The sequence below is a fragment of the Rhodovulum iodosum genome (genome assembly GCF_041020385.1).
GTDB lineage: Bacteria > Pseudomonadota > Alphaproteobacteria > Rhodobacterales > Rhodobacteraceae > Rhodovulum > Rhodovulum iodosum.
Genome location: NZ_JBEHHI010000001.1, coordinates 387,116 through 442,376, shown reverse-complemented (window position 1 = coordinate 442,376; position 55,261 = coordinate 387,116). Strand labels below are relative to the sequence as shown.

General features: G+C 68.6%; 54 protein-coding genes and 2 tRNA genes (2 of these 56 cut by a window edge). 38 read left to right on the top strand and 18 right to left on the bottom strand.

The window, feature by feature from the left end; genetic code table 11:
- Positions 1–258, bottom strand: partial view of a GT-B fold glycosyltransferase domain-containing protein gene (locus Ga0609869_RS02170; RefSeq protein ID WP_125403572.1) — the start only. It extends 747 nt beyond the left edge of the window; only the first 258 of its 1,005 coding nucleotides appear in the window; its start codon is at positions 256–258; its stop codon lies beyond the left edge, outside the window.
- Between the two features lie 100 nt (positions 259–358).
- Between Ga0609869_RS02170 and Ga0609869_RS02165 the strand changes: the two genes are divergently transcribed.
- On the top strand, positions 359–763 hold the full coding sequence (locus Ga0609869_RS02165; RefSeq protein ID WP_245972118.1) for a hypothetical protein: 405 nt from the start codon (positions 359–361) through the stop codon (positions 761–763).
- Positions 764–787: 24 nt separating this feature from the next.
- On the opposite strand, the gene Ga0609869_RS02160 is transcribed toward Ga0609869_RS02165, so the two are convergent.
- A tRNA-Tyr gene (locus Ga0609869_RS02160) sits at positions 788–871 on the bottom strand.
- A gap of 111 nt (positions 872–982) precedes the next feature.
- Here Ga0609869_RS02160 and rlmB point away from each other — a divergent pair.
- From rlmB to Ga0609869_RS02145, 3 genes are all read left to right on the top strand, one after another.
- A complete protein-coding gene (rlmB, locus tag Ga0609869_RS02155) occupies positions 983–1,768 on the top strand; it encodes a 23S rRNA (guanosine(2251)-2'-O)-methyltransferase RlmB (RefSeq protein WP_125403571.1) in 786 nt (261 codons plus the stop codon).
- A gap of 3 nt (positions 1,769–1,771) precedes the next feature.
- A complete protein-coding gene (locus tag Ga0609869_RS02150) occupies positions 1,772–2,041 on the top strand; it encodes a hypothetical protein (RefSeq protein WP_125403570.1) in 270 nt (89 codons plus the stop codon).
- Between the two features lie 171 nt (positions 2,042–2,212).
- On the top strand, positions 2,213–2,689 hold the full coding sequence (locus Ga0609869_RS02145) for a CoA-binding protein (RefSeq protein ID WP_125403569.1): 477 nt from the start codon (positions 2,213–2,215) through the stop codon (positions 2,687–2,689).
- Between the two features lie 65 nt (positions 2,690–2,754).
- On the opposite strand, the gene Ga0609869_RS02140 is transcribed toward Ga0609869_RS02145, so the two are convergent.
- The gene (locus Ga0609869_RS02140; protein WP_125403568.1) at positions 2,755–3,066 is read right to left on the bottom strand and encodes a phosphoribosyl-ATP diphosphatase; all 312 of its coding nucleotides are present in this window, start codon (positions 3,064–3,066) and stop codon (positions 2,755–2,757) included.
- Positions 3,063–3,824 (bottom strand): imidazole glycerol phosphate synthase subunit HisF, encoded by a 762-nt coding sequence (hisF, locus tag Ga0609869_RS02135; RefSeq protein ID WP_125403567.1) that lies wholly within the window; start codon positions 3,822–3,824, stop codon positions 3,063–3,065. The genes Ga0609869_RS02140 and hisF overlap by 4 nt, the downstream gene beginning before the upstream one ends.
- A gap of 95 nt (positions 3,825–3,919) precedes the next feature.
- On the opposite strand from hisF, the gene Ga0609869_RS02130 reads away from it, so the two are divergent.
- Entirely contained in the window at positions 3,920–4,366 is a 447-nt protein-coding gene (locus tag Ga0609869_RS02130) for a DUF302 domain-containing protein (RefSeq protein WP_125403566.1), read from the top strand.
- Between the two features lie 7 nt (positions 4,367–4,373).
- Here the strand turns inward: Ga0609869_RS02130 and Ga0609869_RS02125 are convergent, their stop codons facing one another.
- The 4 genes from Ga0609869_RS02125 to hisB form a co-directional block, all read right to left on the bottom strand.
- Positions 4,374–4,637 (bottom strand): hypothetical protein, encoded by a 264-nt coding sequence (locus Ga0609869_RS02125; protein WP_125403565.1) that lies wholly within the window; start codon positions 4,635–4,637, stop codon positions 4,374–4,376.
- 9 nt (positions 4,638–4,646) lie between these two features.
- On the bottom strand, positions 4,647–5,366 hold the full coding sequence (gene hisA, locus Ga0609869_RS02120) for a 1-(5-phosphoribosyl)-5-[(5-phosphoribosylamino)methylideneamino]imidazole-4-carboxamide isomerase (protein WP_125403564.1): 720 nt from the start codon (positions 5,364–5,366) through the stop codon (positions 4,647–4,649).
- A gap of 112 nt (positions 5,367–5,478) precedes the next feature.
- Complete coding sequence (gene hisH, locus Ga0609869_RS02115) at positions 5,479–6,117, bottom strand: imidazole glycerol phosphate synthase subunit HisH (protein WP_125403563.1); 639 nt, start codon at positions 6,115–6,117, stop codon at positions 5,479–5,481.
- Positions 6,118–6,121: 4 nt separating this feature from the next.
- Positions 6,122–6,709 carry an imidazoleglycerol-phosphate dehydratase HisB gene (gene hisB, locus Ga0609869_RS02110; protein WP_125403562.1) on the bottom strand — a complete coding sequence of 196 codons (588 nt, stop codon included), beginning with the start codon at positions 6,707–6,709 and terminating at the stop codon, positions 6,122–6,124.
- Positions 6,710–6,910: 201 nt separating this feature from the next.
- On the opposite strand from hisB, the gene Ga0609869_RS02105 reads away from it, so the two are divergent.
- Positions 6,911–7,300 carry a DUF805 domain-containing protein gene (locus tag Ga0609869_RS02105; protein ID WP_170168757.1) on the top strand — a complete coding sequence of 130 codons (390 nt, stop codon included), beginning with the start codon at positions 6,911–6,913 and terminating at the stop codon, positions 7,298–7,300.
- 54 nt (positions 7,301–7,354) lie between these two features.
- Positions 7,355–7,594 carry an Lrp/AsnC ligand binding domain-containing protein gene (locus Ga0609869_RS02100; protein ID WP_125403560.1) on the top strand — a complete coding sequence of 80 codons (240 nt, stop codon included), beginning with the start codon at positions 7,355–7,357 and terminating at the stop codon, positions 7,592–7,594.
- Positions 7,595–7,842: 248 nt separating this feature from the next.
- Here the strand turns inward: Ga0609869_RS02100 and Ga0609869_RS02095 are convergent, their stop codons facing one another.
- From Ga0609869_RS02095 to Ga0609869_RS02075, 5 genes are all read right to left on the bottom strand, one after another.
- Positions 7,843–8,253, bottom strand: a complete 411-nt coding sequence (locus Ga0609869_RS02095) for an acyl-CoA thioesterase (protein ID WP_125403559.1) — start codon at positions 8,251–8,253, stop codon at positions 7,843–7,845.
- A 32-nt stretch (positions 8,254–8,285) separates the two neighbouring features.
- On the bottom strand, positions 8,286–8,615 hold the full coding sequence (locus Ga0609869_RS02090) for a DUF2934 domain-containing protein (protein ID WP_170168756.1): 330 nt from the start codon (positions 8,613–8,615) through the stop codon (positions 8,286–8,288).
- 172 nt (positions 8,616–8,787) lie between these two features.
- Positions 8,788–8,862: transfer RNA gene (locus tag Ga0609869_RS02085), tRNA-Gly, on the bottom strand.
- A 278-nt stretch (positions 8,863–9,140) separates the two neighbouring features.
- Positions 9,141–12,584 (bottom strand): pyruvate carboxylase, encoded by a 3,444-nt coding sequence (locus Ga0609869_RS02080; protein WP_125403557.1) that lies wholly within the window; start codon positions 12,582–12,584, stop codon positions 9,141–9,143.
- Positions 12,585–12,669: 85 nt separating this feature from the next.
- Positions 12,670–13,323, bottom strand: coding sequence for a class I SAM-dependent methyltransferase (locus tag Ga0609869_RS02075; protein ID WP_125403556.1), 654 nt, complete (start codon positions 13,321–13,323; stop codon positions 12,670–12,672).
- Between the two features lie 266 nt (positions 13,324–13,589).
- On the opposite strand from Ga0609869_RS02075, the gene Ga0609869_RS02070 reads away from it, so the two are divergent.
- The 11 genes from Ga0609869_RS02070 to murD all read left to right on the top strand — a co-directional run bounded on the left by Ga0609869_RS02070 (position 13,590) and on the right by murD (position 27,650).
- On the top strand, positions 13,590–15,941 hold the full coding sequence (locus Ga0609869_RS02070) for an ATP-dependent helicase (RefSeq protein WP_125403555.1): 2,352 nt from the start codon (positions 13,590–13,592) through the stop codon (positions 15,939–15,941).
- A 566-nt stretch (positions 15,942–16,507) separates the two neighbouring features.
- Entirely contained in the window at positions 16,508–17,590 is a 1,083-nt protein-coding gene (locus Ga0609869_RS02065) for an Mrp/NBP35 family ATP-binding protein (protein ID WP_125403554.1), read from the top strand.
- Between the two features lie 609 nt (positions 17,591–18,199).
- On the top strand, positions 18,200–18,703 hold the full coding sequence (gene mraZ, locus Ga0609869_RS02060) for a division/cell wall cluster transcriptional repressor MraZ (RefSeq protein ID WP_125403553.1): 504 nt from the start codon (positions 18,200–18,202) through the stop codon (positions 18,701–18,703).
- A 3-nt stretch (positions 18,704–18,706) separates the two neighbouring features.
- Positions 18,707–19,711, top strand: a complete 1,005-nt coding sequence (rsmH, locus tag Ga0609869_RS02055; protein WP_125403552.1) for a 16S rRNA (cytosine(1402)-N(4))-methyltransferase RsmH — start codon at positions 18,707–18,709, stop codon at positions 19,709–19,711.
- On the top strand, positions 19,711–20,061 hold the full coding sequence (gene ftsL / locus Ga0609869_RS02050; RefSeq protein ID WP_125403551.1) for a cell division protein FtsL: 351 nt from the start codon (positions 19,711–19,713) through the stop codon (positions 20,059–20,061). Before rsmH ends, ftsL begins: the two co-directional genes overlap by 1 nt.
- Positions 20,058–21,839 (top strand): peptidoglycan D,D-transpeptidase FtsI family protein, encoded by a 1,782-nt coding sequence (locus tag Ga0609869_RS02045; protein ID WP_125403550.1) that lies wholly within the window; start codon positions 20,058–20,060, stop codon positions 21,837–21,839. The genes ftsL and Ga0609869_RS02045 overlap by 4 nt, the downstream gene beginning before the upstream one ends.
- A 17-nt stretch (positions 21,840–21,856) precedes the next feature.
- Positions 21,857–23,344, top strand: a complete 1,488-nt coding sequence (locus Ga0609869_RS02040; protein WP_125403549.1) for a UDP-N-acetylmuramoyl-L-alanyl-D-glutamate--2,6-diaminopimelate ligase — start codon at positions 21,857–21,859, stop codon at positions 23,342–23,344.
- Positions 23,341–24,777 carry a UDP-N-acetylmuramoyl-tripeptide--D-alanyl-D-alanine ligase gene (locus Ga0609869_RS02035; protein ID WP_125403548.1) on the top strand — a complete coding sequence of 479 codons (1,437 nt, stop codon included), beginning with the start codon at positions 23,341–23,343 and terminating at the stop codon, positions 24,775–24,777. The genes Ga0609869_RS02040 and Ga0609869_RS02035 overlap by 4 nt, the downstream gene beginning before the upstream one ends.
- Positions 24,778–24,788: 11 nt before the next feature.
- Positions 24,789–25,874: a phospho-N-acetylmuramoyl-pentapeptide-transferase gene (mraY, locus tag Ga0609869_RS02030; protein ID WP_125403547.1), complete on the top strand. Its 1,086-nt coding sequence runs from the start codon at positions 24,789–24,791 to the stop codon at positions 25,872–25,874.
- 34 nt (positions 25,875–25,908) lie between these two features.
- The gene (locus tag Ga0609869_RS02025; protein WP_125403546.1) at positions 25,909–26,235 is read left to right on the top strand and encodes a hypothetical protein; all 327 of its coding nucleotides are present in this window, start codon (positions 25,909–25,911) and stop codon (positions 26,233–26,235) included.
- Entirely contained in the window at positions 26,232–27,650 is a 1,419-nt protein-coding gene (murD, locus tag Ga0609869_RS02020; RefSeq protein ID WP_125403545.1) for a UDP-N-acetylmuramoyl-L-alanine--D-glutamate ligase, read from the top strand. Before Ga0609869_RS02025 ends, murD begins: the two co-directional genes overlap by 4 nt.
- 45 nt (positions 27,651–27,695) lie before the next feature.
- On the opposite strand, the gene Ga0609869_RS02015 is transcribed toward murD, so the two are convergent.
- The gene (locus Ga0609869_RS02015; RefSeq protein ID WP_125403544.1) at positions 27,696–28,628 is read right to left on the bottom strand and encodes an L-lactate dehydrogenase; all 933 of its coding nucleotides are present in this window, start codon (positions 28,626–28,628) and stop codon (positions 27,696–27,698) included.
- Between the two features lie 326 nt (positions 28,629–28,954).
- Here Ga0609869_RS02015 and Ga0609869_RS02010 point away from each other — a divergent pair, with 326 nt between their 5' ends.
- From Ga0609869_RS02010 to Ga0609869_RS01925, 18 genes are all read left to right on the top strand, one after another.
- Complete coding sequence (locus tag Ga0609869_RS02010; protein ID WP_211336778.1) at positions 28,955–30,127, top strand: type III PLP-dependent enzyme; 1,173 nt, start codon at positions 28,955–28,957, stop codon at positions 30,125–30,127.
- Between the two features lie 34 nt (positions 30,128–30,161).
- The gene (locus Ga0609869_RS02005; RefSeq protein ID WP_125403542.1) at positions 30,162–30,827 is read left to right on the top strand and encodes a class I SAM-dependent methyltransferase; all 666 of its coding nucleotides are present in this window, start codon (positions 30,162–30,164) and stop codon (positions 30,825–30,827) included.
- Between the two features lie 55 nt (positions 30,828–30,882).
- Positions 30,883–32,052 carry a putative lipid II flippase FtsW gene (gene ftsW / locus Ga0609869_RS02000; protein ID WP_125403541.1) on the top strand — a complete coding sequence of 390 codons (1,170 nt, stop codon included), beginning with the start codon at positions 30,883–30,885 and terminating at the stop codon, positions 32,050–32,052.
- Positions 32,049–33,152, top strand: coding sequence for a UDP-N-acetylglucosamine--N-acetylmuramyl-(pentapeptide) pyrophosphoryl-undecaprenol N-acetylglucosamine transferase (locus Ga0609869_RS01995; protein WP_125403540.1), 1,104 nt, complete (start codon positions 32,049–32,051; stop codon positions 33,150–33,152). The genes ftsW and Ga0609869_RS01995 overlap by 4 nt, the downstream gene beginning before the upstream one ends.
- Positions 33,149–34,546, top strand: a complete 1,398-nt coding sequence (gene murC / locus Ga0609869_RS01990) for a UDP-N-acetylmuramate--L-alanine ligase (protein ID WP_125403539.1) — start codon at positions 33,149–33,151, stop codon at positions 34,544–34,546. Before Ga0609869_RS01995 ends, murC begins: the two co-directional genes overlap by 4 nt.
- 6 nt (positions 34,547–34,552) lie before the next feature.
- On the top strand, positions 34,553–35,740 hold the full coding sequence (locus Ga0609869_RS01985; RefSeq protein ID WP_125403538.1) for an APC family permease: 1,188 nt from the start codon (positions 34,553–34,555) through the stop codon (positions 35,738–35,740).
- The gene (locus Ga0609869_RS01980; RefSeq protein ID WP_125403537.1) at positions 35,737–35,997 is read left to right on the top strand and encodes a DUF2484 family protein; all 261 of its coding nucleotides are present in this window, start codon (positions 35,737–35,739) and stop codon (positions 35,995–35,997) included. The genes Ga0609869_RS01985 and Ga0609869_RS01980 overlap by 4 nt, the downstream gene beginning before the upstream one ends.
- Positions 35,994–36,254, top strand: a complete 261-nt coding sequence (locus tag Ga0609869_RS01975) for a DUF2484 family protein (RefSeq protein WP_125403536.1) — start codon at positions 35,994–35,996, stop codon at positions 36,252–36,254. The genes Ga0609869_RS01980 and Ga0609869_RS01975 overlap by 4 nt, the downstream gene beginning before the upstream one ends.
- Positions 36,251–36,538, top strand: coding sequence for a hypothetical protein (locus Ga0609869_RS01970; RefSeq protein ID WP_125403535.1), 288 nt, complete (start codon positions 36,251–36,253; stop codon positions 36,536–36,538). The genes Ga0609869_RS01975 and Ga0609869_RS01970 overlap by 4 nt, the downstream gene beginning before the upstream one ends.
- The gene (gene murB, locus Ga0609869_RS01965; RefSeq protein ID WP_125403534.1) at positions 36,535–37,485 is read left to right on the top strand and encodes a UDP-N-acetylmuramate dehydrogenase; all 951 of its coding nucleotides are present in this window, start codon (positions 36,535–36,537) and stop codon (positions 37,483–37,485) included. Before Ga0609869_RS01970 ends, murB begins: the two co-directional genes overlap by 4 nt.
- 66 nt (positions 37,486–37,551) lie before the next feature.
- Complete coding sequence (locus tag Ga0609869_RS01960; RefSeq protein WP_245972116.1) at positions 37,552–38,430, top strand: D-alanine--D-alanine ligase; 879 nt, start codon at positions 37,552–37,554, stop codon at positions 38,428–38,430.
- Positions 38,418–39,320, top strand: coding sequence for a cell division protein FtsQ/DivIB (locus Ga0609869_RS01955; protein ID WP_125403532.1), 903 nt, complete (start codon positions 38,418–38,420; stop codon positions 39,318–39,320). The genes Ga0609869_RS01960 and Ga0609869_RS01955 overlap by 13 nt, the downstream gene beginning before the upstream one ends.
- A complete protein-coding gene (ftsA, locus tag Ga0609869_RS01950; RefSeq protein WP_125403531.1) occupies positions 39,317–40,651 on the top strand; it encodes a cell division protein FtsA in 1,335 nt (444 codons plus the stop codon). The genes Ga0609869_RS01955 and ftsA overlap by 4 nt, the downstream gene beginning before the upstream one ends.
- Positions 40,652–40,827: 176 nt before the next feature.
- Positions 40,828–42,384, top strand: a complete 1,557-nt coding sequence (ftsZ, locus tag Ga0609869_RS01945; protein ID WP_125403530.1) for a cell division protein FtsZ — start codon at positions 40,828–40,830, stop codon at positions 42,382–42,384.
- 226 nt (positions 42,385–42,610) lie between these two features.
- Complete coding sequence (lpxC, locus tag Ga0609869_RS01940) at positions 42,611–43,531, top strand: UDP-3-O-acyl-N-acetylglucosamine deacetylase (RefSeq protein ID WP_125403529.1); 921 nt, start codon at positions 42,611–42,613, stop codon at positions 43,529–43,531.
- A gap of 114 nt (positions 43,532–43,645) precedes the next feature.
- Positions 43,646–44,485, top strand: coding sequence for an outer membrane protein assembly factor BamD (locus tag Ga0609869_RS01935; RefSeq protein WP_125403528.1), 840 nt, complete (start codon positions 43,646–43,648; stop codon positions 44,483–44,485).
- A gap of 21 nt (positions 44,486–44,506) precedes the next feature.
- Complete coding sequence (recN, locus tag Ga0609869_RS01930; protein WP_125403527.1) at positions 44,507–46,156, top strand: DNA repair protein RecN; 1,650 nt, start codon at positions 44,507–44,509, stop codon at positions 46,154–46,156.
- Positions 46,157–46,160: 4 nt separating this feature from the next.
- Positions 46,161–46,544: a hypothetical protein gene (locus Ga0609869_RS01925; RefSeq protein ID WP_125403526.1), complete on the top strand. Its 384-nt coding sequence runs from the start codon at positions 46,161–46,163 to the stop codon at positions 46,542–46,544.
- 46 nt (positions 46,545–46,590) lie between these two features.
- Here Ga0609869_RS01925 and Ga0609869_RS01920 read toward each other — a convergent pair whose 3' ends face one another.
- Positions 46,591–47,964, bottom strand: coding sequence for an FAD-binding oxidoreductase (locus tag Ga0609869_RS01920; RefSeq protein ID WP_125403525.1), 1,374 nt, complete (start codon positions 47,962–47,964; stop codon positions 46,591–46,593).
- Between the two features lie 87 nt (positions 47,965–48,051).
- Between Ga0609869_RS01920 and Ga0609869_RS01915 the strand changes: the two genes are divergently transcribed.
- Positions 48,052–49,752 (top strand): chloride channel protein, encoded by a 1,701-nt coding sequence (locus Ga0609869_RS01915; protein ID WP_125403524.1) that lies wholly within the window; start codon positions 48,052–48,054, stop codon positions 49,750–49,752.
- 17 nt (positions 49,753–49,769) lie between these two features.
- Here Ga0609869_RS01915 and Ga0609869_RS01910 read toward each other — a convergent pair whose 3' ends face one another.
- On the bottom strand, positions 49,770–50,111 hold the full coding sequence (locus Ga0609869_RS01910; RefSeq protein WP_125403523.1) for a DUF427 domain-containing protein: 342 nt from the start codon (positions 50,109–50,111) through the stop codon (positions 49,770–49,772).
- A 71-nt stretch (positions 50,112–50,182) separates the two neighbouring features.
- A complete protein-coding gene (locus Ga0609869_RS01905; protein ID WP_125403522.1) occupies positions 50,183–52,006 on the bottom strand; it encodes an aminopeptidase P family protein in 1,824 nt (607 codons plus the stop codon).
- Between the two features lie 280 nt (positions 52,007–52,286).
- On the opposite strand from Ga0609869_RS01905, the gene Ga0609869_RS01900 reads away from it, so the two are divergent.
- Entirely contained in the window at positions 52,287–53,840 is a 1,554-nt protein-coding gene (locus tag Ga0609869_RS01900; RefSeq protein ID WP_125403521.1) for a phytoene desaturase family protein, read from the top strand.
- A gap of 113 nt (positions 53,841–53,953) precedes the next feature.
- Here the strand turns inward: Ga0609869_RS01900 and cobT are convergent, their stop codons facing one another.
- Positions 53,954–55,261: the 3' portion of a cobaltochelatase subunit CobT gene (gene cobT, locus Ga0609869_RS01895; RefSeq protein WP_125403520.1), read on the bottom strand. It continues 567 nt past the right edge of the window; 1,308 of the gene's 1,875 nt are visible here — the last part of the coding sequence; its start codon lies beyond the right edge, outside the window — the gene reads right to left on this strand; its stop codon occupies positions 53,954–53,956.

Below are 55,261 nucleotides of genomic sequence, written 5' to 3'. Positions count from 1 at the left end.
CCCGAACACGCGGCTCTCGAACGGCACGATCTCGGCGCCGAGATCGGCCAGCAGCGCGCGCACGCCGGGGTCGGCCAGGCGCGGGTCGGCTTGCCAAAGCGGCCCTGGCTGAGGCTCGGCCACGATCAGGCGCCCCGAAAAGCCCTGATCCGAGGCGCGCAGCGACGCGGCGAAGAGCGCGGCCTCGTATTGCAGCCGCCCGTTCTGGCCGACGATCATGATGTTGAAGGGCTGGCCCGATGCCCGCTTTGCCGCCATACTCTGTCCTGCCCCGAGATGTGTTTTGAGCAGCAGTATAGGGGCAAAGCGCCGGGCCAGAAAGCCCGGTGGCCGGGCTGCTGGAACGGGAGGTGCTGCGATGATGCGGGCATTGGCGATGGCGCTTTTTCTGGTCCTGCCCACGGTGGCCGGGGCGCAGCATTTCACCGACCCGGAGATGGTGCGCAAGATCCTAGGGATGACGCGCGCCAACTGGGTGGCGGTGCGCGAGTTCGACGGGCGCGACCTGGTGTATTTCACCCACCTGATGGCCTATCGCTGCGGGCTGACCGAGTTGCGCTACGGCATCAATTCCGACGCCGCCGACACGGTGTTCGAGATGGAGCCCTGCTATACCGACGAGGCCACGCCCAATGCGATCAAGGGCTTGCCCTATATCTCGCTGCCGCTCGGCAGTGTCGAGCGTGTGGTGGTCGAGATCACCTATGCCGACGGCCTGGCCGAGCGGGCCGTGTTCGGCCGGGCCGGGCCGATCGAGCCGTGATGACAGATCGAACTGTAGGGGGAATGGTGGGCGACCCTGGAATCGAACCAGGCATGGGTCTCCCCGGCGGATTTACAGTCCGCTGCCGCACCTTGCAGCACGTCGCCCAAGTGGGCGGTTGAATACGCTTGGGGGCCGGACCCGTCAACAGGAAAATCCCTTGCGTCCGGGCGGGTGGCGTCGCATGGGTGGCGCCCGTCGCAAAGGGATGGAAAGACGATGAAAAAACCGGCCTGGGTGATCGAGAAAGAGCGTGCGAAACGGGCCGCCGCGGCCGAGACGGTGTGGCTGTTCGGGCTGCACGCGGTGCGCGATGCGCTGGCGAACCCGGCGCGCGAAAAGCTGCGGCTGGTGGTGACGAAAAACGCGGCCGACAAGCTGGGCGCGGCCATCGCCGATGCCGGGGTCGCGCCCGAGGTTTGCGACCCGCGCAAGTTCGCCGCCCCGCTGGAGCCCGGCGCCGTGCACCAGGGCGCCGCGCTGGAGGTGCGGCCGCTGGACTGGGGCCGGCTGGAGGATGTCTGCGCCCCCGGCGGCGGCCCGGCGCGCGTGGTGCTGCTGGACCGCGTGACCGACCCGCACAACGTGGGCGCCATCCTGCGCTCGGCCGAGGTGTTCGGCGCGCGCGCGGTGATCGCGCCCCACCGTCACGCGGCCCCCGAGACCGGGGCGCTGGCCAAGACCGCGTCGGGCGCGCTGGAGCGTCAGCCCTATCTGCGCGTGCCGAACCTGGCGCGGGCGATGGCGGCGCTGCGGCAGATGGGCTATCTGCTGCTCGGCCTCGACGGCGCGGCGGAGACATCCCTTGACGCCGGCGTGGCCGGGGCCGCAGCCGGTCCTGTCGGCCTGGTGCTGGGCGCCGAGGGGCCGGGCCTGCGGCAGCTGACGCGGGAAAGCTGCGACCTCTTGGTGAAAATCCCGGCCGCGGGCGGTTTCGGGTCGCTCAACGTCTCCAACGCCGCCGCCGTCGCCCTATATGCTGCGGCAAGGCAACAAGACGGGTAGGCCATGCCGCACGGTGTCAAGATCGCGACCTGCTGCTATTGCGGCACCCGCGCGGCGCTCAGCCTGCGCGGGAGGGACCGGCATGAACTGTCCTGCACCGCCTGCGGCGCGCCGCTGCACGAGATGAAGCGGTTGCGCGCGGATCGGCCCGACCCGCGCCCCGAGAGGCCGCCGGCAAAGCGGCCCAAGCCGCGCAAGAGAAAGCGCCGCAAGCCCCGATGGACGCGGCTGATCGAAGAGGCTGCGGACGCGATCGAGGATATCTTCGACTGACCGGGCGCCGATCACGGCTGGGTGACAGGGCTTTAAATGCCGCATCCGGAATCCCATTTTATGTGTGTGGGTAGGGAGAACGGAACTTCCCTGCCCGACTTCACTGTCCCTCGTTCCGTGACTGGCGCCCGGTATTGAAATCCGGGCGCTTTTTTGCGTAATTGCACGGCGATGGCAGAGTATTCCGAAGACTTCCTGAAAGAGACGCTGACCCGCGCGCGGATAATCGCCATGGTGGGGCTGTCGCCCGACCCGGTGCGCCCCAGCCAATTCGTGGCGCGCTATTTGCAGCTGCGTGGCAAGCGCATCGTGCCGGTCAATCCCCGCCATGCCGGCAAGCGCATATTGGGTCAGCCGGTCTATCCCGATCTGGCCTCGATACCGGGCGATGCGGCGGTGGACATGGTGGATATCTTTCGCCGCTCCGAAGAGGTGCCGTCCATTGTCGAGGCGGCGCTGGACCACCTTCCGGCGCTGCAAACCGTGTGGATGCAGATCGGCGTGGAGAATGCCGAGGCCGCGGCGCGGGCCGAGGCGGCGGGCAAGCGGGTGATCCAGAACCGCTGTCCGAAGATCGAGCATCAGCGCCTGTTCGGCGAACTGCGCATGGGCGGCTTTGCGACGGGAATCATTTCGTCGCGGCTGTGAAGCCCTGCGAAAAACGTTTAAGGGAAATTCATCAGGATTCCCGATCGGAAATCCTGCGACAGGGGCTAGTTGCGCGCGGCCTTCTCGGCGATGCCGCTGGTGCCTTCGCGGCGCTCAAGCTCGGCCAGCACGTCGGTCAGCGCCACGTCGCGCGCCGCCAGCATCACCAGCAGGTGATACAGCACGTCCGCGGCCTCGGCGGTCAGCCGCGCGCGGTCGCCCCTGACGGCCTCGATGATCGCCTCCACCGCCTCTTCGCCGAACTTCTCGGCCGCTTTCTCGGGGCCCTTGGCCAGCAGTTTCGCGGTCCATGAGGTTTCGGGGTCGGCGCCCTTGCGGGCCTCGATGGTGGCGGCGAGGCGGTCGAGCGCGGTCATGCCGGACGCACCGGGATGCCTGCGGCGGCCATGTGGGCCTTGGCCTCGCCGATGGTATAGGTGCCGAAATGAAAGATCGAGGCGGCCAGAACCGCGCTGGCGCCGCCATGCGTCACGCCCGCGACCAGGTGGTCGAGATCGCCCACGCCGCCGGACGCGATCACCGGCACGTCCACCGCCTCTGCGATGGTCCGTGTCAGGTCCAGGTCAAAGCCCGATTTCGTGCCGTCCCGGTCCATGCTGGTCAGCAGGATTTCGCCCGCGCCCTTGTCCACCACGGTCTTGGCGAACTCCACCGCGTCCATCCCGGTGGGCCGCCGGCCGCCATGGGTGAAGATTTCCCACTTGCCCGGGGCGACCTGCTTGGCGTCGATTGCGACCACGATGCACTGGCTGCCGAATTGCTGCGCCGCCTCGCGCACCACGTCGGGGTTGGCCACCGCCGCCGAGTTGAAGCTGACCTTGTCGGCGCCGGCCAGCAGCAGCGCGCGCACATCCTCGACCGTGCGCACGCCGCCACCGACGGTGAGCGGCATGAAGCATTGTTCGGCGGTGCGCCGCACGAGGTCGTACATGGTGCCGCGGTTCTCGTGCGTGGCGTGGATGTCGAGAAAGCACAGCTCGTCGGCGCCGGCGGCGTCGTAGGCCTTGGCCGCCTCGACCGGGTCGCCGGCGTCGATCAGGTTCACGAAATTGATGCCCTTGACGACACGGCCGTCGGCCACGTCGAGGCAGGGGATGATGCGGGTCTTGAGCATGGGGCGGCGCGGTCCTTGTCCGATCACGGAGTGTTTTATGGGCAAAAGCCCGGCAAGGCCAGACACTGACAGCACGAATAACGGGAGGAACCGAGATGAAACGCAGTCTGGCCGCGCTGGCCCTTTTCCTGGCGAGCGTCACACCCGCGGTTGCCGAGATCGTCAAGGTGCCCGCCAAAGCGGGCGTGGCCGAAACGGCCGACGCGCTGGAGGCGGCGGTGACGGGCGCGGGCCTGACGGTTTTCGCCCGGATCGACCACGGGCGCGGTGCCGAAAGCGTGGGGCTGTCGCTGGGCGACTCGCAGCTTCTGGTTTTCGGCTCGCCCAAGGCGGGCACGCCGGCGATGCAGGCCGAACCGCTGGCCGGGCTGGTTCTGCCGCTCAGGGTCCTGGTCTACGAGGATGGCGCAGGCGCCGTCTGGCTGGCCTACGAGGCGCCGGCGGACATGCTGGGCGCGCTCGGCATCCCGGCCGAGGCGCCCTACGTCAAGGGCATGACCGGCGCGCTGGACAAGCTGACCGGGGCGGCTGCCGGGGGCTGAGCCCTGCTCAGCCCCGCTCGCGCAACCGGCGCACCAGCAGCACCGCGATCCCGCCCAGGGCCAGCCACGCCAGCGCCATCGGCGCAAAAAGCGCCACGGCCCCGCCGCCCGCGTCGAGAAGCGGCGCCACGTCGAGCCCGCCCAGCCGGCAGGGCATTCCGGGGGCACGGTCGGCAGGGCAATCGGAGACATGGGCGACCATGACCGACATCAGCACGTAAAGCGACAAGAGCGTCAGCGGCGCGACATAGATCAGGATCGCGGTGCGCATCGCCCCCTCTTAGCCTTCGAGTGCCGTCAACGCCTCGGCGAGGTCCAGCGCGCCGTCGTAAAGCGCCCGGCCCGAGATCGCCCCGGCGATCGCCCCGGTGTCGCGCAGCGCGATCAGATCGGCGAGCGAGGCCACGCCGCCCGAGGCGATGACCGGGATCGAAACCGCGCGGCCGAGCGCCGCGGTGGCCTCGACATTGGGCCCGCCCATGGCGCCGTCGCGGTCGATATCGGTGTAGATGACCGCGGCCACCCCGGCATCTTCGAAGCTTTTCGCCAGGTCGGTGACCATGACGTCGGTCTCTTCGGCCCAGCCCTTGGTCGCCACCCGCCCCTTGCGGGCGTCGATGCCCACGGCCACCTGCCCGGGGAAGGCGCGGGCGGCCTCGCGCACGAGATCGGGGTTTTCCACCGCGACCGTGCCCAGGATGACCCGCGCGAGACCCTTGCCGAGCCACATCTCGATCGTGGCCATGTCGCGGATGCCGCCGCCGAGCTGGGCGGGCACGTCGATGGCGGCGAGGATCGCCTCGACGGCGGCCGCGTTGACCGGCTGGCCGGCGAAGGCGCCGTTGAGATCGACGAGGTGCAGCCACTCGCAGCCGGCGGCCTGAAAGGCGCCGGCCTGCGCGGCGGGATCGTCACCGAAGACGGTGGCACGGTCCATCTCGCCGCGCAGCAGGCGCACGCATTGGCCGTTTTTCAGGTCGATGGCGGGGTAGAGGATCATGCGTTTCGCCTTTGTCAGGGGTGCTGGCGGGCGGAGAGGGCGCGCCGGCGAGGGGCCAGCCCCTCGCGCTCCCCGGGATATTTGCGGCCAGAAGAAGCAGGGGGCAGGGGGCTCACGGGCGCCAGCCGAGGAAATTGGCGATCAGGCGCAGGCCGGTGGCCTGGCTTTTCTCGGGGTGGAACTGGGTGCCGACCATGCTGTCGCGCCCGACTATGGCGGTGACCGGACCGCCATAGTCGCAATGCGCCAGAAGATGCGCCGGGTCGGCCACGCGGAACTGGTAGGAATGGACGAAATAGGCGTGATCGCCGGTTTTTATGTCCGCGAGCACCGGGTGGGGCGTGTCGACCACGAGATCGTTCCAGCCCATATGGGGCACTTTCAGCCCGGTTCCGGCGGGGTCGATGCGCTCGACCGTGCCGCCGATCCAGTCGAAACCGGGGGTTTCGGTGTATTCCAGCCCGCGCGAGGCCATCATCTGCATGCCGATGCAGATGCCGAGGAAAGGGCGCGCGCGCGTCACGACCACCTCCTCGATTGCCTCGAAGAGGCCGCGATGGTCGAAAAGCGCCTGTCGGCAGGCGGGAAAGGCGCCGTCGCCGGGCAGCACGACGCGGTCGGCCCGGCGCACGGTGTCGGGGTCGGCGGTGACGGTGACCGCGCCGCCGCCGGTTTCCCGGGCCACCCGCTCGAACGCCTTCTGGGCCGAATGCAGGTTACCGGATTCGTAGTCGACGATGGCGGTCAGCATGGGCTCACAGCGCTCCCTTGGTCGACGGGATCGCGTCGGCCTTGCGCGTGTCGCCTTCGACCGCTTCGCGCAGGGCGCGCGCGACGGCCTTGAAGGCGGCCTCGGCGATGTGGTGGCTGTTGAGCCCGTGCAGCGCGTCGACATGCAGCGTGATGCCGCCGTGGGTGCTGAGCGCCTGGAAGAACTCGCGCACCAGCTCGGTGTCGAACGTGCCGATCGTCGCGGTGGGGAAATCCACGTTCCAGACCAGATAGGGCCGGCCCGAGAGGTCGAGCGCGGCGCGCACCAGCGCGTCGTCCATCGGCAGCAGGCACGCGCCGTAGCGGCGGATGCCGCGCTTGTCGCCCAGGGCGCGCGTCAGCGCCTGGCCCAGCGCGATGCCCACGTCCTCGACGCTGTGGTGGTCGTCGATATGGGTGTCGCCCGTGCAGCGCACCGTCATGTCGATCAGCGAATGGCGGGCGAGCTGGTCGAGCATATGGTCGAAAAAGCCCACGCCGGTGGCCATGTCATAGGCCCCGGTGCCGTCGAGATCGATCTCGACCGAGATGTCGGTTTCCGCCGTCTTCCGGGTGATCTGGGCCTTGCGCATGGGGACGCCTCCGCTTGTGCATCGCGCTGCCTTATAGGCGGGCTTTGGGGCATATCCAAGTCCGCCGCGGCACCGGGGCCGGGCGGCGCGACATTTGCGTGCAGGTGCGTGCGAGGCCCGTGGTCTTCGGCGATCCGAGAGGGTAAGGTCCGGCGGGAAAACCGGGCGTGTGCCGCCCGCTGCCGTGTTGTCGAGGTCCTCATGCTCCGCGCTATCAGTCACGCCGCTGCACATTCGCTCAATTTCGCCGGCCGCGCCGGGCGGGCGGAGTTCTGGTGGTGGACGGTCTTCGCCGCGCTTCTGATCCTGCTGGCCCTGCTGGTCGATGTGCGGATCAGTGCCCCGATGATGGGCTACGAGCGCTTTACCCGCGATGTGCCGACGCCGGCGATGATCGTCATGCTTTTCCTGCTGCTGACGCCGACCCTCGCCGTTTCGGTGCGGCGGCTGCACGATATCGGCCAGCCCGGCTGGTGGGTGCTGATCAACGCGATTCCGCTGATCGGTCAGATCGGGCTGGCGTTCCTGTTTGCGCTGCCCGGCGCCCAGGGCAAGAACCGCTACGGGATGCCGGTGCGCATTGCGCCTTGATGCAAGGGCCGGGCTCGGCCTAACGTCGCGCCATTGGATGCAAAGGAGGCCGCGATGACCGCGTGCGTGTTCGTGCAACTGCGCTGCCGCCCCGGCAAGACCTACGAGGTGGCCGAACAAATCGTCCTGCGCGAGCTCCATTCGGAGCTCTACTCGACCAGCGGCGAATACGACCTGCTGCTCAAGCTCTACATCCCCAGGGACGAGGATGTCGGCAAGTACATCAATGACCGGCTTCTGGACATTCCAGATATCGACAGATCGCTGACCACGCTGACGTTCAACGCGTTCTGAAGGCGGCAGGGTCTCCTCCGTTCATCGGCCGGGACCGAAGCACCGCTTTGCCGAACCAACCGGCGCGTCGCCTCGCGCCGCCCTCTTCGCGCTTGCCCTGCCCCTGCTTCTTCTTGGCTGAAATACCCCGGAGGCCGCCATTGGCAGGCCATTGGTTCGAGAGACAATGGCGAAGGGTGGATGGCGTCGCGCAGCAGGGCCAAACCAATGCGCGCAACGGGGCAAAACCCGCCACCCGCGCTTGACGATCAGCGCGTGGGCTCGGTTCCCAGCGCGTCCTGGGGCACCGGGCGCGCCTTGCCGGTCTCGTCGATGGCGACGAAGGTGAAAATGCCGCGGGTGACCTGCTCGCTCCATTCCTGGCAGCGGGGCCGGTGCCAGGCACGGACCTCGATCTTCATCGAACTGCGCCCGACCTCGACCAGCTTGGCGTAAAGCGTCACCTCGTCGCCCACCTGCACCGGCTTGAGAAACTGCATCCCGTCGACCGCGATGGTCGCCGCCCGCCCGCGCGAGACACGGGCCGCGACGTTGCCGGCGGCCAGGTCCATCTGTGACATCAGCCAGCCGCCGAAAATGTCGCCGGACGGGTTGGTATCTGCGGGCATGGCGATCGTGCGGATCACCGGATCGCCGTTTCCGGGAGAGAGCTCGGGCATCGGGGCGGCCTTTGGTTCGGGCTCTGCGTCGCTTACGCGTCGGCAGGCGGTGTCTTGGTCCGGCGGCGGCGTGGCGCGGCGGTCTGTTCCGCGGCCTTGGGCTTGGCCGCGGCCTTGCGGCGGGGCGTCTTGGGCGCGCTGTCGGCCTTGGCCGGGGTTTTCGGCTTGGTGGCCGCTTTGGCCTTGGCGGCGGCTTTGGGTTTTGCCGATTGGCGTGCATTGCCGGGGGTCGTGCCGGCCGAGAGCTGCGCCCTGGCGCGGGCCCAATGGTCGTCGGCCTTTCCCTCGGGGCGGCCCTCTTCCAGCCAGAGATAGTAGGCCGCGGTGCGGATTTGGTCTTCGGTCGGGGTCGCTTGCGTCATGGCAGGGTCCGGTCTCGGTCGTGCTGGCATCGGGGCATAGGCGATTGGCGCCGATAGCGCTAGCGCGTCGGATCGGGGCTGTCCATGCCCAAGCCCGGCGACGGCCTTGCCATGCCGTCGCATGCGCCCTGCGCATCGCAGCCGCGCCAGCCATGCTATTTGAGAGAGAAATTGGAGCGGGCGATGAGATTCGAACTCACGACCCTTACCTTGGCAAGGTAATGCTCTACCCCTGAGCTACGCCCGCATCCATTGGGTGACGCGTGATTTATAAATTCGGGGCGCGGGCTGCAAGGGGAAAATGCCGTCACGGCGCAGATTTTCCCCGTGCGCGCGGCGGCAGGTGGCGGATTGCGGATTTGGGCCGAGAGGAGATGGGCGAGGGATTCCGGCCAGCCGCGGCCGATCAAGGCGATCGCGGGCAAAGCGCCGGCGGCCGGGGGGTGCGACGCTTGTCGCAGCCGCGCCTGGCGATCGGTACAGGATGCGCCGGCACCGCCGGGCTCCGGGCGGTGCCCCGCTGGCCTATTCGAACTCGACCAGCAGGTCCTTGGCGTCGATCTGGGCGCCGGGGGTGACGTGGACGGCCTTGATCGTGCCATCGCGCTCGGCATGCAGGCCGGTTTCCATCTTCATGGCCTCGATGGTCAGCAGCAGATCGCCCTCGGTGACCGCCTGGCCGGCCGAGACCGCGACCGAGGCCACCGCGCCGGGCATCGGTGCGCCGACATGGGCAGGGTTGCCCAGCTCGGCCTTGGGTCTCTTGGCGACCGTCGCCTTGGCCTTGCGGTCGGGCACGCGGATCACGCGCGGCTGGCCGTTGAGCTCGAAGAAGACCTTGGCCTCGCCGTCCTCGTTGGTCTCGCCCACGGCCTGAAGCCGGATTTCCAGCGTCTTGCCCGGGTCGATCTCGGCGGTGATCTCTTCGCCCGCCTCCATGCCGTAAAAGAATGTCTTGGTGGGCAGCGTGCGCACCGGCCCGTACTGTTCGTGCCGCGCGGTGTAATCGGTGAAGACCTTGGGATACATCAGGTAGCCGTTCAGGTCCTCGTTATCGAAGCTCACATCCTCGAACTTGGCCTCGAGCTCGGCGCGGACCTTGTCGAAATCGACCGGGTCGAGATGCTTGCCCGGACGCTCGGTGTTGGGCTTTTCGTCCTTGAGCACCTTTTTGACGATTCCCTCGGGAAAGCCGCCCGGCGGCTGGCCCAGATTGCCGCGCATCATGTCGATCACGGAATCGGGGAAGGCGACATCCTTCTCGGGGTCTTCCACGTCGGCCCGCGTCAGGCCCTGGCTGACCATCATCAGCGCCATGTCGCCCACCACTTTGGACGAGGGCGTGACCTTGACGATGTCGCCGAACATCTGGTTGACGTCGGCATAGGTCTTGGCGACCTCCGGCCAGCGTTCTTCCAGGCCGAGGCTGCGGGCCTGGGCCTTGAGGTTGGTGAACTGGCCCCCCGGCATCTCGTGCAGGTAGACCTCGGAGGCCGGCACCTGCATGCCGGATTCGAAGGCGGTGTATTGGCTCCGCACCTGGCCCCAGTAATCCGAGATTTCGCGCACCGCCTCGATGTCGATGCCGGTCTCGCGCGGCGTGTTGCGCAGCGCCTCGACGATCGAGCCCAGGCAGGGCTGCGACGTGCCGCCCGAGAACGCGTCCATCGCGGCGTCGACCGCATCGACGCCCGCCTCGGCCGCCGCCAGGATCGTGGCGCCCGAGAACCCGCTCGTGTCGTGGGTGTGGAAATGCAGCGGCAGGCCGACCTCTTCCTTGAGCGCCTTGACGAGGAGCGTGGCCGAGGCGGGCTTCAAGAGCCCCGCCATGTCCTTGAGCCCCAGCACATGGGCGCCGGCGTCGCGCAGCGCCTTGCCCATATCGACATAGTACGCGAGATCGTACTTCGCGCGCGACGGGTCCAGGATGTCGCCGGTATAGCAGATCGCCCCCTCGCAGATCTTGCCCGTGTCGATCACCGCATCCATCGCCACGCGCATGTTCTCGACCCAGTTGAGGCTGTCGAAGATGCGGAACACGTCGACGCCGGTATCGGCCGCCTGCCGGACAAAGCCGCGCACGACATTGTCGGGGTAGTTGGTGTAGCCCACCCCGTTGCTGCCGCGCAAAAGCATTTGGGTCATGACGTTGGGCATCGCCGCGCGCAGGTCGCGCAGCCGCTGCCACGGGCATTCCTGCAAGAACCGGTAGGCCACGTCGAAGGTCGCGCCGCCCCAGCATTCGATGGAAAAGAGCTGGGGCAGGTTATGGGCATAGGCCGGCGCCACCCGGATCATGTCGATCGAGCGCATCCGCGTGGCCAGCAGCGACTGGTGCCCGTCGCGCATCGTCGTGTCGGTCAGCAAGAGCTGCGGCTGGTCGGCCATCCAGTCGGCCACCGCCTGCGCTCCGAACTCGTCGAGGATCTGCCGCGTGCCGGGCATGAAGCTTTCGCGCCGGTTCTCCGGCGGGCGGGGTGTCTTGGTCTGGGCCGGGGGCAGGCTGCGGCCCTCGGTCTCCGGGTGCCCGTTGACGGTCACATCGGCGATGTAGGTCAGGATGCGGGTGGCCCGGTCGCGCCGCTTGGTGAACTGGAACAGCTCGGGCGTTTCGTCGATGAACTTGGTCGAGTATTCGTTGTTCAGGAAGGTCGGGTGCTTGAGCAGGTTCTCGACGAAGGCGATGTTGGTGCTGACGCCGCGAATGCGGAACTCGCGCAACGCCCGGTCCATCCGCGCGATCGCCGCCTCCGGGGTGGGGGCCCATGCGGTGACCTTTTCCAGCAGCGAGTCATAGTAGCGGGTGATGACAGCGCCCGAATAGGCGGTGCCGCCATCCAGCCGGATGCCCATGCCGGTGGCGCCGCGATAGGCGGTGATGCGCCCGTAATCGGGGATGAAGTTGTTCAGCGGGTCCTCGGTGGTGATCCGGCATTGCAGCGCGTGGCCGTCGAGGTCCACGTCGTACTGGCTGGCCACGCCGGTGGCCTCGACCAGGCTCTTGCCCTCGGAGATCAGGATCTGCGCGCGCACGATATCGATGCCGGTCACCTCTTCGGTGACGGTGTGCTCCACCTGGATGCGCGGGTTCACCTCGATGAAGTAGAAATTGCCCGTCTCCATATCCATCAGGAACTCGACGGTGCCCGCGGCTTGATAGCCCACATGCTCGGCGATCTTCTTGCCGAGGTTGCACAGCATCTCGCGCTGGGCATGGCTGAGATAGGGCGCGGGCGCGCGCTCGACGACCTTCTGGTTGCGCCGCTGGACCGAACAGTCGCGTTCCCACAAATGATAGATGTTGCCCTGGCTGTCGCCGAGGATCTGCACCTCGACATGGCGGGCGCGGGTGATCATCTTCTCCAGGTAGCCCTCGCCATTGCCGAAGGCGGCCTCGGCCTCGCGCCGGCCTTCACGGACCTTGTCCTCCAGCTCGTCGGGACACATGATCGGGCGCATCCCGCGCCCGCCGCCGCCCCACGAGGCCTTGAGCATCAGCGGATAGCCGATCTCGTCGGCCTCCTTGCGGATGGCGGCCATGTCGTCGCCCAGCACCTCGGTCGCCGGGATCACCGGCACGCCCGCCTCCATGGCGACCTTGCGCGCGCTGGCCTTGTCGCCGAGCTTGCGCATGGTCTCTGCCTTGGGGCCGATGAAGGCCAGCCCTGCGGCCTCGCACGCCTCGACGAATTCGGGGTTTTCCGACAAGAGGCCATAGCCTGGATGAACCGCGTCGGCGCCCGACATGCGGGCGACGCGGATGATCTCTTCGATCGAGAGATAGGCCTGCACCGGGCCCAGACCCTCGCCGATCTTGTAGGCCTCGTCGGCCTTGAACCGGTGCAGGCCCAGCTTGTCCTCTTCGGCGTAGACGGCAACGGTGCGCTTGCCCAGCTCGTTGGCGGCGCGCATGACGCGGATGGCGATCTCGCCGCGGTTGGCGATGAGGATCTTCTGGAACTCGGCCATTGGCAAAGGGTCCTTTGGATGGTGCCGCGGTTGCCCGCGGCCGGTGTCTTTTCGCGCGCAGGCACCCACGGCACCCGGCGCGGTGTCAGGTTTGGGGGCCGTCGGGCTTGCGTGCGATGCCCCAGGCCAGCGGCTCGATCTCACGGACATGGCGATAGCCCAGATGCGGCAGTATCCTGTCCCAGACCAGGCGCACCGTGTGGGCGGCGCATTCGTCCTCGGAAAAGGCTTCGGCGCGCTTGGGATCCTTGCGGTAGTAGGGCGAGCCGTTGATCGACCAGTTCATGTCGTCGAGCACCAGAAGGCCGCCGGGCCTGAGCAGCATGTCCACCAGAAGCACGCCGAAGCCGGTGCCGTCCCAGTGGTGGCCGCCGTCGAAATAGCATAGATCGAAGCGGGGCGACGGATCGGCCGAGATTAGCCTTTGCAATTCCCAGGTGTATGACCGCTTGGCGAAGACCGGCGTCACCCGGTGCCCGAGCCCGGCGCCTGCAAGAACCTGGGTGATGTCCGGGCGGTGGTTGCGGGCGCTGTCGCGGTCGATCGTCACCAGATGGCCGGCGCCGCGATCCTCCAGAATGGCGCCGATGTAGGCGCTGCTCTTGCCTTTGAAAAAGCCGATCTCAAGGATGTCTTCCGCGTCTTCGTCTGCGATCAGGTCGCGCAGCACGCGGGCCTGCGCGACTTTCATGTAGGGCAATTCGCGCAGATCTCGGCTGACCGTGTCGAAATAAGTCATGCTCAGTGTCGTTCCTCTGCCGATCTCTGCCTTCGGGATGCGCGTCCGGTGGTAGGGGCACCTGCCGTGCGCGGGCGACGCTACCCGTCGCGGCGCAGCCCCGCAAGAGCGGCCGGAACGTTCGATCACGGTTTCATGTCATGTGCCTGGCGGGCGGGCAGGCGGCGGCGCGGCGCCTGCTTCTTGCCCAGATCGGCGCTGAATCGTGCAGAACATTCTGCGAACAATTCTTTAACTCGGCGTCGGCCCGCGCTAGACTGGCCGCCATGAGCAGTATCGAAGAAGACGACGCCTTCGAGGCGGCCGCGCAGGGCTCGCTGTCGGCCCGTGCCATGGTCGCGCGGCCGGCGCCCTATCTGGACGAACTGAACCCGGCCCAGCGGCAAGCGGTCGAGGCGCTGGACGGCCCGGTGCTGATGCTGGCAGGCGCCGGCACCGGCAAGACCAAGGCGCTGACCGCGCGCATCGCGCACCTGCTATGGACCGGCACCGCGCGGCCCAACGAGATACTGGCGGTCACCTTCACCAACAAGGCCGCCCGCGAGATGAAGAACCGCGTCGGCCGGCTGATGGGCGAGGCGGTCGAGGGGATGCCCTGGCTCGGCACCTTCCACGCGATCTGCGTCAAGCTCTTGCGCCGCCATGCAGAACTGGCGGGGCTGAAAAGCAATTTCACCATCCTCGATACCGACGACCAGATCCGGCTGATGAAACAGTTGATCGTCGCCGCGAATATCGACGAGAAACGCTGGCCCGCCCGGCAGCTGGCCGGGATCATCGACCACTGGAAGAACCGCGCCTGGACGCCCGAGGCCGTGCCGGCGGGCGAGGCCTCGGCCTTCAACAGCCGCGGGGTCGAGCTTTACGCGGAATACCAGGCGCGGCTGAAAACGCTCAACGCCGTCGATTTCGGCGACCTGCTGCTGCATATGCTGACGATCTTCCAGGCCCATGACGACGTCCTGGCCCAGTATCGCCGCTGGTTCCGCTACATCCTGGTGGATGAATACCAGGACACCAACGTCGCTCAGTACCTGTGGCTGCGCCTTCTGGCCGGGGGCCATCGCAACATCTGCTGCGTGGGCGACGACGACCAGTCGATCTATGGTTGGCGCGGCGCCGAGGTGGGCAACATCCTGCGGTTCGAAAAGGATTTCCCGGGCGCGCAGGTGATCCGGCTGGAACAGAACTACCGCTCCACCCCGCATATCCTGGCCGCCGCCTCGGGCGTGATCGCGGCCAACAAGGGGCGGCTGGGCAAGACGTTGTGGACCGAGGCCGAAGAGGGCGAGAAACTGCGCCTGATCGGCCACTGGGACGGCGAGGAAGAGGCCCGCTGGATCGGCGAAGAGGCCGAGGCGATGCAGCGCGGCACCCGCGGCCTAAACCCCTATTCGCTGGACGACATGGCCATTCTGGTGCGCGCCAGCCACCAGATGCGGCCCTTCGAGGACAGGTTCCTGACCATCGGGCTGCCTTACCGGGTGATCGGCGGCCCGCGGTTTTACGAACGCATGGAAATCCGCGACGCGATGGCCTATTTCCGCCTCGCTGTCAGCCCCGACGACGATCTAGCCTTCGAGCGGATCGTGAACACGCCCAAGCGCGGCCTCGGCGACAAGGCGCAGCAGAAGATCCAGACCATGGCGCGCAGCAACGGCGTGCCGCTGGTCGACGGGGCGCGGCTGCTGATCGAGTCCGGCGGCCTGACCGGCAAGGGCGCGCGGGAGCTGGGCAAACTGATCGCGGGTATCGGGCGCTGGCATGGTGCCGTGCTGGACGCGCGCGAAAGCCATATCGAGCTGGCCGAGCGCATCCTCGACGAGTCCGGCTATACCGAGCATTGGCAAAACGACAAGACGCCCGAGGCGCCGGGGCGGCTGGAAAACCTCAAGGAGCTGGTCAAGGCGCTTGAAGAGTTCGAAAACCTGCAAGGCTTTCTCGAACATGTCGCGCTGATCATGGACAACGAGACCGAGGAAGGCGGCGCCAAGATCTCGATCATGACGCTGCACGCGGCCAAGGGGCTGGAATTTCCCGTGGTCTTCCTGCCCGGCTGGGAGGACGGTCTTTTCCCCAGCCAGCGCTCGATGGACGAGACCGGGCTGAAGGGCCTCGAAGAGGAACGGCGGCTGGCCTATGTGGGCGTCACGCGGGCCGAGGAGGTCTGCACGGTGTCTTTCGCCGCCAACCGGCGGGTCTACGGGCAATGGCAGTCGGCGCTGCCCTCGCGCTTTATCGACGAGCTGCCCGAGGATCATGTCGATGTGCTGACGCCCCCCGGCCTTTATGGCGGCGGCTACGGCGCGGCGGCGCCCATGGGCTCGGGGCTGGAGGATCGCGCGTCACGGGCGGATGTCTACAACTCGCCGGGATGGAAGCGGCTGCAGGCGCGCAGCGCCGAGCGCCCCGTCAGCCAGCCGCGCGAAAGCCGCAGCATGGTGATCGACGCCGAGGCGGTGTCGGCCTTTGCACTGGGCGACAGGGTCTTTCATCAGAAGTTCGGCTACGGCCAGGTGACCGCCATCGAGGGCGACAAGCTGGACGTGGAGTTCGACAAGGCCGGGCCGAAAAAGGTCGTGGCCCGCTTCGTCACCTCGGCGGACGTCCCCTTCTAAGACCGAACTGAAACGAAAAACGGCGGCGCCAGGGAGGATGACGCCGCCGTCTGTCATGCAGCAGGTCAGGGAGGAGGAAAACCCGCTGCAACACCGTTGGGCACGCATGGCGCCCGGAAGAAAAGTGCGGCGGCATCAGGGAGGATTGATGCCGCCGCCAGGTAAGGAAACCCAGGGAGGAGGAGGGGCTTCCTATCCTTTTTACGCGCTGCGCCCTGGATTGGACTTGCACGCGCGATGCGTATTCTCTGACCGTCTTGCTTTCGTTCACCGCGCGGCATGACGGGGATTTGATCGTCGAGGTTCCTCAACTGCCCCTATGCTGCGGCCTTGAAGCGGCCCGTTCGACGCTGCCTTTGCCGCGCCTCGTTGCAAACGAAGATAAGCGAATGCTGCGTATGCACAATGCTCTCTCGGCGAATTGCCGCTATGCAGCAAGAGCATAAGTATCTCTGACATATTTTTGAGCAGCATGACGGGGCTTGCACGGTCGATGGGCGCCGTCTGAATGCCCTTGCCCTTCGGGCGACGCTGCACAAGTAAGAGCAGAGAAAAGGAGGCCCCACATGACCCTATCCCGCGATGCCATCCTCGCCGAGCTCGACCGAATCACGCTCTCTGACGGCGGCACGCTCGTCTCGCGCGACATGGTGCGGGCGCTCAGCGTCGACGGCGGCGCCGTGCGGTTCGTGATCGAGGCCGACAGCCCGGAGGCCGCCGCGCGCATGGGCCCGGTGCGCGAGGCGGCCGAGGCCACGGTGGCGGCGCTGCCGGGGGTCGAGGCGGTGTCGGCGGTGCTGACCGCACACGGGCCGGCGGCGAAACCGGCGGAAAAGGCGCCGCCCTCGCTCAAGGTCGGCGGCCATCCCAGCCCGGGCCAGACCGACGTCACGCCGCCCGATGTCAAACGCCTGCTCGCCATCGCCTCGGGCAAGGGGGGCGTGGGCAAATCGACCGTGTCCACCAACCTCGCCGTCGCACTGGCGCGGCAGGGGCGCAAGGTGGGGCTGCTCGATGCCGATATCTATGGCCCGTCGGTGCCGCGGATGATGGGGCTGACCGGCCAGCGCCCTTCATCGCCCGACGGCAAGACCATCGAGCCGCTGCAGGCCTATGGCGTGACGGTGATGTCCATCGGGCTGATGCTGCCCGAGAACAAGGCGGCGATCTGGCGGGGCCCGATGCTGATGGGCGCGTTGCAGCAGTTGCTGGGACAGGTGAATTGGGGCGCGCTCGACGTTCTGATCGTGGACCTGCCGCCGGGTACCGGCGACGTGCAGCTCACGCTGTGCCAGCGCGCGGCATTGAGCGGCGCGCTTGTCGTCTCCACCCCGCAGGACGTGGCACTGCTGGATGCGCGCAAGGCGATCGACATGTTCGCCAAGCTCGACACGCCGGTGCTGGGGCTGATCGAGAACATGTCCACCTATGTCTGCCCCAATTGCGGGCACGAGGCGCATATCTTCGGCCATGGCGGGGTGCGCGCCGAGGCCGCGGCGATGGGCGTGCCGTTCCTGGGCGAGCTGCCGCTGGCGCTGCCGGTGCGCGAAGGGGGCGATGCCGGCATACCGGTCGCCGCGGGCGAGGGGCCGCTGGCCGAGGCCTATGCACGTCTTGCCGAGGGTCTGGTGCGCGGCGGCCTGGCCTGAGCCACGGGAATTCATGGCCCAAGGCCGGTCGTCGGCTGGGCCATGACGCCGATATCCAACGAATCGCACGTTGATTCTGCGTCCTGAGGGGTGATGGGCGCCGGATTCGGCCTTGCCGTCACCCGTTTTCCGGGCCGGGTCAGGAGCTTTTGGAAAAAATCTGGGAATTCGTGGCCCGACCCAGAATCCCAAGGTGGATCACCATATTTTGTTAACTTTGAGAAGCTGCACGCTACAGGTAGCGCAATGTTGGCCGAAATGGCCTCTAAATCTTGTCTTTCCAGCCCATTCAAAACAGCATCTTGTGGTCTGGGCATGCAGATAAAAGTTGATTTCCATGAAATCCCATGGCATCCCTTATTTACGCGATGAGGGACGGGCTCAAGGGGCAACGAAAAGACCCCCAACGAGAACAAAAGCAGGTTTCATACAGGCCTCCGCTTTCATCGAACAAAGAGATCCGGCGCGCGGGCGAGCAGACATCCCCCCAGGTGGCGCGCGCAGCCGGACAGCCCAGAGATGGGACGAGGGCGGCGGATCGGGCAGTGGCAGCAGCCCGATCCGCCGTTTTCCTATGAACGGGGGGCGATATAGAGGAGCGTCAGGGCAGTGGCGCGCAGGTTCCGCGGCGAAGGCCGGCACAAGGTGGACGCGAAGGGCAGGGTCTCGATCCCGGCTCATTTCCGCCGTGTGCTCGAAGCCTCCGACCCGGACTGGACCGACGGTCTGCGCCCGCAACTGGTGATCGTCTACGGCGACCACCGCCGGAAATTCCTGGAATGCTACACCATCGAGGCGATCGACGAGGTCGACGCCAAGATCGCCAGGATGCCCCGCGGCTCGATCGAGCGGCGGATGCTGGAACGGCTGTTCCACGGCCAGTCCTTTCCCACCGAGGTGGACAATGACGGCCGGCTCGTGCTGCCGCAAAAGCTGCGCGACAAGGTCGGGCTCGATTCCGAGGCGTTCTTCATCGCCTCGGGCGACACGTTCCAGGTCTGGAACCCCGACACCTACGAGACCGAGGAAGTGGCCAAGACCGAGGCCTGGCTCGAAGCTCAGCCCGACGATTTCGACCCGCTCTCGCTGCTCGACGCCGGCGGAGGGGACTGAGGGATGGCGAAAGCGGCTTCATCCACGCCCGACAACGCCCCGCATATCCCTGTCTTGCTGCGCCCTCTGCTGGAGGCGATATCGCCCGTCTCGGGGCTCTGGCTCGACGGCACGTTCGGTGCCGGCGGCTATGCCCGCGGCCTGCTGGAGGCCGGGGCCGAGCGCGTGATCGGCATCGACCGTGACCCCAGCGTGTTCCGGCTGGCCGAAAGCTGGGCGGCCGAGTACGGCGACAGGCTGACCCTGGTCGAGGGCACGTTCTCGCAGCTCGACAGCTATGGCGATGCGCCGCTTGACGGCGTGGTGCTCGACCTGGGGGTGTCGTCGATGCAGCTCGACCAGGCCGAGCGCGGTTTTTCCTTCACGCGCGACGGCCCGCTGGACATGCGCATGGGGGCCAGCGGGCCGTCGGCGGCGGATCTGGTGAACGGCGAAAGCGAAGAGGCGCTGGCCGACATCCTGTATCATTTCGGCGAAGAGCGCGCCTCGCGCCGCATCGCCCGGGCAATCGTCAAGGCGCGCGCGACAACGCCCATCGTCACGACCGGGCAACTGGCCACCGTCATCGCCGGCTGTCTGCCTCACCCCAAGCCGGGCCAGGCGCACCCCGCCACCCGCAGTTTCCAGGCGCTGCGCATCGCGGTCAACGACGAGCTGGGCGAGTTGGTGGCAGGCCTTGAGGCCGCCGAACGCGCGCTCAAACCCGGCGGCAAGCTGGCGGTGGTCAGCTTCCACTCGATCGAGGACCGGATCGTGAAGCGCTTCTTGCAGCAGCGCGCAGGGCTGGGCGGCGGCACCAGCCGCTACGCGCCCGAGCCCAAGGCCGAAGAGCCGCGTTTTCGCCTGCTGGCCAAGCGCGCCATCGCCGCCGACGAGGCCGAACTGGCCGCCAACCCCCGCGCCCGCTCGGCCAAGCTGAGGGTCGCCGAACGCACCGATGCTCCCGCCGGGCCGTCCGACCACGCAGCACTTGGCCTGCCCGCGATCATGACCGGAGAGACACGCTGATGCGCAGCCTCTTTTACATCCTGTCCGCCCTCGCCGTGATGGGCCTCGCCTTCTGGGCCTATCGCGAAAACTACCGCACACAGCAGGCGCTGGCCGAGGCCGAGCGGCTGAACGGCGACATCGGCGCGATGCGCGAAGAGCTGAACGTGCTCAAGGCCGAATGGGCCTATCTCAACCGGCCCGAGCGGCTGCGCGAGCTGGCGGAGCTCAATTTCGACCGCCTGGGCCTGCTGCCGCTGCGCCCAGATCAGTTCGGCCTGATCGAACAGGTCGCCTATCCTCTGCCCGAAATGCCGGCGGTGACGCGGGTGGTCGACGTGGTCGGCCTGCTGGAGGAGGAACGCGAATGATCCGCACCCCGCTGCGCCCGCTCGCCCGCATCCTCGAGGCCCGCGCCCGGGGCGAGAACCCCGACGCCATTGAGCGCGAAAACCTGCGCCTGCGCCACGAACAGATGCGCGACCGCGCCCGCGCCCGGGCCGAGGGGCGGCTTTTCGTCCTCGGGGTGATGTTCTTTTGTGCCTTCACCGTGGTGGGCGCGCGGATGGGTCTTCTGGCGGCTTCGGAGCCGTCCGAACCCCGCGCCGCCGCACCCGGTGCCGCGATCCTGGCGCAGCGGGCCGACATCACCGACCGCAACGGCCGTGTCCTGGCGACCAACCTGGCCACCCATTCGCTTTACGCCCAGCCGCCGATCATGATCGACAAGGCGCGCGCCGCGCGCGACCTGGCCGAGATCTTCCCCGACCTCGACGAGGAAGAGCTGCTGGCGCAATTCACCGGCAAGCGCAAGTTCCTGTGGCTGAAGAAAAAGATCAGCCCCGAGCAAAAGCAGCTTGTCCACGATATCGGCGACCCGGGCCTCTTGTTCGGCCCGCGCGAGATGCGGCTTTACCCCAATGGCACGCTTGCAGCCCATGTTCTGGGCGGCGCGAGCTTTGGCCGCGAAGGCGTGCAGGCGGCCGAGGTGATCGGCACCGCCGGGGTGGAAAAGGCGTTTGACGGCTATCTCCGCGACCCCGCCAATGGCGGCGCGCCGCTGCGCCTTTCGCTCGACCTCACGGTGCAGGCGGCGGTCGAGCGGGTGCTGCAAGGCGGCATGAAGCTGATGAACGCCAAGGGCGCGGCGGCGGTGCTGATGGATGTGCGGACCGGCGAGCTGATCAGCCTCGTCTCGCTGCCCGATTTCGACCCCAACGAACGGCCCCGCCCGCTGACTTCGGGCGATGCCGGCGACAGCCCGCTCTTCAACCGCGCGGTGCAGGGGGTGTACGAACTGGGCTCGACCTTCAAGATCTTCGCCGCGGCGCAGGCGCTGGACCTGGGCCTCGCCAACCCGCAGACGATGATCGACACCAAGGGCCCGCTGACCTGGGGCCGCTACCGTATCCGCGATTTTCACAATTACGGGCCCGAGCTGTCGCTGACAGATGTGATCGTCAAAAGCTCGAATATCGGCACGGCGCGGGTGGCCGTCGAAATCGGTGCGAAGAGGCAGCGCGAATTCCTGGATAGTCTGGGGTTTCTGGAGGCTACCCCCGTCGAGTTGGTCGAGGCGCCGGGCGCGCAGCCGCTGTTGCCGAAAAACTGGTCTGAAATCTCGACGATGACGATCTCTTACGGTCACGGCCTGTCGGCCAGCCCCCTGCACCTGGCCGCGGCCTATGCCACGGTGCTGAATGGCGGCACGCGGGTGCGGCCGACGCTTCTGGCCGGTGCGCCGCCCCAGGCGGGCGAGCGCGTGATCTCCGAGCGGACCTCGCAGGTGCTGCGCTCGATGTTGCGCCAGGTGGTCCAGCGCGGCACGGCCAGTTTCGGCGAGGTTCCGGGTTATGCCGTCGGCGGCAAGACCGGCACCGCGGACAAGCCCAAGCCCAGGGGCGGCTATTACAAGGACAAGGTGATCGCCACGTTCGCCAGCGTTTTCCCGGCTCATGCGCCGCGTTACGTATTGATCGTAACCCTCGACGAACCCGAAGAAACCTCCGGGTCAGAGCCGCGGCGTACGGCGGGCTGGACGGCCGTGCCCGTGGCCGCCGAGATCATCCGCCGCGCGGCGCCGCTGCTCGGGCTCAGACCCGAGATTGAACCGGGGGCGGGGCTTGGGGTAACACTGACGTCGAACTAGGCATATCGGGGCGGGCCATGGCAGAGCGGACGGAGACCACACTTTCGGCGCTCGGCCTGCACGCCCAGGGCGGGCGCGAGGCGCGCATCACCGGGCTGTCGGTCGACAGCCGCGAGGTCAGGCCGGGGCATCTTTTCGCCGCGTTGCCGGGCACGCGGGTGCATGGGGGCGAATTCATCCAATACGCGCTCAGGATGGGCGCGCGCGCCGTGCTGACCGATGCCGAGGGCGCGCGCATCGCCCGGGCCGAGATCGCCGCCAGCGGCGCCGCGCTGGTCATCGCCGAGGACCCGCGCCAGGCGCTGGCCTTTGCCGCCGCGCTCTGGTTCGGGGCGCAGCCAGCGACGATGGTCGCCGTCACCGGCACGAACGGCAAGACATCGGTGGCCAGTTTTACGCGACAAATCTGGGCCGCGCTTGGCCACGAGGCGGCCAATCTGGGGACCACTGGGGTGCACGGGGCCTTTACCGCGCCGCTCTCGCATACCACGCCCGAGCCCGTCACCCTGCACCGCCTGCTGGCCGAGATGGCCGAGGCGGGCATCAGCCATGCAGCGATGGAGGCCTCCAGCCACGGCCTGGCCCAGCGGCGCCTCGACGGGGTGCACCTGGCCGCGGCGGGGTTCACCAATTTCACCCAGGACCACCTGGATTACCACGCCGATTTCGAGGCCTACTTCGCCGCCAAGGCAGGGCTCTTCGAGCGGGTGCTGTCGGACGACGGCACCGCCGTTCTGAACATTGACGACCCGAGGGGCGTGGCGCTGAAAGAGCGCGCCGAGGCGCGGGGGCTGGACGTGCTGGGCGTCGGGCGCTGCGAGGAGGCCGAGTTGCGCCTGCTGGATCAGCGGTTCGACGCCACCGGGCAAGAGTTGCGCTTTTCCTGGCAGGGCCGGCCGCGGCAGGCGCGGCTCGATCTCATCGGGGGCTTTCAGGCCGAGAACGTGCTTGTGGCGGCGGGGCTGGCCATCGCCTGCGGCGACGAGCCCGCGCAGGTCTTTGACACGCTCGGCGGGCTGGAAACGGTGCCGGGGCGGATGCAACTGGCCGCGCGGCGCGATAGCGGCGCGGCGGTCTTCGTCGATTACGCCCACACGCCCGATGCGCTGGCCACCGCGCTGAAGGCGCTGAGGCCGCATGTGATGGGCCGGCTGGTCGTCGTCTTCGGCGCCGGCGGCGACCGCGACCGAACCAAGCGGCCGCTGATGGGGCAAGCGGCGGCCGAACACGCCGATGTTGCATATGTGACAGACGATAACCCGAGATCCGAGGATCCCGCGGCGATCCGTGCAGAAATACTGCAAGGCTGCGCCGGGGCGCACGAGGTCGGCGACCGGGCCGAGGCGATCCTGAGAGGCGTCGATGCGCTGGATCAGGGCGATGCGCTGCTGATCGCCGGCAAGGGGCACGAGACCGGGCAGGTGGTGGGCGAGACGGTGTTCCCCTTCGACGATGTCGAACAGGCGAGCGTGGCGGTGGCCGCCCTCGACGGGCACATGACATGAGCGCGCTTTGGACCGGGGCCGAGGCGGCGCGCGCGACCGGCGGCCGCGCGACCCGGCGCTTTCAGGCCACCGGCGTGTCGATCGACACGCGCAGCCTGCAACCCGGCGACTTGTTCGTTGCACTGACCGACCGCCGCGACGGGCACGATTTCGTGGCCGACGCCCTGGACAAGGGCGCCGCGGCGGCAATGGTCTCGCGCGTGCCGACCGGGGTCGGGTCCCGTGCGCCGCTCTTGATGGTGCCCGACGTGCTGAAGGGGCTGGCCGCGCTCGGCCGGGCCGGGCGGGCGCGCAGCGCCGCGCGGGTGGTGGCCGTGACCGGATCGGTCGGCAAGACCTCGACCAAGGAGATGCTGCGCGCGGTGCTGTCGGGGCAGGGGCCGACCCATGCCGCCGAGGCGAGCTTCAACAACCATTGGGGCGTCCCGCTGACGCTGGCGCGGCTGCCGCGCGACGCGGCCTTCGCCGTGGTCGAGATCGGCATGAACGCGCCGGGCGAGATCGCGCCGCTGACCGCGCTGGCCCGCCCCCATGTGGCGCTGGTCACCACGGTCACGGCGGCGCATCTGGCCGCCTTCGACAGCATCGCTGACATCGCCCGCGAAAAGGCAGCGATCTTCGGCGGGCTGGTCGAGCATGGCGTGGCCGTCTACGACAACGATCTCGACGTAACGCCGATCCTGGCCACTGCGGCGCGCAGTGCCGGCGCGCGCTGCATCTGCTTCGGGGCGCGCGAAGACAGCGATTTCCGCCTCGTGGACGTGCGGCTCGGCGACTCCGCGACGGTGGTGCAGGCGCAGGCGCGCGGCGCGCCGATCCTGTTCAAGATCCGCGCGCCGGGGCGCCATTTCGCGGCCAATGCGCTGGGCGTTCTGGCGGTGGCCGACGCGCTGGGCATCGACGGCGCGGTGGCCGCCTGCGACCTTGCCCAATGGTCGCCGCCCGTTGGCCGCGGCGCACGCGAGCGTATCCAGCTCGACATCGTCGAGGACGGGCTGGCGGTCGATCTCATCGACGACGCGTTCAACGCCAACCCCGCCTCGATGGCCGCCGCGCTGGAGGTGCTCGCCGCGGCCGAGCCCCGGCACGATATCGGCCGCGTCGCCCACGGCCGGCGCATCGCGATCCTGGGCGACATGCTGGAGCTGGGCGAGGATGAGGCGGCGATGCACCGCGCCCTGTCCGAACTGCCGACGATGGCCAAGGTCGACACCGTCCATTGCGTGGGTCCGCTGATGCGCGGCCTTTACGAGGCGCTGCCGCTGCGCCAGCGCGGCATCTGGGTGCCCGAGGCCGACGCGCTGGCCGCGCGGGTGCATGCGCTGGTCGATGCCGGCGACGTGGTGCTCGTCAAGGGGTCCAAGGGCAGCCGCGTCTCTGTGGCGGTTGACGCGATCCGCAAATTGGCACAAGTCGTGCCGGTCGACTCCTGAGGTTTGAGTGCATGCTTTACTGGCTCTACGAGGTTTTTTCCGAGGGTGGCGGCGTGTTCAACCTGTTCCGCTACATCACCTTCCGGGCCGGCACGGCGTTCTTCGCCGCGCTGGTCTTCGGTTTTCTCTTCGGGCGGCCGCTGATCAACCTGTTGCGCAAGCGTCAGAAAAAGGGCCAGCCGATCCGCGATGACGGCCCGCAGGGCCATTTCGCCAAGGCCGGTACGCCCACCATGGGCGGTTTGCTGATCCTCTCGGCGCTGATCTTTTCCACGCTGCTCTGCGCCCGGCTCGACAACCCCTATATCTGGATCGTGCTTTTCGTGACGGTCGCCTTCGGCGCCATCGGCTTTGCCGACGACTACGCCAAGGTATCGAAGAACAACGTCAAGGGCGTGCCGGGCAAGGTGCGCATGGGGCTGGGCCTTGCGATATCGGCCGTCGCGGGGCTTGCCGCCGCGCTGGTCCATCCCGAGGCGCTCAGTTTTCAGCTGGCGCTGCCGGTGTTCAAGGACACGCTGGTCCATCTGGGGTTCATCTTCGTGCCCTTCGCCATGCTGGTGATCGTGGGCGCGGCCAACGCGGTCAACCTGACCGACGGGCTGGACGGGCTGGCGATCATGCCGGTGATGATCGCGGCCGGCACGCTGGGGGTAATCGCCTATGTGGTGGGGCGCACCGACTTTACCGAGTATCTCGACGTGCATCACGTGCCGGGCACGGGCGAGTTGCTGATCTTTTCGGCAGGGCTGATCGGCGGTGGCCTGGGCTTTCTGTGGTACAATGCACCGCCCGCGGCCGTCTTCATGGGCGACACGGGGTCGCTGGCGCTGGGCGGCGCGCTGGGCGCGATCGCGGTTGTCACCAAGCACGAAATCGTGCTGGCCATCGTCGGCGGTCTCTTCGTGGTCGAGGCGCTTTCGGTCATCATCCAGGTCGCCTATTTTAAGATGACAAAAAGGCGCGTGTTCCTGATGGCTCCGATACACCATCATTTCGAGAAGAAGGGCTGGGCCGAGCCGCAGATCGTGATCCGCTTCTGGATCATCAGCCTTGTGCTGGCGCTTATCGGTCTGGCCACCCTGAAAGTCCGCTGAACCGGCGGACGGTGGCTCGGAAGGAGAGAGACACATGCAAGACCTGATCACGGAAAACCGGCGTGTCTTCGACGGGATGATCCCCTATTCGTTGGTGGCGTTCTTTGCCTACCTGCTGATGGTGTTCGTCCTGTTCGCAGACCAGGTGGTGCCCTATTGCGAACGCACCTTCGCCCAGCCCGGCCAGTGCGAGCCGATCTTCACCACGATCTTCCCCATCGCGGTGGCCGCTGTGATCGCCGCACCCGTGCTGCGCGGCGCGGTGATGTGGCTGGGCGGCAATCGCACCGTCGGCTTCCTCTTCGCGCTGGCGGTGATCCTGCTGCCGCCGCTGATGGTGGGCTGGCATACCCTCGTTTGATCGCCGTTCGGGGATACGAGGGCGAAAGGGTCGCCGTTCTGGGGCTGGGCCGGTCGGGGATGTCGGCCGCGCGGGCGTTGCGCGCGGGCGGGGCCGAGGTGCTGCCCTGGGATGACGGAGAGGCCGCGCGCGACAAGGCCGCGGCCGAGGGCTTCGCGCCCGTCGACCTGACCCGCCAGGGCGCGCTGCAGGGCTGCGCCGCGCTCATCCTCAGCCCCGGCATCCCGCACCTTTACCCCGCGCCCAACCGCGTGGTCGCCGCCGCCTGGGCCGCCGGCGTGCCCGTCGACAACGATATCGGCCTCTTCTTCCGCTCGCTCGCCACCGGCGACTGGGACATCTACGACACCCCGCCCAAGGTCATCGCGGTCACCGGCTCGAACGGCAAGTCGACCACCGCCGCGCTGATCCACCACCTGCTGACCGAGGCCGGGCGCGCCAGCCAACTGGCCGGCAATATCGGCCGCGGCGTGCTGGATATCGACCCGCCGGGAGAGGGCGGCGTGGTGGTGCTGGAGCTGTCGAGCTACCAGACCGACCTCGCCCGTGCGCTGACCCCCGACATCGCCGTCTTCACCAACCTCTCGCCCGACCATCTCGACCGGCATGGCGGGCTGGGGGGCTATTTCGCAGCCAAGCGCCGGCTCTTCGTCGAGGGCGGGCCGGATCGCGCGATCATCGGCGTCGACGAGGACGAGGGGCGGTACCTCGCCAACCAGATGGCCGAGGCGCCCGCAGACGACCGCCTGATCCGCATCTCGGCGGCCGGAAAGCTCTCGGGGCCCGGCTGGTCGGTCTTCGCAAGGAAGGGGTTTCTCGCGGAATGGCGCAAGGGCCGCCAGGTCGCCAGCCTCGATTTGCGCGCCATGCCCGGCCTGCCCGGCGCGCATAACCACCAGAACGCCTGCGCCGCCTATGCCGCCGCGCGCTGCCTCGGGCTTGCTCCCAAGGTGATCGAGAAAGGGCTCACCAGCTTCCAGGGTCTGCCGCATCGCAGCCAACTGGTGGCCGAAGCGGGCGGCGTGCGCTTCGTCAACGACAGCAAGGCCACCAATGCCGACAGCGCCGCCCGGGCGCTCGCCGCCTTTTCCCGCATCCGCTGGATCTGTGGCGGGCTGGAGAAAGAGGGCGGGCTGGGCGCGCTGGCGCCGCATCTGGGCAACGTCGCCAAGGCCTATGTGATCGGGCGCGAGGCCGCAGGCTTCGCCCTGCATCTGGGCGACACGCCGCACGAGGTCTGCACCGCAATGGCGACGGCCGTCGCCCGCGCCGCGGCCGAGGCCCAGCCTGGCGATACCGTGCTTCTGGCCCCCGCGGCGGCGAGCTTCGACCAGTACGACAATTTCGAACGCCGCGGCGAGGATTTCATCGCCGAGGTCGCGCGGGCGCTCGACGCCACCAATCGCGCGACGTGAACCAACGTGGAAGCGGACCGGTGGTCCCGGCCATCCCCCCCGCCGTTACAGGTCGAGCGCCTCGGTCGTCTCCTTCAGCACGGCGGCGCTTGCCGCCAGCGCCTCTGTCTCGGCCGGATCGAGCGCCGGGTGCAGGCTCGCCGTGACGCCGGCCGCGCCCAACACGCGGGGCAGCGACAGCGCCACGTCGCGCCGCCCGGCCACATGGGCCGTCCGGATCGAGACCGACAACACCGTCTGCTCGTCCTGCGCGATGGCCTGCACGAGGCGCGCCAGACCCGCGCCGATGCCGTACCAGGTCGCGCCCTTGCCCTCGATGATCGTGTAGGCCGCCCGCCGCACGCCGGCATCCACCCGTGCGCGCACATCCGCAGTGATCGGCGCGCCCAGCTGCGCCGCGACCGAGGCCAGCGGCTCCGATCCCACCCGCGCGTTCGACCAGGCCAGGACCTCGCTGTCGCCATGTTCGCCCAGCACGTAGGCATGGACCGATTGCGGCGAGATCCCCAGATGGGCGCCCAGCAGGCTGCGAAACCGCGCCGTGTCGAGGATCGTGCCCGAGCCGATCACCCGCGCGGGCGGCAGCCCCGACAGCCGCGTGGTGATGTCGGTCATGATGTCTACCGGGTTCGACGCCACCAGCAAGATTGCCTCTGGTGCCGCCGCCCGGACCTGCGCCACCACGTCGGCAAAGACCGCGGCGTTGCGGGCAAGCAGGTCCAGCCGGCTTTCGCCGGGCTTTTGCCCCACCCCGGCCGCCAGGATCACCACGCCTGCGCCCGCCAGCGCGTCGTACCCCCCCGCCTCGACCACGCTTGACGAGGCAAAGGGCACCGCGTGGGCGATGTCCTGCGCCTGGGCAAGCGCCAGCTTTTCGTTGCGGTCCACCAGCACCACCCGGGCCGCGGTGCCGGTCAGCGCCAGCGCATAGCCCGCCGCGCTGCCCACCATGCCCGCGCCGACGATTCCAACTTTCATGCCCGCCTCCGTCGTTGGGTTCGACGGACGCTAGCACGGTTGCGCCGCCGCGCCCGCGCCTTGCGCCGCCCCCGCTGTTTCTTCTTGGCAAAAATACCCAGATCCTGCCGCTGCCAGTGGCGCGCCGGTCACGGTTTCGGCAGCGGGCGAAAAATCCCGCCGATGCCCGGAATCATCCCTTGCACCGACTCGGGTCCGGCCCTATCTGCCGCGCCAAGACGCCAACGCACGCGCCTCTGGCCGGGTTGCCCCCGGTTTACGTAGCGACGGTAACGTCTCCCTTGGAACTGAGCGGTCATATATGGCCGGGTCTATTGGAGATGACCATGAACGCTACGCTCACCGGCTTCGTCGGACGACCTTCTGTCGCTCCCGCCTCGCGCATCGAGGCCTTCATCGCGGAAACCGCGTTCGACCGTCCCACGCTGGTCATCGACCCCGAGGCCGTGGCCGACCGGTTCCATGCGCTGCGCGCCGGGCTGGGCCGGGCGGCGATCCATTACGCGGTCAAGGCCAACCCCGAGCGGGCAATCATCGAGCGGCTGATCGCGCTCGGCAGCCATTTCGACGCCGCCTCGCGCCCCGAGATCGAGCTTTGCCTGGGCCTCGGCGCCGCGCCGCACACGATTTCCTTCGGCAATACCGTCAAGCGGGCCTCCGACATCGCGTTCGCCCATCACGCGGGTCTCACGCTCTTTGCGGCCGACGCCGAGGAAGAGCTCGACAAGATCGCCGAACACGCCCCTGGGGCAGAGGTCTATATCCGCGTGATCGTCACCGCGTCCGAGGCCGACTGGCCGCTCAGCCGCAAGTTCGGCTGCGCGCCCGAGAAGGTGCAGCCGCTGATGGCCCGCGCCGGCGCGCTGGGCCTCGCCCCCGTGGGCCTGTCGTTCCACGTCGGCAGCCAGACCCGCCGCGCCTCCATGTGGCGCGCCACGCTCGACCAGATCGCCGAGGTCTGGCACGCCGCCCGCGCGGCGGGCTTCGAGCTCGACCTGCTCAACATCGGCGGCGGCTTCCCGGCGTTTTACGGCGAAGAGGTCGAGCACCCGACCGATTACGCCGTGCAGGTGATGCACGAGGTGCGCGCGCGCTTCGGCGACGTGCCCCGCGTGATGGCCGAGCCGGGTCGGGGCCTGGTGGCCGAAGCGGGCATGATCGCCGCCGAGGTGATGCTGGTGTCGCAGAAATCGGACATGGACACGCACCGCTGGGTCTATCTCGACATCGGCAAGTTCTCGGGGCTGGCCGAGACCATGGACGAGGCGATCCGCTACCAGTTCGTCACCGGGCGCGATCACGAGCCGACGGGCCCCTGCATCCTGGCCGGCCCCACCTGCGACAGCGCCGACGTGCTTTACGAAAAGCGGCCGGTGCAGTTGCCTCTGGGCCTGATCGCGGGCGACCGGATCCTGATCCGCAACTGCGGCGCCTACACGTCGAGCTACGCCTCGGTGGGCTTCAACGGCTTCCCGCCGCTGGATGTTGTGGTGATCTGAGGCCCGTCCTAGACTCGCGGCACGGGAGACGCCGATGCCGCAGAACGACCCAGCCCACTGGGATCGGGTGTACGGCGCGCGCGAAGAGCGCGCGCTGAGCTGGTTCCAGGATAGGCCCGAACCCTCGCTTTCGCTGATCGAACGCCACGCGCCCGCGGGCGACGTGCTGGACGTCGGGGCAGGGGCGGCGCGGCTGGCCGATGCGCTGCTGGCCCGTGGCCGGACGGTCGCGCTATTGGACCTCTCGGCCGTGGCGCTCGCCGCGACGCGGGCGCGGCTGGGTGCGCTGGCCGGGAACGCCACGTTCATCACCGCCGATGTCACCCGCTGGCAGCCGCCGCGGCGCTGGGCGGTCTGGCACGACCGGGCGGTGTTTCATTTCCTGACCGAACCGGCGCGGCGGGCCGGCTATACCGCCGCGCTCGACGCCGCGCTTGCCATGGGGGGCGTGGCGGTCATCGCCACATTCGCCCCCGAGGGGCCCGAGACATGCTCGGGGCTGCCGGTCTGCCGCTATACGCCCGAGGCCTTGTCGGCGGAGCTTGACCGGCTGTTGCCCGGACAACTGGCGCTGGTCGAGGCCTGCGCGCTGCTCCACGAAACGCCGGCGGGGCAGGTGCAGGCGTTTCAGGTCTCGGTCTTCCGCCGAACGGGCCGAACGCCGCTCTCCGCTCTGGTTTCGGGCTCCGATCCGCGCTAGAATGCCGGCCAGACCCGGCAAACGGGCGGAACGAGGCAGTGCAAGGCGGTACCCCATGACGGAAATGGTCTATGGCGCTGCGCCCATGCGGGCGGGCGAACCCGTGCTCCCCCGGTGGTGGCGCACGGTCGACAAGTGGACAATCTCCTGCATACTTCTGCTGTTCGGCATCGGCATCCTGCTGGGCCTCGCCGCCTCGCCGCCGCTCGCCGCCAAGAACGGCTTTGCACCGTTTTACTATGTCGAACGGCAGGCGGTGTTCGGCGGTCTCGCGCTGATCGCCATGTTCGTCACCTCGATGATGTCGCCGGACCTGGTGCGGCGGCTGGGCGTGCTGGGCTTCGCCGCGGCCTTCGTGGCGCTGATGTTCCTGCCCGTCTTCGGCACCGATTTCGGCAAGGGCGCGGTGCGCTGGTATTCGCTGGGCTTTGCCAGCCTGCAACCCTCGGAGTTCCTCAAGCCCGCCTTCGTGGTGCTTGCCGCCTGGTTCATGGCCGCCGCGCAAGAGGTGAACGGCCCGCCGGGGCGGGTGCTGTCCTTTGCCGTGGCGCTGACCATCGTCGGGTTTCTGGCGATGCAGCCCGATTTCGGGCAGGCCGCGCTGATCCTTTTCGCCTGGGGCGTGATGTATTTCGTGGCCGGGGCGCCGTTCCTTCTGCTGATCGGGATGGCTGCGCTCGCGGTCTTCGGCGGCACCGTGGCCTATGAAAACTCGGAACATTTCGCGCGCCGCATCGACGGCTTTCTCAGCCCCGACGTGGACCCGCGCACCCAGCTCGGCTATGCCGCCAACGCGATCCGCGAGGGGGGCTTTTTCGGCGTCGGCGTGGGCGAGGGGCAGGTAAAGTGGTCGCTGCCCGACGCGCATACCGATTTCATCATCGCGGTTGCGGCCGAGGAATACGGGCTGGTGCTGGTGGGCGTGATCATCGCGCTTTACTGCGCCGTGGTGGTTCGTTCGCTGTTTCGGCTGATGCGCGAGCGCGACCCGTTCATCCGGCTGGCGGGGACCGGGCTGGCCTGCATCTTCGGGGTGCAGGCGTTGATCAACATTGGCGTGGCGGTTCGGCTGTTGCCGGCCAAGGGCATGACGCTGCCATTCGTCAGCTACGGCGGCTCGTCGCTGATCGCCGGCGGCATCGCGGTGGGGATGCTTCTGGCCTTCACCCGCACCCGGCCGCAGGGCGAGATCGGCGATATCCTCAGACGCAGGGGGCGGGGATGAGCCATTCCGCACCGCTTCTGGTGATCGCGGCCGGCGGTACGGGCGGGCATATGTTTCCCGCCCAGGCGCTGGCCGAGGCGATGCTGTCGCGCGGCTGGCGGGTGACATTGTCGACCGATGCGCGCGGCGCGCGCTACGCCGGCGGCTTCCCCCACGCGGTGCGCATCGAAGAAATCGCAGCGGCCACCTTCGCCCGCGGCGGTGCGCTGGCAAAGGCCGGCGTTCCGTTTCGGCTGGCCGGCGGCGTGATGTCGGCGGTCGCCCGCTTTCGCCGCGACCCGCCCAGCGTGGTCGCCGGCTTTGGCGGCTACCCATCCGTTCCCGCGCTGGCCGCGGCGGTGTTGCTCAAGGTGCCGAGGATGATCCACGAGCAAAACGGCGTGTTGGGCCAGGTCAACCGCCTGTTCGCGCCGCGGGTCGACGCGGTGGCCTGCGGGTCATGGCCCACAGACCTGCCCAAAGGGGTCGAGGGCAGCTATACCGGTAACCCGGTGCGCTCTGCCGTGCTGGAACGCCAGGGCGCGCCCTACATCCCGCCCGGCGACTACCCGATGGGCATCCTAGTGATCGGCGGCAGCCAGGGCGCGCGGGTGCTGTCCGACACCGCGCCCTCGGCGCTGGCCGCGCTGCCCGCGCCGATGCGGGCGCATCTGCGCGTCGCCCATCAGGCCCGGCCCGAAGACGTGGACCGCGTCACCGCCGAATACGCCGCGGCGGACATCGAGGCCGACGTACAGCCGTTTTTCGATGACGTGCCGGCCCGTCTGGCCGAGGCGCAACTCGTGATCAGCCGCGCCGGGGCGTCGTCGGTGGCCGATATATCGACGGTCGGGCGGCCGGCGATCCTGATCCCCTTCGCCGCCGCCGCGGGCGATCACCAAAGCGCGAATGCGCGGGGCCTTTACGAGGCGGGCGGGGCCATCGTCATCCCCGAATCCATGCTTGATCCCGCCGCGCTGGCAGAGCAGATAGGCGCGGTTCTCTCCCAGCCCGACGCGGCGATGCGCATGGCCAATGCCGCGCTCGCCTTCAGCCGCCCCGACGCGGCCGAGCGGCTGGCCGAGATCGTGGAGGCGCTGGCAGACAAGGGGCAGGCATGAACGCGGCGACGAAACTTCCCACCGATGTGGGCCCGATCCATTTCGTTGGCATCGGCGGTATCGGCATGTCGGGCATCGCCGAGGTGCTGTTGAACCTCGGCTACACGGTGCAGGGGTCCGACCTGAAGGCCAGCAAGATCACCGAGCGGCTGAAGACCCTCGGCGCCACGATCTTCGAGGGCCAGCGCGCCGAGAACCTGGAGGAGGCCGAGGTCGTCGTGATCTCCTCGGCGATCAAGCCCGGAAACGCAGAGCTGGACGCGGCGCGGGCGCAGGGTTTGCCCGTGGTCCGCCGTGCCGAGATGCTGGCAGAGCTGATGCGCCTGAAATCGAACATCGCGGTGGCCGGCACCCACGGCAAGACCACGACCACAACGATGGTGGCCACGCTGCTGGACGCCGGCGGGTTCGATGCGACCGTCATCAACGGCGGCATCATCCACGCCTACGGCTCGAACGCGCGGATGGGGGCGGGCGAATGGATGGTGGTCGAGGCCGACGAAAGCGACGGCACCTTCAACCGCCTCCCCGCGACCGTGGCCATCGTCACCAATATCGACCCCGAGCATATGGAGCATTGGGGCAGCTTCGACGCGCTGCGCCAGGGTTTCGACGATTTCGTGTCGAACATCCCGTTTTACGGGCTGGCCGTCTGCTGCACCGACCATTCCGAGGTGCAGGCGCTGGTGGGGCGCATCACCGACCGGCGCGTGGTCACCTTCGGGTTCAACGCCCAGGCCGACGTGCGCGCGGTCAACCTGCGGTACGAAAACGGCACTGCCCGGTTCGACGTGGCCCTGCAGGCCGAGGGCAAGCTGATCGAGGATTGCACCCTGCCGATGCCGGGCGACCATAACGTGTCGAACGCGCTGGGCGCCGTCGCCGCGGCGCGCCACCTGGGCATGAAGCGCGACGAGATCCGGGCCGCGCTGGCGGGCTTTGGCGGGGTCAACCGCCGCTTTACCAAGGTCGGCGAGGTCGGCGGCGTGACCATCATCGACGATTACGGCCACCACCCGGTGGAAATCGCAGCCGTGCTGCGCGCCGCCCGGCAGGCGACCGAGGGCCGCGTGATCGCCGTGCACCAGCCGCACCGCTACACGCGGCTGCATTCGCTCTTCGACGATTTCTGCGCCTGCTTCAACGACGCCGACGTCGTTGGCATCGCCGAGGTCTTCGCCGCCGGCGAAGACCCGATCGAGGGCGCCAGCCGCGACGACCTGGTGGCGGGCCTCATCCGCCACGGCCACCGCCACGCCCGCGCGCTGCTGAACGAGGACGACCTCGAACGGATGGTGCGCGAACAGGCGGGGCCGGGCGACATGGTGGTCTGCCTCGGCGCCGGGACGATCAGCGCCTGGGCGAACGGGCTGCCTAAACGGTTGGAGGGGTAACGGGAAATGGCCGAGGCGCTGAAACGGCGGATCGGCCCGGGGCTTCTGACCGCCTATGGCGTGGGCGTCATGGTCGGCGCCGGTATCTACGTGATGGTGGGCGCGGTGGCCGGCGCGGCGGGGGGCTGGGCGCCGCTCGCCTTTCTTTGCGCGGGGCTGATCGCGGCGCCCTCGGCGCTCTCATATGCCGAGCTGTCGACCCGCATTCCAGAGGCCGCCGGCGAGGCGGCATTCGTCGAGCAGGGGCTGGGGCTGCACTGGCTGGCGGTGGCGGTCGGCCTGGGCCTGGCGCTGGCCGGCACCGTGTCGGCGGCGGCGGTGCTGAGGGGCGGCACGGGGTACCTTTTGGCGCTCGTCGATCTGCCCTTCGCAGCCGCGGTGCTGGGCCTTGGCGCGGTGCTGACGCTTATCGCGGCGCTGGGCGTTCTGGAAAGCCTGGCCGTGGCGGCGGTCTTTACCCTGGTCGAGGTGGTGGGGCTGGTGCTGGTGATCTGGGCGGGCGCGCAGGCCGATCCGGTGGCCGGGTGGGCGGCGCCGGGGCCGGTGCCGCTGGCCGGGCTCGGCGTGGCGACGCTTTTGGCATTTTTCGCCTTCATCGGCTTCGAGGACATGGTGAACATGGCCGAAGAGGTCGTGCGCCCCGCGCGCACGCTGCCGATCGCGATCCTGTCGGCGCTGGTGATCACCACGCTGGCTTACGCGGGCGTCAGCATCGCGGCCGTGCGTGCGGTGCCGGTTGCCGAACTGGCCGCGACCGACCGGCCGCTCGCGCTCGTCTGGGAACGGGGGAGCGGCTGGGACCCGCGGTATCTGTCGCTGATCGCGGTGGCCGCGGCGCTGAACGGGGTGCTGGCGCAGATCGTGATGGCGTCGCGGGTTCTGTTCGGGCTGGGCCGGCGCGAGGCGCGGCTCGGCTGGTTCTATCGGGCCAATCCGCGCCTCGGCACACCCGTGCGGGCCACTTTCCTGGTGGGCGCGGCGGTGATCGGCGCGGCACTGGCGCTGCCCCTGGCCACGCTTGCGGGGGCCACATCGGTGCTGTTGCTGGGGGTGTTCGCGCTGGTCAACCTGTCGCTGATCCGGCTCAAGCGCCGCGCCCCGGCGGCGCCCTTCCGGGTGCCGCGGGCGGTGCCCTACGCGGGGCTTGCCGCGGCACTGGGGGCGCTGGGCCTGTCGCTGGCGGGGGCGGCATGACCCTCTCGCTGACACTGGCCTGTCTCTGGGCGCTGGCCGCCACGGCGGTGGCCTTTTTGCCCTATCGCTGGCAGATCGTGCCGGGGCTGGCGCTGTTGCTCTGCGCCCCGGCGCTGGTCGGATTTGTCGGGCACCAGCATGGGGCGGTCGTGGCCGGGCTGATCCTGGCCGCCGTTCTGTCGCTGTTTCGCAAGCCGCTTGCCTATCTCGCGCGCCGTGGGTTGGCGCGCCTCTCCGGCCGCAAGGACGCGCCATGACCCTGTCCCTCACGCTTGCCTGTCTGTGGGCCGTGACCGCCAGCGCCATCGGGATGCTGCCGGGCCGCATCCACTGGCCGGCGGCCTACGGGCTGATCGCGGTCGGCATCCCGCTGCTGGGCTATGTGACGTGGGAGAACGGGCCGGTTTGGGGGATCGTCGCGCTGGCCGCGGGGGTGTCGGTGCTGCGCTGGCCCGCGCTTTATTTCGGTCGCTGGCTCTCGCGGCTGTGGCACGCTAGACGTGGGCGGCGATGAGTGGATTGACGATCGTTCTTGTCTACGCGGGCTGGGCGCTGGCCCCGGTCGTGGCCTACGCGGCGCTGTCGCATGGGTTGCGCCGGGGGCTGCGCGGGTTTCTCGCGCTTTTCGGCGCCTACGGCACGGCGGTGCTGCTGAGCTATGCCGCGCTGCGGGCAGAGGTCGCGGGACAGGGCCACGCCACGGTGCGCCCGCTTGCGGTGCTGGTGCCGTTCATCGGCGCGGCGGTGCTGTCGGGGCTGCTTTACGCCCTCGGCGCCCGGATCGGGGGCGGCGAATGAGCGATATGCCCGAGGTGCGCGGCCGGCTGACCCCTGGCAAGGCGCTGTCCGATCTGACCTGGCTGCGGGTTGGGGGACCGGCGGACTGGCTGTTCCAGCCCGCCGATACCGCGGACCTTGCCGCCTTTCTCGCCGCGCTCGACCCGGAGGTGCCGGTCTTTCCGATGGGCGTGGGCTCTAACCTGATCGTGCGCGACGGGGGGATGCCGGGCGTGGTGATCCGCCTCGGGCGCGGGTTCAACCGGATCGAGATCGACGGCGCCAACCTGCGCGCCGGCGCCGCGGCGCTGGATGCCCATGTGGCGGTCAAGGCGGCGGCGGCGGGCATCGATCTGACCTTTCTGCGCACGATACCCGGCGCGATCGGCGGGGCCGTGCGGATGAACGCGGGCTGTTACGGGCGCTACCTTGCCGATGTCTTCGTCTCGGCCGAGGCGGTGACGCGGACGGGCGAGGTGGTGCGGCTGGGCGCCGACGACCTGCGGTTCCGATACCGCCAGACCGACCTGCCGCAGGGATGGGTCGTCACCGCGGCCACGCTGCGGGGCCCACAAGGCGACCCCGCCGCGCTGGCGGCGCGCATGGACGGCCAGCTTGCCCGCCGCGACGCGACCCAGCCCACGAAAGAGCGCAGCGCCGGCTCGACCTTCCGCAACCCTGCCGGGTTCAGCTCGACCGGCCGGGACGACGACAGCCACGAGCTGAAAGCCTGGAAACTGATCGACGACGCGGGGATGCGCGGCGCCCGGCGGGGCGGCGCGCAGATGTCGGAAAAGCATTCCAACTTCCTCATCAACGCCGGCGGCGCCAGCGCCGCCGACCTCGAAGAGCTGGGCGAGGAGGTCCGAAAAAGGGTTTTCCAAGACAGCGGAATCCAGCTAGAGTGGGAAATCATGCGGGTCGGCAAACCGGCCCCGGATAATCAAAAGACAAAGGGCCGGCAATAAGGCCCGAATTTCGAGGCGGATTTGGCGGGCATGTCGAGCAGGGCATCCCCCAAGGTAGCGGTATTGATGGGCGGACCCTCGGTCGAGCGCGAGGTGTCGCTCGTTTCGGGGCGTGAATGCGCCGCCGCGCTGCGGGGCGAAGGATTTGACGTGGTAGAGCTGGACGCCGGGCAGGACCTGCCCGAGCACCTGGCCCGCCACGCCCCCGACGTCGTGTTCAATGCACTTCATGGCCGCTGGGGCGAGGATGGCTGCGTCCAGGGCCTGCTGGAATGGCTGCGTCTGCCCTACACCCATTCGGGCGTGCTGGCCTCGGCGCTGGCGATGGACAAGACCCGCAGCAAAGAGGCTTACCGTGCCGCCGGCCTGCCCGTGGTGGAAAGCCGGCTGGCCTGCAGGGACGAGGTGCAGGCGCGCCACGTGATCGCGCCGCCCTACGTGGTCAAGCCCAACAACGAAGGCTCTTCGGTCGGCATCCACATCGTGCACGAGGCCGCCAACAGCCCGCCGCGGCTGGACCCCGACATGCCCGAGACCGTGATGGTCGAGGCCTTCGCCCCCGGCCGCGAGCTGACCGTAACTGTGATGGGCACGCGGGCGCTGACCGTTACCGACATCCTGACCGAGGGCTGGTACGACTACGACGCCAAGTACCTGCCCGGCGGGTCGCGCCACGTGGTGCCCGCCGAGGTGCCGGCCGCGCTGTTCGATGCCTGCATGGAATACGCGCTGCGCGCGCATGTCGCGCTCGGCTGCCGGGGCCTCAGCCGCACCGATTTCCGCTGGGACGAGGCGCGCGGCCTCGACGGGCTGGTGCTTTTGGAGACCAACACCCAGCCCGGCATGACCCCAACCTCGCTCAGCCCCGAACAGGCGGCCCAGTGCGGCATGTCCTTTGGCGCGCTCTGCCGCTGGATCGTGGAGGATGCCTCATGCGACCGCTGATACGCCGCCGCAGCCGGGTCGAGCCGCCGCCGCTCCGCGACCCCGCGCCTTCGCGGCTGGCCTACCGGGCCGAGCGGCTGTGGCTGACACCGCTTTTCCGCCGCTTCCTGCGGATCGGCCTGCCCGTGGTTCTGGTTGCCGCGGCCGTTGCCGCGTTCTTTGCCGATGCCGGGCGGCGCGAGGCGCTGGCGGCGCTGGGCCACGACCTGCGCCAGTCCTTCACCGAGCGGCCGGAATTCATGGTCGGGCTGATGGCCATCGACGGCGCCTCGCGCGAGGTCGACGAGGATATCCGCGAGATCTTGCCGATCGATTTCCCGGTCTCGTCGTTCGATCTCGATCTTGAGGCGATGCGCCAGACCGTTGCCGGGCTCGACGCCGTGGCGCGGGCCGAACTGCGCATCCGGCCCGGCGGAATCCTTCAGGTCAGCGTGCAGGAGCGGGTGCCGGCGGTGGTCTGGCGCAGCGACAACGGGTTGGAGCTGCTCGACGCGCAGGGCCACCGGGTGGCGCCGCTGGCCGCGCGCGGCGCGCGCCCCGATTTGCCGCTGGTCGCCGGCACCGGGGCCGACGGCGCGATGCCCGAGGCGCTGCACCTGATCGACCTGGCCGCGCCCATCGCCGACCGGTTTCGCGGGCTCGTGCGGGTGGGCGAACGGCGCTGGGACGTGGTGCTCGACCGCGGGCAGCGCATCCTGTTGCCCGAAACCGGCGCGCCGGCGGCGCTGGAGCGGGTGATCGCGCTGAACCAGGCCGAGGAGATGCTGGCGCGCGATCTGGTGACGGTGGACATGCGCCAGGCGGGCCGGCCGACCTTGCGGCTGGCGCCCGGTGCGATCGAGGAATTCCGGCGGATCACGACGGCAGAGGCAGAAGCGGGGGACGGATGACCGATCTTTACCAGTTGCAACGGGCCATGCGGCGTATGCGAAAGCAGGCGATGGACCGCGGGGTGGTGGCAATTCTCGACGTGGGCAGCGCAAAGATCGCCTGTCTCGTGCTGCGCTTCGACGGGCCGGACCGGCTGCGCGAAACCGAGGGCATCGGGGCGCTGGCGGGCCAGTCCAGCTTTCGCGTGATCGGCGCGGCGACCACGCGTTCGCGCGGCGTGCGCTTCGGCGAGATCGACGCGATGCAGGAGACCGAGCGCGCAATCCGCACCGCCGTGCAGGCGGCGCAGAAGATGGCCAAGGTCCGGGTCGACCACGTCATCGCCTGTTTCGCGGGGGCCGGGCCGCGCTCTTACGGGCTGGACGGCGCGGTGGACCTCGTCGACAGCACGGTGACGGAGGGCGACGTGGCGCGCGCGCTCGCCGCCTGCGACCTGCCCGATTTCGGCGAGGGGCGCGAAGTGCTGCATGCCCAGCCGGTCAATTTCGCGCTCGACCATCGTTCGGGGCTGATCGACCCGCGGGGCCAGATCGGCAACCGCCTGTCGGTCGACATGCACCTGCTGACCGTCGAGAACCGGGCGATCCAGAACCTGATCTATTGCATCAAGCGCTGCGATCTGGAACTCGCCGGCGTGGCAAGCTCGGCCTATGTCGCCGGCATCTCCAGCCTGGTGGAAGACGAGCAGGAGCTGGGCTCGGCCTGCATCGACATGGGCGGCGGCGCGACCGGCCTTTCGATCTTTATCAAGAAGCACATGATCTACGCCGACAACGTGCGGCTGGGCGGCGATCACGTCACCTCGGACATCTCGAAGTGCCTGCAGATCCCGATGGCCACCGCCGAGCGGATCAAGACCTTCAACGGCGGGCTCGTGGCCACCGGCATGGACGACCGCGAGATGATCGAGATCGGCGGCGAGACCGGCGATTACGAGCATGACCGGCGCACCGTCAGCCGCGCCGAGGTGATCGGCATCATGCGGCCGCGGGTGGAGGAGATCCTCGAGGACGTGCGCGCGCGGCTGGATGCGGCCGGATTCGAGCATTTGCCCAGCCAGCAGATCGTGCTGACCGGCGGCGGCAGCCAGATTCCGGGGCTTGATTCGCTGGCCAGCCGCATCCTGGGCCAGCAGGTGCGGTTGGGCCGCCCGCTCAGGGTGCAGGGGCTGCCGCAATCGGCCACTGGTCCGGCCTTTTCAGGCGCGGTCGGGTTGTGCCTTTTTGCCGCGCACCCGCAGGACGAGTGGTGGGATTTCGATATTTCGGCCGAACGCTACCCCGCGCGATCGCTGCGCCGCGCGGTAAAATGGTTTAAAGAGAACTGGTAACCGCAAGATGCTGATGTACCGGCAAGATACCGCTGAAACCCTTGAAATCGTAAACCAGATTTTGTGGTTTTCAGGTGTTTTTTGCGTGACCTACACGGGGTCAAACGATACACTTCCCGGAAATCATGCGGAAAACCGGCGCTTTTCCCGGAAACAAAAAGCAGGCGGACAGACAGATGACATTGACCCTCCAGTTGCCCGAACATAACGAGCTGAAGCCACGCATTACCGTGTTCGGCGTCGGCGGCGCCGGCGGCAACGCCGTCAACAACATGATCGAGAAACAGCTCGACGGGGTGGAATTCGTCGTCGCCAATACCGACGCCCAGGCGCTGCAGCAGGCCCAGGCGCCTGCCAAGATCCAGATGGGTGTCAAGGTGACAGAAGGTCTCGGTGCCGGGGCGCGGCCCCAGGTGGGCGCGGCCGCCGCCGAAGAGACCATCGAGGAAATCGTCGATCACCTGGCCGGGGCGCACATGTGCTTCATCACCGCGGGCATGGGCGGCGGCACCGGCACCGGCGCCGCGCCGATCATCGCCCAGGCCGCACGCGAGCTGGGCGTGCTGACCGTGGGCGTGGTGACCAAGCCGTTCCAGTTCGAGGGCGCCAAGCGGATGCGCCAGGCCGAGGCCGGCGTCGAGGCGCTGCAAAAGGTGGTCGACACGCTGATCATCATTCCCAACCAGAACCTGTTCCGGCTGGCCAACGAGAAGACGACCTTTACCGAGGCGTTCTCGATGGCGGACGACGTGCTCTACCAGGGTGTGAAGGGCGTGACCGACCTGATGGTGCGCCCGGGCCTGATCAACCTCGATTTCGCCGACGTGCGCGCGGTGATGGACGAGATGGGCAAGGCCATGATGGGCACCGGCGAGGGCGAGGGCGAGAGCCGCGCGATCCAGGCCGCCGAAAAGGCCATCGCCAACCCGCTGCTCGACGAGATCAGCCTGCGCGGCGCGCGCGGCGTGCTGATCAACATCACCGGCGGGCACGACCTGACGCTGTTCGAACTCGACGAGGCCGCCAACCGCATCCGCGACGAGGTCGACCCGGACGCCAACATCATCGTCGGCTCCACGCTCGATTCGGCGATGGAGGGCACGATGCGCGTGTCGGTGGTCGCCACCGGCATCGACGCCAGCGAGGCTGTCTTGGAAACGCCGGTGCCGCGCCGCCGCATGGCCGAGCCGCTGCAACCGGCCGCTGCCGCGGCCCAACATGTGGCCGAAGAGCCCGTCGAGCCGGTCGATGAGGCATCCGAAGAGCCCAGCTTCTTCCCCGATCTCGAAGTCCAGTCCTACGAGATGCGCGAGCCCGAGGTGGCCGAATCCGACACGCTGCCCGAACCCGCCTACCAGCCCGAGCCGAACCGGGCCCAGCCCGAGGCCGAACTCACCGAGCAGGAATTCATCGCGCCGCGTCCCCCGTCCCCTGGAACGCCCTCGCCCGAGGCACTGGCCCGGCTGCAACGCGCGGTGAACAACGTGCCGAAACGGCACCAGCAGGCACCGGCGAGCGCGCCCGCCGGTCACCATCCCGGCGGCGACAAGGCGCGGTTCGGCATCGGGTCGCTGATCAACCGCATGTCCGGCCACGGGGCGGAATACGGCGAACGCGGTGCCCAGCCGCTGCGCGAGCAGCCGCCCCTGCATGGCCTTGATGAGGATCCCGAAACCGACCCGGACAAGGACAGGATCGAGATCCCGGCGTTCCTGCGCCGCCAGGCGAATTGACAACCTGAACCATCACTCACGCTGAAAGGGCCGGTACGCCGGCCCTTTTTGCGTTTTAAATCAATTGGATTTCTCGCGCTGCATCGCAGCGGCGGGTTTCCGCCCATCGCGCGCCAGCCTTTGTTTCAGGCCGTTACAAAGATTGAGTTGAGACCGCCGGGCCGCGGAATTATTTCACAATCACCGGATGACGGGCTGTGTCCGGCAGTAGCGAACGGGTGATCTTGTGCAAACGACGTTGAAGTCTTCGGTCGGGTTTACCGGGATCGGCCTGCATTCGGGCCGGCCCGTGCGCATGGTCGTGCACCCTGCGTCGGCCGAGTACGGCATCTGGTTTCGCCGCACCGACATCACCGATCGCGACAACCTGATCCCGGCCCGCTGGGACGCGGTTTTGCCCTCGCAGCTTTGCACCCTTCTGGCCAATGGCGACGGTGCCGAGGTCTCGACGGTCGAGCACCTGATGGCCGCGCTCGCCGGGTGCGGTATCCACAACGCGCTGGTCGAGGTCGACGGCCCCGAAATCCCGATCATGGACGGCAGTGCCGCGCCCTTCGTCGCGGCCTTCCTCGCCCGCGGGCTGCAGCGGCTGGGCGCTCCGGCCCGCGCATTGCGTATCCTGAGCCCTGTCGAGGTGCGCCAGGGGGCCGCTTGGGCGCGCCTGTCGCCCGCCGACACGCTGGAAATCGATTTCCACATAAAGTTCGACGACTCCGCGATCGGCCAGCAGGAAAAATGGCTGAACATGGCGAACGGCGCCTTCGTCCGCGAGCTGTGCGACAGCCGTACTTTCTGCCGCCAGCGCGATGTCGACGCGATGCGCGCCGGTGGGCTTGCCCGTGGCGGCAGCCTGGCCAATGCCGTGGTCTTCGAGGGCGACAAGGTGGTCAACCCCGGCGGCCTGCGCCACAAGGACGAGCCGGTGCGCCACAAGATGCTGGATGCTCTGGGCGACCTGGCGCTTTCCGGCGCGCCGGTTCTGGGCCGCTACGAAGGCCACCGTGCGGGCCACGCGCTGACCAACCGGCTGCTGCGTGCGCTCTTCGCCCGGCCCGAGGCCTACCGGATGGAAGTTTGCGACGCCGAGATGGCCGCGCGCCTGCCCGGCATCGGCGTTGCACGCTCCGACCTGCCGGCCGCCGCCTGAGCACGCCGAATTCACCGCCAAAGGCGTTTTGCAGCGGATTTTTCTGTGCTAGAGGACGGACAGCCCGGCGCGACCGAGCCCGGCCGGGGGCAAAGCGATGAGGTAGGTCTGTTCATGGCGGAATGCAGCGCGCGCAGGGTGCTTGTCGGGGCTTTGTCGGCGCTGATCCTCGTGGCCGGCTGCGGCGGTGGCAATCGTGAGGTGCCGCTCGAAAGCCGGTCGGCGCAGTCGATCTACACCCAGGCGGAATACGAGCTCGAGGAAAACCGCGACCCCGAAGAGGCCGCGCGCCTCTTCGGCGAGGTCGAGCGGCTTTACCCCTATTCCGACTGGGCGAAGCGTGCACTGATCATGCAGGCGTTTGCCTATCACCGGGATCGCGATTACGAGAATTCCCGCGCCACTGCCCAACGCTATATCGATTTTTTCCCGGCCGACGAAGACGCGGCCTACGCGCAATACCTGCTGGCGCTCAGCTATTACGACCAGATCGACCTGGTCGGCCGCGACCAGGGCCTGACCTTTCAGGCGCTGCAGGCGCTCCGGACCGTGATCGAGCGTTATCCCGACAGCGAATACGCCAAGTCGGCGATCCTGAAATTCGACCTCGCCTTCGACCACCTGGCGGCGAAGGAGATGGAAATCGGCCGCTACTACCACAAGCGCGGCCATTTCAGCGCGGCGATCAATCGGTTCCGCGTGGTGGTCGAGGATTTCCAGACCACCACCCATACCGCCGAGGCGCTCTTTCGGCTGGTCGAGGCCTATCTCTCGCTCGGGCTCGACGACGAAGCGCAGACCGCCGGCGCGATCCTCGGCCATAATTTCCAGTCGACCGAGTGGTACGCGGATGCATTCGACCTGCTGAAGGGGCGGGGGCTGGCGCCCGAGGCCCGCGGCACGAGTTGGCTGAGAACCGTCTATCGCCAGATGATCAAGGGCCAGTGGCTCTGATCTGACCGGGGGACATCGCCGATGCTGCGCAGTCTCGACATCCGGGACATGCTGATCATCGACCGGCTGGAACTTGCGTTCCAACCCGGTCTGAACGTGCTGACCGGCGAGACCGGCGCCGGCAAGTCGATCTTGCTCGACGCGCTGGGCTTTGTGCTGGGCTGGCGCGGCCGGGCCGAACTGGTGCGTGCCGGCGCGCCCCAGGGTGAGGTGGTGGCGGTGTTCGAGCTGCCCCCCGGCCACGCCGCCCGCGCCGTGCTGGACGAGGCCGGGCTGCCCTCGGGCGACGAGCTGATCCTGCGCCGGGTGAATACTGCCGAGGGGCGCAAGACCGCCTGGGTCAACGACCGCCGCGCCTCGGGCGAGGTGCTGCGCGCGCTGTCGGACACGCTGGTCGAGTTGCACGGCCAGCAGGATGATCGCGGCCTCCTGAACCCGCGCGGCCACCGCCAGTTGCTCGATGCCTATGCCGCCAACGAGGTCGCGCTGTCGGAGACGCGTGCCGCCTGGCGCGCCCGCGCCGCCGCCGAAAAGGCGCTGGCAGCGGCCGAGACCCGGTTGGAGGAGATGCGCGCCGAGGAAGATTTCCTGCGCCACGCGGTGAGCGAGCTCGACGCGCTCGACCCCCGGCCGGGCGAAGAGGCCGAACTCGACGCCGCGCGCCGCCGGATGCAAGGCGCCGAGCGTATCCGCGAGGATGTGGCCCGCGCGCTGGCGGCGCTTTCCGGCGAGGGCGCCGAAGGCCGCATGACCGATGCCCTGCGCTGGCTCGAAGACGCCGCCGAGGGCGCTGAGGGCGGGCTCGACCCGGCGATCGACGCGCTTGGCCGGGCGATGATCGAGCTGGGCGAGGCGGTGCACGCGGTCGAGACGGGGCTGGCCGCGCTCGACGTCGACCCCGCCGCGCTGGAGGCGGCCGAGGAACGGCTCTTTGCGATCCGGGCGCTGGCGCGCAAGCATGGCGTGCTGCCCGACGACCTCGGCGGCTTTGCCGAGGATCTGCGCGCCCGTCTGGCCGCGCTCGACGCGGGCGAGGGCAACCTCGCCGACCTGCGCGCCGCGCTGGAGGCCGCCGAGACGCATTACGCCGCCACGGCAGAGGTGCTCTCGACCCGCCGCCATGCCGCCGCAAGGGCGCTCGATGCCGCGATGACGGCCGAGCTGGCGCCGCTCAAGATGGAGCGCGCGGTGTTCGAGACCGCCGTTTCGGGGGGCGAGCGCGGGCCCGACGGGGCCGATGCCGTGGCCTTTACCGTGGCCACCAACCCGGGCGCGCCCGCGGGGCCGCTGAACAAGATCGCCTCGGGGGGCGAGCTGTCGCGGTTTCTGCTGGCGCTCAAGGTCTGCCTGACCGCGTCGAACCCCGCGCAGACGCTGATCTTCGACGAGATCGACCGAGGGGTGGGCGGGGCCACCGCCGACGCCGTGGGCCGCCGCCTCGCCGCACTGGCAGAGGACGGGCAGGTGCTGGTGGTGACCCACTCGCCCCAGGTCGCCGCGCTGGGCGCCCATCACTGGCGGGTCGAAAAACAGGTCGAGGGCGAGGTGACGACCTCGACGGTCGCGGCGCTTGCCCCGGCCGACCGCGTGGACGAGATCGCCCGGATGCTGGCCGGCGACACCGTCACCGACGAGGCCCGCGCCGCGGCGCGGAAGCTCTTGGCGGGATAGGGGCATGGGGCGGGCGCTGAAGGCGGGGCTGGCCTATTTCGCGCTGATCTTCGCCGCAGGCTTTGCCCTGGGCACGCTGCGCGTTCTGGTGCTGTTGCCGCGGATGGGGGAAGCGGTGGCGGTGGCGCTGGAACTGCCGGTCATGCTGGGGCTGAGCTGGCTTGCCGCCGGGGCGCTCATCGGGCGGTTCGCGGTGCCAGCGGGGGCGGCGCGGCTTGCCATGGGCGGGGCGGCGTTCGGTCTGCTGATGGCGGCGGAGGTCGGGGTGTCGGTCTTTGCCCTGGGCCGCGATATCGCCGGCCATTTCGGCCACTGGGCGACCCTGCCGGGGGCGGCGGGTCTGGCCGGGCAGGTTGCCTTTGGGCTGATCCCCTGGGCGCGCCGCTGACCGCTGGCCGCACGACCTTTCAGCAAAACGCTTGCCTGCGGTGGCCTCAGTTGCCGCGCACCATCTTGCCCGGGTTCATCAGACCCGCCGGGTCCAGCGCGCGCTTGACCTCGCCCATCACGTCCCAGCCGGCGCCGTGCTCGGCTTCCATGTAGCCCAGCTTGCCCATGCCGACCCCGTGCTCGCCGGTCACCGTGCCACCCAGCCGCAGCGCGCGCTCCACCATCCGGTGGGCCAGTGCCTTGGCCTCGTCCAGTTCGGCGGCATTGCCGGGCTCGACCAGCAGGATCGCGTGGAAATTGCCGTCGCCCACATGGCCCAGGATCGGCCCCGGGATCGAGGCGCGCGCGATGTCGGCGCGGGTCTCCTCGACCGCCTCGGCCAGCCGCGAGATCGGCACGCACATGTCGGTGACAAGACCCAAGGCGCCGGGGCGCGCGGCGAGGCAGGCGTAATAGGCGTTGTGCCGCATGGTCCAGAGCGCGGTGCGCTCTTCGGCGCGCGTCGACCATTCGAAGCCCTTGCCGCCCATCTCTTCGACCAGCGCGCCGAACGTTTCGGCCTGTTCGGCCACGCCGGCGGGCGAGCCGTGGAACTCGACCATCAGGTGCGGGCATTCGGGCATCTCGGCGCCGGCATAGGCGTTGAAGGCAGCGGCGGTGGCGGCATCGACGAATTCGATCCGCGCCATCGGGATGCCCATCTGGATCGTCGCAATCACGGTTTCCACCGCCGGGCCGATCGCGTCGAAGGCGCAAACCCCCGCCGAGATCGCCTCGGGCTGGCCGCGCAGTTTCAGCGTCAACTCGGTAATCAGCCCCAGCGTGCCCTCGGCGCCTACGAAAAGCGCGGTCAGGTCGTAGCCGGCCGAGGATTTCCGCGCCCGCGTGCCGGTGCGGATCACCCGCCCGTCGGCCAGCACCACCTCCAGCCCCAGCACGTTGTCGCGCATCGTGCCGTAGCGCACCGCGGTGGTGCCGCTGGCACGGGTCGCGGCCATGCCGCCGAGCGAGGCATTGGCGCCCGGATCGACGGGAAAGAACAGGCCCGTCGCCCGCAGCTCACGGTTCAGCGCCTCGCGGGTCAGGCCGGGCTGGACCACCGCGTCCATGTCCTCGTGATGGACGGCCAAGACCCTGTCCATCCGGCTGAAATCCACCGTCAGCCCGCCGCGCAGGGCCAGCGCGTGCCCCTCCAGCGACGTGCCCGCGCCCCAGCCCACCACCGGGCAGCCATGGGTGGCGCAGGTGCGCACGATCTGTGACACCTCTTCGGTGGTGTCGGGATAGGCCACCGCATCGGGCGGCATGGCGGGGAAATGGGCCTCGTTGCGGCCGTGCGTGTCGAGATCGGACTTGGAGCGGCTCAGCCGATCTCCTAGCATGGTGCCAAGCTCGGACAGGGCATCGGGAATGGACATTCAAAGCCTCCTTGTCGGGCGGGCGGCGCCCGGCAGACTAGGCCAGACCGCCGGCGGGGAAAAGCACAACACGGAGGACGCGACGCCATGGGGCACCTGACCCGGCGGCGACTGTGGCGCCTGGTCTCGGTCAAGACGGCGCGGCAGCTGGGCAAGGTCCGGTCCGGTTGGCGGACGGTGCGCCACCGGGGGCCGTCGCAGATCCAGTTCTGGTTCATCGCATTGATCATCGGCATCGCCGCGGGATTTGCCGCGCTGGGCTTCCGCCACGCGATCGCGGCCCTGCAATCCATGCTCTACGGGGTCGAGAACCCGGGGCTTTTGCTGACCTATGTCGACCCGCTGGCCTGGTACTGGGTGCTGTTGATCCCCGTCGCGGGGGGCCTTCTGGTGGGGCTGATCCTGGACCGGTTCACCGATGACGGGCGGGCGCGTTCGGTCGCCGACGTGATCGACGGGGCGGCGCTGCAGGACGGGCGGGTCGAGCAGCGGGCCGGGCTGGCCTCGGCAGCGGCCTCGCTGATCACGCTGTCCTCGGGCGGCTCGACGGGCCGCGAGGGGCCGGTGGTGCACATGGCCGCGATGATATCGAGCTGGGTGGCAGAGCGGCTGCGCGCAGACGGAATCACCGGGCGCGACCTGTTGGGCTGCGCAGTGGCCGCCGCGGTCTCGGCCTCGTTCAACGCGCCCATCGCGGGAACGCTTTTCGCGCTCGAGGTGGTGCTGAGGCATTTCGCGGTGCATGCCTTTGCGCCCATCGCCATCGCCTCGGTCGCCGGGACGGTCGTCAGCCGGCTGGAATTCGGCAACGTGACCGAGTTCAGCCTCGGCGCCGGGGACACGCTGGCCTTTTATGTCGAACTGCCGGCCTATCTGTTGCTGGGGCTCGTCTCTGGGCTGGTGGCGGTGATCCTGATGCGGGGGATCTTCCTGGCCGAGGACATGGGAAACTGGCTGCAGCGGACGACCCGAATGCCGCGCTGGCTGCGGCCCGCCGTCTCGGGGCTGGCGCTGGGCGGGCTGGCGATCTGGTATCCGCATATCATCGGGGTGGGCTACGAGATCACCTTCGAGGCGCTGACCGGCGTTATCTACCTGCGCGACGCGGTGATCTTTGCCATCCTCAAGGCAGTGGCAGTGGCGCTGACAATGGCAGGCCGCATGGGCGGGGGGGTGTTTTCGCCGTCGCTGATGATCGGGGCGCTGACGGGGCTGTCTTTCGGCATCGTGGCAACGGCCATCGTTCCCGATTTCTCGGGGTCCGAGACGCTTTATGCGCTGGCGGGCATGGGGGCGGTGGCCGCGGCGGTGCTGGGCGCGCCGATCTCGACCACGCTGATCGTGTTCGAGCTGACCGGCGACTGGCAGACCGGGCTGGCGGTGCTGGTGGCAGTGTCGATGTCGACGGCACTGGCCAGCCGGCTGGTCGATCGGTCGTTCTTCCTCACTCAGCTCGAACGGCGCGGCAAGCCGCTGGCGGCCGGCCCGCAATCCTACCTCTTGTCAGTTCACTCCGCCGCGCTGCTCATGCGCGGCAAGGACAGCCCCAGCGCCGCCTCCGAAGAGGCCTGCGCCGAGTTGATCTCGCAAGGGGTGATGCTGGCCCCCGAGGCGACCCTCGACGAGGCGCTGCCGCAGTTCGAGAAATGGGGCCACAGCTTTATCCCTGTGGTCGCGCCGGCGAAGGAGGGCGGCGAGCCCCGGCTGCTGGGTGCCCTGTTTCACCTGGACGCGCTGCGCGCCTACACAAGGGCGCTGGCCGAGACCGCCGCGGAGGAGCATTCCTGAGCCGCGCGGCGCGGGGGCTATAGCTGCTCGACCGTGGCCTTGTCGGGATAAAAGGCGATGTAGCCGGCGATGCGCTCCACCCCCTCCATCGGGTCCTCGTAGCTCCACGCCGCGTCGGCGATGTCGCCATGGCCCGTATTTATGGTGAAATAGCAGGCCTCGCCCTTGTAGGGGTTGGTCGTGCGCGTCTCTGTCGGGTCGAGGAAGGCCATCGCCACATCCTCTCGCGGGAAGTAGATGACGGGCGGATGGTCGCCCTCGGTCAGCTCCAGCGCGCCGCGGCTTTCGGCGATCACGGCGCCGCCGGCGCGGACCACCCAGGCGCCGTCGGCCTTGTGAATCGAGATGTGGTCGGCCATGCGAACCTCTTCTGCTCGTCGTCTTGGGCGCTGTCTGGCACGAACCCGCGGCCGCTGTCCAGTTCCCGGCGTCAGATCGCGGCGGTGGCGGCGGCCAGCCAGTCGCGTTGGGCGGGGCCCACCAGCGGCGCGATGCGGTCGCGGACCTCGCGGTGATAGGCGTTCAGCCAGGCGCGCTCGTCGCCGTCCAGCAGGCTCGCGTCGATCAGGCGGCGGTCGATGGGGGCCAGCGTCAGCGTCTCGAAACCCAGCATTTCGCGCTGGTCGGCGCCGGCCAGGTCGGGCGCGGGCGCGACGGCAATCAGGTTTTCGATGCGGATGCCGAAGGCGCCTTCGCGGTAATAGCCCGGTTCATTCGACAGGATCATCCCGGCCTCAAGCGGAACGTCCGAGCGCCGCGACAGCCGCTGCGGCCCCTCGTGCACCGACAGGTAGCTGCCCACGCCGTGGCCGGTGCCATGGTCGTAGTCCTGCCCGGCCAGCCAGAGAGGATAGCGCGCCAGGGCATCGAGGTCGCGCCCGGCCAGCCCCTTGGGAAAGCGCGCCCGAGATATGGCGATCATGCCCTTGAGCACGCGAGTAAAGGGCGCCCGGGCCGCATCCGGGGCGGAACCGATGGCGATGGTGCGGGTGATGTCGGTGGTGCCGTCGAGATACTGACCGCCGGAATCGACAAGCAGAACCTCGCCCGGGCGCACGGGCCGGTTGCTGGCCTCGGTCACCCGGTAATGCACGATGGCCCCGTTGGGGCCGGCGCCCGCGATGGTGTCAAAACTGATATCGCGCAGCTTTCCGGTGGCGGTGCGAAAGCCCTCCAGCGCCTTGACCACGTCGATCTCGGTCAGGGTGCGGGCGGGCGCGCCGTCCAGCCGCGCGGCCTCGCCATCGAGCCAGGCGAGAAACTCGACCATCGCCGCGCCGTCGCGCAGATGCGCCGCGCGCGCGCCCTTCAGCTCGGCCGGTGTCTTGCACGCCTTGGGCAGAATGCAGGGGTCCTGGGCCGCGGCGACCGCTATGCCGGCCTCGTCCAGCTCGCGTTCCACGCGGACCGGCGCGCTGCCGCGGTCCAGCCGCACCGGGCCGACCAGGCTGCGCAGGCCCGGGGCAAAGGCGCTGTCGGGGCGCAGCGTGACCTCGGGCCCCAGATGCGCAACAAGTGCGTCGTCGGCCTTGGCCGGGTCGGTGTAAAGCGTGACATGCCCGTCATCGTGCAGCACGGCAAAGCCGTGGGGCACCGGCACCCGCGCGATGTCGCTGCCGCGAATGTTCAGCAGCCAGGCGATCGAGTCGGGCAGCGTCAGGACCGCGGCCCGGTGGCCCGCCTTTCGCAGCGTCTCGGCGAGGCGCGCGCGTTTCTCGGCATGGGGGGCACCCGCCAGCTCGGCGGGGTAGGGGGAGATGGCCCCCAGCGGCGGCGCGGGCTGGTCGCCCCATATCCGGTCGACAAGGTTTTCGGTTTCGCGCAACGATATCTGGCTGCCCGCCAGCGCCGTCTCCAGCTTGGCAATCTCTTCCGGCGTGTGCAGCCACGGATCGAACCCGACCGTGCCGCCCCGCGGCAGCGCCTCGCACAGCCAGTCGGCGAGCTTCGTCTCGGGCCAGTTCACCGGGGTGAAATGGGCGGTGTCGACCTGCGCCTTGACCTGCACCCGGTAGCGCCCGTCGACGAACACCCCCGCGGTGTCGGCGAGGATCGCGGCGAAGCCCGCCGAGCCGGTAAAGCCCGTCAGCCAGGCCAGCCGCTCGTCACGGGGCGCGACGTACTCGCCCTGGTGCGCATCCGCACGCGGCACCAGAAACCCCGCCAGCCCCGCCTTGGCCAGCTCCGCGCGCAGCGCGGCCAGCCGCGGCGGGCCGTCTTGCGGAGAGGTGGCGCTGTCGAAGCTTTGAAACATGTGGACCTTGTGCAGAAAGGCGCCCCGTGGGGGGCGGTTCGGATAACCGTACCAGCCCTTGCGCCCGCGGCAAGTCCGGTTCGCATTGGACTGGGCGCGCTGATCGCAGGAGCCGTCGAGAACGGCAGCTTGGAGCCCTTTTTACCTGATGCTGCAGCAAGCTTGAACGTCCGGTGCCCTTGTTCGATTGACCGTGATCAAGGTGCCTTCCCTGGCCAGGTGTTATCAGCAAGCAGGCATACAAGATCTCTTCGATCATTAGCCGCAGCGGGGACTGGATATGGCTGACGCTGACACGACTGACTGGGACGCCATTATCATCGGCTCGGGCATGGGCGGGATGGCCGCTGCCGCCGCGCTGTCGAAGGTCGGGCACAAGGTGCTTATGTTGGAGCAGTACTACACCCTTGGCGGCCTGACCCACAGCTTCACCATCGAAGGGTTCAGTTGGGACTCGGGCATACATTACCTCAACTGCGTCGCCCCGGACGACCGCGAGCGCCGCATCCTGGACTGGCTGTCGAACACGCCGATCGAGTTCACCTCGATGGGCACAATTTATGACAATCTGCATATCGGCGACGCTGCCCCGCTGGCCTTGTCCCGCCCCTACGAGGCGCAGGCACGAGATCTAAAGGACCGGTTCCCGGACGAGGCGGAGGCCATCGACGCATGGATCGCCGCGCTGAAGGAAGGCCGGGAGGCGCTTCTGAAGGTCACCATGACCCGCGCGATGCCCGAGATCATTGGTTCCGCGCTGAAATGGTGGCACAGCCACGCCATCGACCGCTGGTGCAAGCGAACGACGCAGGAGGTGATTGACGAGATCACCGAAAACCCCGTGCTGGCCGCCGCATTTGCCGCGCAATGGTTCGACCATGGCGGCAGACCGGGCAAGGCAAGCTTCGCGATGCATGCCCTGATTACCGGAGCCTACCTGGAAAGCGGCGCCTGGTATCCCAAGGGCGGCGGCGCGGCCTTTGCCGAACACATTCTGCCGACGATCACGAAGGCAGGGGGCGAAGCGCGGGCGGACAGCAAGGTCGAGACGCTTCTGATGGAGGGCGACCGGGTCGTCGGCGTGCGGACAGCGCAAGGGGAGGACATCCGCGGAAATACGGTCATCTCGGATATCGGCGCGCGCGAGACGGTGAACCGTTTGCTGCCCGCCGATTGTGGACACCAGGACTGGATCGACGAGATCCGTGCCCTGCCACACTCTGTCGCCCATTTCAGCCTGTTCGTGGGTTTCGAGGGCGATATCGAGCGCGCCGGGGCGACGCGGTCGAACCACTGGATCTACCCGGGCGGTGAAGTCGACGTCGTATGGACCGACGTCCCCGACACTTCACCTCCCGGCATGTTCGTTTCCTTCGCCTCGTTGAAGGACCCCGGCCATGACCCCGGCCCGTCACAGAAATACGCCGGCGAAATCGTCGCCTGGGTCGACTGGTCGGTGGTGGAGAAATGGGCCGACGTGGAGCCGTGCGCGCGGGGCGAGGAATACCAGGCTTTCAAGGCTAGGGTTGAGGACAAGATGTTCGCGCAGTTCGAGGCTTATTTCCCCGAGTTGGCCAAGCTGGTCGTGTTCCGCAACCTGTCGACGCCGCTCACGACCCGCGCGATCACGGGGCATCACAAGGGCGCATTCTACGGCATCGACACGACGCCTGGCCGATTGATGAGCGAGGCGTTGCAAACCCGGACGCCTGTCCCGGGTCTTTTCCTTGCTGGTCAGGATGTCCTGAGCCCAGGCATCCCCGGGGCGCTCTGGGGCGGCGTACTGGCCGCGGCGACCGTCGATCCGAGGTTGTTCCGGAAGCTCCCCAGTTAGCAGCCGATCGTTCATGCGCCCTGACTCCCAAAGCTTCGCGTTAGCGGACCTTCAGGCCACCAACCCGAATGCCCGCTTTGTCCCGCAAACCGGCCCTTCGCCGCCCTCCGGCCCTAACTCGCCTTCCGGATCCCGATCATGCGCGCCCGCGCGCGCGGGTCCTTGTCGAACAGGGCGGCCAGTTGTTCGGTCATCGCGCCGGCCAGTTGCTCGACATCGGTGATCGTCACCGCGTGCTGGTAATAGCGGGTGACGTCGTGGCCGATGCCGATGGCGATAAGCTCGACCAGCCGCTTGCGCTCGACCATGGCGATCACGTCGCGCAGGTGCTTTTCCAGGTAGCTGGCCGCGTTCACCGACAGGGTGGAATCGTCGACCGGCGCGCCGTCCGAGATCACCATCAGGATCTTGCGCGCCTCGGGGCGGACCATCATCCGGCGGTGCGCCCATTCCAGCGCCTCGCCGTCGATGTTTTCCTTTAAGAGCCCCTCTTTCATCATCAGCCCGAGGTTTTCACGCGCCCGGCGCCAGGGCGCGTCGGCGGGCTTGTAGACGATATGGCGCAAATCGTTCAGCCGGCCGGGGCTTTGGGCGCGGCCCTCGGCCAGCCATTTCTCGCGGCTCTGGCCGCCCTTCCAGGCGCGGGTGGTAAAGCCCAGGATCTCGACCTTCACATCGCAGCGTTCCAGCGTGCGGGCCAGCACATCGGCGCAGATCGCGGCGATCGAGATCGGCCGGCCCCGCATCGAGCCGGAATTGTCCAGCAGCAGCGTGACCACCGTATCGCGGAACTCGGTATCCTTTTCCACCTTGAAGCTGAGCGGCGTCGTGGGGTTGGCCACCACGCGGGCCAGCCGGCCGGCATCGAGGATGCCTTCCTCGCGGTCGAATTCCCAGCTGCGGTTCTGCTGGGCCTGCAACCGCCGCTGCAGCTTGTTGGCCAGCCGTCCCACGGCGCCCTTCAGCGGGTCGAGCTGCTGGTCGAGATAGGCGCGCAGGCGTTCCAGCTCGGCCGGTTCGGCCAGGTCCTGTGCGAGGATTTCCTCGTCGAACTCGGTCTCGAAAACCTTGTAATCGGGGTCGGCCTCGGAATGCGGGGCGGGCGGCGGCGGCTCGAGCGGGGCCTCGCCCTCGGGCAGCTCGGCCTCTTCGCCCATCTCCATATCGGCCAGGTCATCGGCGCTGAGTTCGGCCTGGGCGGCGTCCTGCATGTCGTCCTGCGACTGCTCGGGGCTGGCGTCGGCCTCGTCGCTCGACTCCTGCTGGTCATCGCCGGCTGATTCGGGTGGCTCTTCCTCGGTCTCTTCCGATTGGTCGTCCTGGTCTTCGTCCTCGGTATCGGGGTCTTCGCCCAATTGGTCGCCGTAACCCAGATCGTCGATCACCTTCCGGGCGAAGCGGGCGAAGGCGGCCTGGTCGGA

Bases quoted from the DNA above. Each gene is read 5' to 3' on its own strand.
- Ga0609869_RS02165 (WP_245972118.1), top strand. From the start codon at position 359: ATGATGCGGGCATTGGCGATGGCGCTTTTTCTGGTCCTGCCCACGGTG.
- rlmB (WP_125403571.1), top strand. From the start codon at position 983: ATGAAAAAACCGGCCTGGGTGATCGAGAAAGAGCGTGCGAAACGGGCC.
- Ga0609869_RS02150 (WP_125403570.1), top strand. From the start codon at position 1,772: ATGCCGCACGGTGTCAAGATCGCGACCTGCTGCTATTGCGGCACCCGC.
- Ga0609869_RS02145 (WP_125403569.1), top strand. From the start codon at position 2,213: ATGGCAGAGTATTCCGAAGACTTCCTGAAAGAGACGCTGACCCGCGCG.
- Ga0609869_RS02140 (WP_125403568.1), bottom strand. From the start codon at position 3,066: ATGACCGCGCTCGACCGCCTCGCCGCCACCATCGAGGCCCGCAAGGGC.
- hisF (WP_125403567.1), bottom strand. From the start codon at position 3,824: ATGCTCAAGACCCGCATCATCCCCTGCCTCGACGTGGCCGACGGCCGT.
- Ga0609869_RS02130 (WP_125403566.1), top strand. From the start codon at position 3,920: ATGAAACGCAGTCTGGCCGCGCTGGCCCTTTTCCTGGCGAGCGTCACA.
- Ga0609869_RS02125 (WP_125403565.1), bottom strand. From the start codon at position 4,637: ATGCGCACCGCGATCCTGATCTATGTCGCGCCGCTGACGCTCTTGTCG.
- hisA (WP_125403564.1), bottom strand. From the start codon at position 5,366: ATGATCCTCTACCCCGCCATCGACCTGAAAAACGGCCAATGCGTGCGC.
- hisH (WP_125403563.1), bottom strand. From the start codon at position 6,117: ATGCTGACCGCCATCGTCGACTACGAATCCGGTAACCTGCATTCGGCC.
- hisB (WP_125403562.1), bottom strand. From the start codon at position 6,709: ATGCGCAAGGCCCAGATCACCCGGAAGACGGCGGAAACCGACATCTCG.
- Ga0609869_RS02105 (WP_170168757.1), top strand. From the start codon at position 6,911: ATGCTCCGCGCTATCAGTCACGCCGCTGCACATTCGCTCAATTTCGCC.
- Ga0609869_RS02100 (WP_125403560.1), top strand. From the start codon at position 7,355: ATGACCGCGTGCGTGTTCGTGCAACTGCGCTGCCGCCCCGGCAAGACC.
- Ga0609869_RS02095 (WP_125403559.1), bottom strand. From the start codon at position 8,253: ATGCCCGAGCTCTCTCCCGGAAACGGCGATCCGGTGATCCGCACGATC.
- Ga0609869_RS02090 (WP_170168756.1), bottom strand. From the start codon at position 8,615: ATGACGCAAGCGACCCCGACCGAAGACCAAATCCGCACCGCGGCCTAC.
- Ga0609869_RS02080 (WP_125403557.1), bottom strand. From the start codon at position 12,584: ATGGCCGAGTTCCAGAAGATCCTCATCGCCAACCGCGGCGAGATCGCC.
- Ga0609869_RS02075 (WP_125403556.1), bottom strand. From the start codon at position 13,323: ATGACTTATTTCGACACGGTCAGCCGAGATCTGCGCGAATTGCCCTAC.
- Ga0609869_RS02070 (WP_125403555.1), top strand. From the start codon at position 13,590: ATGAGCAGTATCGAAGAAGACGACGCCTTCGAGGCGGCCGCGCAGGGC.
- Ga0609869_RS02065 (WP_125403554.1), top strand. From the start codon at position 16,508: ATGACCCTATCCCGCGATGCCATCCTCGCCGAGCTCGACCGAATCACG.
- rsmH (WP_125403552.1), top strand. From the start codon at position 18,707: ATGGCGAAAGCGGCTTCATCCACGCCCGACAACGCCCCGCATATCCCT.
- ftsL (WP_125403551.1), top strand. From the start codon at position 19,711: ATGCGCAGCCTCTTTTACATCCTGTCCGCCCTCGCCGTGATGGGCCTC.
- Ga0609869_RS02045 (WP_125403550.1), top strand. From the start codon at position 20,058: ATGATCCGCACCCCGCTGCGCCCGCTCGCCCGCATCCTCGAGGCCCGC.
- Ga0609869_RS02040 (WP_125403549.1), top strand. From the start codon at position 21,857: ATGGCAGAGCGGACGGAGACCACACTTTCGGCGCTCGGCCTGCACGCC.
- Ga0609869_RS02035 (WP_125403548.1), top strand. From the start codon at position 23,341: ATGAGCGCGCTTTGGACCGGGGCCGAGGCGGCGCGCGCGACCGGCGGC.
- mraY (WP_125403547.1), top strand. From the start codon at position 24,789: ATGCTTTACTGGCTCTACGAGGTTTTTTCCGAGGGTGGCGGCGTGTTC.
- Ga0609869_RS02025 (WP_125403546.1), top strand. From the start codon at position 25,909: ATGCAAGACCTGATCACGGAAAACCGGCGTGTCTTCGACGGGATGATC.
- Ga0609869_RS02015 (WP_125403544.1), bottom strand. From the start codon at position 28,628: ATGAAAGTTGGAATCGTCGGCGCGGGCATGGTGGGCAGCGCGGCGGGC.
- Ga0609869_RS02010 (WP_211336778.1), top strand. From the start codon at position 28,955: ATGAACGCTACGCTCACCGGCTTCGTCGGACGACCTTCTGTCGCTCCC.
- Ga0609869_RS02005 (WP_125403542.1), top strand. From the start codon at position 30,162: ATGCCGCAGAACGACCCAGCCCACTGGGATCGGGTGTACGGCGCGCGC.
- ftsW (WP_125403541.1), top strand. From the start codon at position 30,883: ATGACGGAAATGGTCTATGGCGCTGCGCCCATGCGGGCGGGCGAACCC.
- Ga0609869_RS01995 (WP_125403540.1), top strand. From the start codon at position 32,049: ATGAGCCATTCCGCACCGCTTCTGGTGATCGCGGCCGGCGGTACGGGC.
- murC (WP_125403539.1), top strand. From the start codon at position 33,149: ATGAACGCGGCGACGAAACTTCCCACCGATGTGGGCCCGATCCATTTC.
- Ga0609869_RS01985 (WP_125403538.1), top strand. From the start codon at position 34,553: ATGGCCGAGGCGCTGAAACGGCGGATCGGCCCGGGGCTTCTGACCGCC.
- Ga0609869_RS01980 (WP_125403537.1), top strand. From the start codon at position 35,737: ATGACCCTCTCGCTGACACTGGCCTGTCTCTGGGCGCTGGCCGCCACG.
- Ga0609869_RS01975 (WP_125403536.1), top strand. From the start codon at position 35,994: ATGACCCTGTCCCTCACGCTTGCCTGTCTGTGGGCCGTGACCGCCAGC.
- Ga0609869_RS01970 (WP_125403535.1), top strand. From the start codon at position 36,251: ATGAGTGGATTGACGATCGTTCTTGTCTACGCGGGCTGGGCGCTGGCC.
- murB (WP_125403534.1), top strand. From the start codon at position 36,535: ATGAGCGATATGCCCGAGGTGCGCGGCCGGCTGACCCCTGGCAAGGCG.
- Ga0609869_RS01960 (WP_245972116.1), top strand. From the start codon at position 37,552: ATGGGCGGACCCTCGGTCGAGCGCGAGGTGTCGCTCGTTTCGGGGCGT.
- Ga0609869_RS01955 (WP_125403532.1), top strand. From the start codon at position 38,418: ATGCGACCGCTGATACGCCGCCGCAGCCGGGTCGAGCCGCCGCCGCTC.
- ftsA (WP_125403531.1), top strand. From the start codon at position 39,317: ATGACCGATCTTTACCAGTTGCAACGGGCCATGCGGCGTATGCGAAAG.
- ftsZ (WP_125403530.1), top strand. From the start codon at position 40,828: ATGACATTGACCCTCCAGTTGCCCGAACATAACGAGCTGAAGCCACGC.
- Ga0609869_RS01935 (WP_125403528.1), top strand. From the start codon at position 43,646: ATGGCGGAATGCAGCGCGCGCAGGGTGCTTGTCGGGGCTTTGTCGGCG.
- recN (WP_125403527.1), top strand. From the start codon at position 44,507: ATGCTGCGCAGTCTCGACATCCGGGACATGCTGATCATCGACCGGCTG.
- Ga0609869_RS01925 (WP_125403526.1), top strand. From the start codon at position 46,161: ATGGGGCGGGCGCTGAAGGCGGGGCTGGCCTATTTCGCGCTGATCTTC.
- Ga0609869_RS01920 (WP_125403525.1), bottom strand. From the start codon at position 47,964: ATGTCCATTCCCGATGCCCTGTCCGAGCTTGGCACCATGCTAGGAGAT.
- Ga0609869_RS01915 (WP_125403524.1), top strand. From the start codon at position 48,052: ATGGGGCACCTGACCCGGCGGCGACTGTGGCGCCTGGTCTCGGTCAAG.
- Ga0609869_RS01910 (WP_125403523.1), bottom strand. From the start codon at position 50,111: ATGGCCGACCACATCTCGATTCACAAGGCCGACGGCGCCTGGGTGGTC.
- Ga0609869_RS01905 (WP_125403522.1), bottom strand. From the start codon at position 52,006: ATGTTTCAAAGCTTCGACAGCGCCACCTCTCCGCAAGACGGCCCGCCG.
- Ga0609869_RS01900 (WP_125403521.1), top strand. From the start codon at position 52,287: ATGGCTGACGCTGACACGACTGACTGGGACGCCATTATCATCGGCTCG.